Origin of the sequence: Chitinophaga sp. LS1 (assembly GCF_034274695.1) — a bacterium.
Classification (GTDB): Bacteria; Bacteroidota; Bacteroidia; order Chitinophagales; family Chitinophagaceae; genus Chitinophaga.
Window position 1 is genome coordinate 865,071 of the sequence record NZ_CP128362.1, and the last position, 57,671, is coordinate 922,741.

Below are 57,671 nucleotides of genomic sequence, written 5' to 3' on the forward strand. Positions count from 1 at the left end.
GTTGCCCCAAATGCTATTCTGATCGGCTTTACATTCAATAAGGAAATAATATAAACTAATCTGGTATGCATAGTTCGATAATGCTTCCTGACTTCTATAGCAACAATTAATCAACCGGTCTCAATGAAAATTCGTTATAAGATTATTCAGGTATTTTTTCGGACACTTGTATTTTTTATTACTTATTCTAATATGGGGGTTTCTCGAAATATTCTACTTAACAGGAGTTTGAATTTATTTCCTACACCGTATTCATACTTTCAAGAAATTTAAACATTCTGGTCACCCATTGCTTATATTCATTTGCCGAATCTATGTCTTTCATAACAAACTTGCTATTTTCAATTTGGTTATAAAACACATTTCAAAACTTCCCCCGAATAAATAACTATGCTAAGTGTAAGCGGAAATAAAACCAGATGTACACCTATTTATCATGGAAAAACGCTATCTCCAAAGTAATCTATCAATTTGATATTTAATTTCACCTAAATACTAGTAAAGATGGTAGTCCCTCATAATATTCCACCGCAGGCTATACGACAAAACAAAATTTATTTTATAGAATTACCCATTTACGGGTCGTTACGCAAATATACGGCGTAGTGCTATCATAGCTTTATAAAAAAAACTATGTTTAGGGGCGTCACAATTGAAAGTTTTAAAAGACATTTTCCAGATGCAGAATCGTGTTTACAATACCTTGCAGAGTTGAAGTGGCAGCAAGGGTTTCGTTGTAAGAAGTGTGGTGGAGAAATGTGGTGGAAAGGTAAAAGGTGGCTTGATAGACGTTGTCACGCTTGCAATTATAATGAGTCCCCCACAGCAGGGACATTGTTTCATAAAGTAAAATTCAGTTTGCTGACAGCTTTTCAGATTTGTTTCCGTTTGAGTGTAAGTAAAAAGGGGATGTCAAGTTGCGAAATAAGCAGGGAATATGGCATCCGTCAAACAAGTGCCTGGTATTTTAAGCGCAAAGTGCAGGAGGGCATGCAAAGTAGTGAACAGTTTCCATTACAAGGTCGTGTAGAGGTAGATGAATTTGTGATTGGTGGCAAGGAGGAAGGGAATCAAGGTCGGGCTAAAGGAGATCGAAAAATTATCCTGATAGCAGTTGAAAAAGTATGCCGAAATAGAAAGACTGGCAGAGCGTATGCCCAATGCATAGAGAATTACAGCTCTACATCGTTTCAGCCATTTATGGAAAAACACATCGATAAAAAATCACGGGTAGTGACAGATGGCTGGACAGCTTATGCTCCACTAAAGACTATATTTCCACGGTTGGAGCAAGTAGAATCTGGTAATGGCAAAAATTTCCCTCATTTACATACTCATATCATGAATTTTAAAGGTTGGTTAAGAGGCATTCATCATCGTGTTTCTGAAAATCATATGCAGGCATACTTAAATGAATTTCATTTCCGATTTAACAGAAGAAATCATTTGGGCAGTATAATGCACAAACTTTTATCCAGGATGGTTGCTGCTGCTCCTTTATTTTTAACTTTACGAGAGCTAAATGGGTAATTCTATTATTTTATAACTGCCATCATATCCTCTTTAATAATCTGGATCGTCTTTAAATCCTTTTATAAGTATCCATTTATTACCATGGACTCTTATATTTACATAGCAGCTGCATTCCAAAATGCAAATGCTGGGCTCTGGCCAATTGGATATTCCAAATTCATTCACCTGGCTGGTCAAATCTCCCACTCTCCTACTTTATTAGTTTCCTTACAATACCTAATTCTCCAAACTTCCTTACTTTATTTCTTTTTCACTATTCGAACTATTCTTAAATTGGGTAAATGGACTACCTTAATACTTTTTATCTTTTTGTTCTTTAATCCTTTATTTATTTTTAGTTGTAACCATATCATGTCCGACATACTTTTCTGTAGTCTGACAATTTGCTGGATCTGCCAATTATTGTATATTATAAAACGTCCTCAGATTTACCTCATTTTTACCCAGGCTTTACTTATAGTAACCATATTTACTATTCGATATGCAGCACTGTTATTTCCAATTATCGGTATCATAGTTTTACTGATTAGCAAGTACTGGAACTGCTACATTTGCCAGGACACAAGATTAAGCTCTTTTCATAACTTTGGATACAATGAGCAAACGAGTTTAGGGGGAAATGATATTGAACCTATCATATTTGTTCAATTTTAACAAAAATTGATAAGAAATAATTCTATTGAATACCAGTAACAGAAAAAGCGGGCATGCTTATCACACACCCGCTTAACAATTATTAAAAGACAGGACTAACAATACGCTCCGATTGGCTTCTCATTTATAAAAAATATTGTGTCCATAGAATTCTGATCACTGGGTTCAGGTATGGTAATCCTGGGCACATTTGGAGGCACTGCAGAACATCCTGCTATAAGGATCAACAAAATCAAGCATAGCAATTTCATAGCAAAATACAGTTCTGTAATGCCAAATTTACATACTGATATAGGTTTTCAATTAGGAGACAGCAACGCAAGCATACTATTTCCAAGAAAAGAATACTATATATTCAATTTTAACAATATCATGTTCTGATAAATAGGGAGTGTAAAATATTTTGTGTAAACTCCTTCCCCATTGTTTGAAACCCTGCCGGGATGGGGAAGGGGGAATGGCGCGGCAGCAGCGCCTTCCCCGGTTTTTAGGTCTATTGAGATAATTCACTACCATAGGCCATTAACACAGGAAATTTTACAGTCTCGATAAATAATTGATATATCACCTAATTACCACTCTTATGGACATATAGTCAACCTGGTGCCTGGATCTAAATGTACCAGCTTACTCCCATCTGAGTAATAAAAATTATTATTAAAAACAGTTGCACATCCTGATAGCCCAAATTGATAACAACATGGATATAAATGATAATTGCCATTCCAGGTATACACATAATATGGTGGTATCCGTTTCTTCTTCGCCCAAACAGATTTAGCACCTATTGCACTTCCTATTCCGACAACCACTGAAAGAATTAATAATACAATTCTATTTTTTTTCATAGTCGTAACATTTAAACTGGTAAAATAAATACACAATTCAACCAATAAATGAAAGCCATAAAATTGAGCGCCACTCTAAAAAATATTATGAAGGGAGAATAACAGAATTCCAAAAACGAAGCTGGAGATGTGATTATAAAAGAAAAACAATACAAGTTAACTCAATCCCCTGCAGCATCATTTCCAGTTCAAATTAATTATAAATTTTAACCTGTGGCATAGGTCTACTGTAACTAAGGATAAAATCGTTATAACCTGTAGGCATCTTATGTGCAAGGTCAAACCCATTACCGACGATAATCAATCGATTCATTCTATAATTAATTACTAATTTATCTATAAAACGACAACAGGCCCATTACAGGCCTGTTGTCTCTTTTTCCAATTCAACATATAATAGCTTCTTACTGCTTTGTCTTATTAATGGCATTTTGAAATGTCTCTTTTTCTTCCGCACGAATATGATCACCATACTTATTCATATAAGCGGTGGCCACTGGTACAAATTCCTCCCAATCTTGCTTGTTTAGATAATATATCGTTCTCGCTCTCAAATACATTTCCTCACCTGGGGCACCATATGGTTTAATGGCTGTTTCAATACCATCCCAATCTGGTTTAACTGCTTTCGTCATTGGTTCTATTGTGCCTTTGTAAATCATATTCATCATATTTACGGCATACTGACGCTCACCTAACATCTTCTTAAATACATCAGGATGGTTATTCATATACGCAAATCCTGCATCCCTGGAGGATTTGGCAAACTGACTGATAGCCATCAAATCTTCTTCACTTAATGGTTCATGTAAGGAAGCAATATATTCTGTACCAGCATTTTCTGCACCAGGCTTATCACCTACCTGGTTAGCAGCCATTGCTAACTTCTTTAAAAAAGCTGGCTCCCGCTTACCATTTATATATTCTTCCAACATCTGACTATACACCATAGCCGGGTCTGTTAAATCTGCATTTTTTGCTGTAACCATGGGTATAGTTCCTATTGCAGGATTTAAAGGCGCATGAATTTTTCTTAAATCCTCAAATGGAATTTTCACTACTTCTCTATCATAAGTAATCAGTCCATTTTGCTCACCCTCTACATCAAATGGTTGTGTATAAATTGATCCGCTCAATCCTTGCTCTTCTAATAATCGCAGGTGTTGCGCCATGATAGTATACTTAGCCTTCAGCGCTGCTGGTTTTTCCTGTATATATCCCCAGGCATTCATAGGGTTCCATTGATGATCAGGGATAAATACACCAATTCCTCCAAATTCTCCTACTATTCTCGCTTTCCCAGGTTGCGCAGGTGAATTCATTGGATTTGGATAGGAATGTACATCTGTCATATCACTAGCTACCCAATTGTCCTGTCCTGTTTTAGTCTCATTTTCATTTATAAAAATATATTCTCCTGTATGTCCATTCACTATGCGGCTCGGATCAGTTGATTTTACCCATTTAGTCAGTCTTTCCTGATCATAACTACCCCATTGTTCATTAAATAATACCCAGGTCACAATACCAGGATAATTATGCAATTGCTCTAAAATCTCCTTACTCTCCTTTTCAAATTCTGCTTTTGAACCTTCTGGTAATCCCTGGTTAGGATTTACAAAATCCTGCCAGACTAACATTCCAATCTTATCCGCATGATAGTACCACCTGGCAGGCTCAATTTTAATGTGTTTTCTGATTGTATTAAAGCCCATCGCTTTAATTGCTTCAATGTCAAATTTCAGGGCTTCATCCGTAGGAGCGGTATACAATCCATCAGGCCAGAAGCCCTGATCCAGGGTTCCTAAATTGAAATAAGGTTTGTTATTTAAGAAAATGCGATCGATCCCTTTATCATCCTTCGCAATTGAGATCTTCCGCATTCCAAAATAACTTTTTACTTCATCAGTAGTCTTTGTTCCTTTTAATAGTTTAACTGTGAGATTATATAAGTACGGAGATTCAGGTGACCATAATTTAGCATTCTTAACTGGCAGCTGCAAATTCACACCAGCCTTACCTTTTACTTTACTCACTATTGCATCTCCATCTTGTGCAGTCACCTCTACTGATGCACCTGCTGGAGCATTCACCTTAATATTTAAAACCCCTTTATCAATATCAGGCGTCATTACCAATCCCTCAATATAAGTCTTGGGAACAACTTCTAACCACACCGTCTGCCAGATACCGGATGTTGGTGTATAATATATGCCCTGTGGATTCAATACCTGTTTTCCATGTGGGCCTATCCCCCTTTCTGTAGGATCGTATACTTTCACGATTAGCTCATTCTCTCCAGCCTTTAAAGCATTCGTAATATCTATTGTAAAGGCTTCATATCCACCACTATGCCCCCCTACTTCCTTACCATTTACATAAACAGTTGCCTGAAAATCTACTGCACCAAAATGTAATAGTACCTTTTCTGCACTCGGTCTTTCAAATTTTCTCTTATACCATAACAATTGATCCGGTTGCAATATTTTCTTTACACCAGATAATGCGGATTCTAATGGATAAGGAACCAAAATCTTGCCGTCATACTTTTCTGGTACAATTACATCCTTTCCAGTAATTGTATAATCCCATAAGCCATTCAAATTATTCCATTGTCCTCTCTCCAGCTGAGGCCTTGGATATTCCTTCAGTGCATTTTCAGGAGAAACCTCTTTAGCCCATCTTGTTTGGATATTTACAGGTTGCATTTTCCAACTATCCTGTGCATGTACTTCAACAAATAAAACAGTAGCAAATAAAACTAATAATAAATTCTTCATAACTCGATTTAAACTAGAAATTAAATCTCTATTGTAAAATTATAGTTCCTTATAATCCTTTTTTGAGCGGTCTAAATTACTATTCTGTCGTGTCAATTCAGTTAATGGCAAGTTAATAATATCTATTAATTAGGACCTCCCATGTTGTATTGCAACAAGCATTACTCCCAGGTACTTTCTCCTTTTCTCATTTTATCCAAATTCGCCTGAAACGAAGGCTTATCTCCTTTCGCAGCCATATTCACCGCTTTCTCCTCAACTGAAATGGCTTCATCTTTCTTACCCAATTTATACAAGAGATTCGCATATGTATCCATAAAAGTAATTGCTTCTCCTTCCTGTAATGTCCGTTTACTCCAACTAAGCGCCGCCTTCAACGCATTAGTATCTTCCAAATGCTGAAATACTTCCCAGGCAAAATTATTTAATTCAAAAAACATGACATGATCTCCATATTTATCAATATATGGGATAGCACTATTAGCGAACTTTTCATAATCCTTTTTATCTAAATAATTAATTGTTCTTGCCTTCCATACTATCTCTTCACCAGTTGCTCCATATTTAGACACTATTGTCTTTTCTATTTTTTCCCAATCAGTATTTGCGTCCATTTGTGGCTTTATCTCATCTATATAAATGATGCCCTGTAACTTATCAAGTGCACTTTTCGCACCTAATACTGCGTCTATCTTTTCCGGATGCTTTTTAATAATTGCAAATCCAGGGTCAGTAATATGGGTTGTAAATGCATCTATAAATGCGATATCATCTTTTTGATAAGGCTCTTTTAATTGTCGGATATAATCATTGCCAATTTTCCCCGCATTCGTAAAATCCTTCATCTTGCTAGCTGTTTCTGCCAGATTACGGAGAAAATTAGCATCTCTATTCCCTTTGTTATATGCCTCCAGGTTGATAGCGTATTCTCTTTCGTGATCTATTGTATCTCCAATCTGGGCCTTAAACTGACCAGGGGCTGCCGCATATTGACTTGCATTGGGCACAAGCATAGTATGGATCTCCCTTAACTTTTCAGCTGGTATTTTGATGATTTCTCTATCATAAGTCATTAATCCATTCTCCTCTGTCTCTACATCAAACGGCTCTGTATAAATGGATCCGGAAAGTCCCTCCTCTTCAAATATCTTCAAATGCTTCATCATAAACTGATACTTCTTCATAAATTCAGCTCCCTGTACTTGTATATATCCCCATCCCTCAGCGCCATTCCACTGATGGTTAGGTGTAGGCACACGCACACCTCCCCACTCACCCAATACCCGGGCTTTTCCAATTAAATATGGAGCAATACCAGGCCCCGGATAATCATGAATATCTGTTAAATCACTACTAATCCATTTTTTTCCTGGATCATCCGGCGATTTTCTATCATAATTTTCTCCTGTATGCCCATCCACTACCCTACCAGGATCAGCCCTTTTTAACCACTCAGTCAAACGTTGTTGATCATACCTGGCCCAACCCTCATTAAAAAGCACCCAGATCACAATACTTGGATAATTATGTAACTGGGCTATATTCTCTTTATTTTCCTTTTCAAATTCCGCATGTGCATCCGCATTCCCATTAGCACATGTCACCATATCCTGCCATACTAATACTCCCATTCTATCAGCATGATAATACCACCTGGCTGGTTCAATCTTAATATGCTTACGGATAGTATTGAAACCCATATTCCGGATAGCCATAATATCAAACTGCAAAGCAGAATCAGTAGGCGCCGTATACAGACCTTCTGGCCAAAATCCCTGATCAAGCACTCCCAGATGGTAGGTATACTTATTATTCAGGAAAAGCCTTTCTACACCCTGTTCATCCTTTTTGACTTCAATTTTCCGCATGCCAAAATAACTGCCAACACTATCTACCATTTTCCCCTTATGTAGCAGGCGCACATTCAGATGATATAAATAGGGATCATCAGGACTCCATAGCCTAGCATTATTCACCGGCAATTTCAAATCTTGTCCAGGTTTACCTTTTATAATGCTCCCATTAGAAGCTACAGCTTCTACCTGATAATCCTTACTATTGCCATCGACATTAACTTTCAAACTCAGTTCCTGGTTATCTACATCAGGCGTCATATACAAATTATCAATGTAGGTAGCTGGTACCGTCTCCATCCACACTGTCTGCCATATTCCACTGCTTGCCGTATACAGTATATTTTTAGGTTGTAAAACTTGTTTCCCGTGAGGATTAGGTCCTTGATCTGTAGGATCCAATACTCCTACTACTAACTCATTATTACCTGCCTTTAATGCATCTGTTATATCAATAGCAAACTCCTGGTATCCTCCTGTATGGCCACCCACTTCTTTTCCATTTACATATACAGTTGCCTGCCAATCTACAGCGCCAAAGTGCAGTAAAACCCGTTCCCATTTCTTAAGGTTAGGCCTGGCTATATTTCTCTTATACCATAAGCGTTGAGTGGGTAATAAAGGCTTTTTTAGACCTGAAAGTGCAGATTCAATAGGAAAAGGAACCAATATTTGTCCCTGATACTGCGTAGGCCGTTCAGCAGCCTTATCAGTAATAGCATACTGCCAAAGGCCATTTAAATTCTCCCATTGATTGCGCACCATTTGAGGGCGGGGATAGGCTGGTAATACATTGGCAGGATTAACATCTTTTGCCCAACGGGTTTTGATGCTCACAGGCTGCATTTTCCATTCATTGCCTCCCTGGGCATAACCCGAGACTATTAAAACACATAAAATTGCTCCAATAGCAAACGCCTTGCACATTCTTTTCATATAAGCTGGATTATTGAATTTAGTATTCAAGAACCCATATAGTTGCAATAGCAAGTATTTTATAACACGCTGTTAAGGAATTTTTTAAGCAAGGATGAGGTTAACTGGATGTTACCTTTTAATAATAAACGCAATTTAAATCGCCAATAGCTAGTTACTACTCCTGGTATTAATCTAATAAAATCATGATAAAGAAAATCCTCCTCCTATTTTTCCTGATATTCCATCTTTTAAAAATAGAGGCACAAATAAATAATGGCTATAGCAAAAACTACCAACCAATAAAATCAGGGAATATACTTTGTGACAAGAATTTCTATCTACTTACTGCTCTTGCCAGGTATCCTAAAATCAACCAATTAATTGCCGAAAACAAAACGCTCAATAATATATTAAAATCCAAAATCGACTCTATTCATCTTTATGCCTATAAAAATGGTATGTTCCTGAATGCAGATTCAACTGTCGGAAATTTTATATGGAGCAAGGAAGACACTGCAACCATCTTGCAAGTACTAGGCAATCTTTACCAATCAAATACATCCTTATTTGACAAATTGATCAATAATGATTTAAGACCGAGCGGTAATTATCAAAAATTCATTAATCGAACTAACGCTGATTTATTCCAGCAAGCCTGGAGACAATATCTATACGGAACTAATTACATCATTTCTCAATATGGATTAGGCAAACACCTCCGTTATCCATCCATTGATTCTATCAGCTATGATGTTAATGGGGAATACTTTCGGTACATGCTAAAACCCCTATTCAATTTCCTTGATTCTCATCAACAGGAAATGACCTTATTTTACCAGCCTACGCTACAACTAGCTATCCGCCTGATGGAGGCAAATGACAGAGATGAGGCCGCACGTTTCGAACCAATGGGAAATGGAGAAAATAAAGAAGCTGTAAAAAGTGTGAAATCAGTTGATTGGAGTAAATATCAATATTCCGTCATCATGGTTCCTGGTGAAGGTCCTGAGTTATATTCCGTTCCCCTCTCTTTTGGTGGAAAATTGCGTTGCGAACTGGCAGCAGAACGCTATAATAAAGGATTAGCGCCATATATTATTGTCAGTGGTGGATACTGTCATCCTTTTCACACGCCATATTGTGAAGCGATTGAAATGAAAAAGTACCTGATAACAAAATTTAACATTCCGGAAAAGGCCATTATTATAGAACCTCATGCGAGACATACTACTACCAATTTCAGAAACGCGAACCGTTTGATCATCAGATATAACATTCCAATCAACAAACCAGCACTATGTGTATCGACCAGTGATCAATCCGGATATATCGCAGATGATAGGTTCGATACCAGAAACCTAAAGGAATTAGGTTACCTCCCCTACCAAAAGAAACAAAAAATATCATCACAAGAAACTGTCTTTTATCCAACAATGGAAAGTTTACAGATGGATCCATTAGATCCTTTAGACCCGTAGTAGCGGTTTTTCATTCAATATTTTAACCTCATTTACAAAGCCGCTATTATCAAATAGCGGCTTCCTATGTTTTAGCCCGATCTATGATGCTATCCAGGCAGCATTGTCATTTCTAATTTACTGCCATCACATTTCATTCGACCATTAGTAGTTTCATTCCGTTAATCTACCAATCAGCATGCATTGCATTACCTATGCGTTTACAGACTGGTTAGCCCTTTAGTTCAGAAATCACAGCATGTTCTTTAACCCTAAATTGTTAAACCATATATCATGAGAGAAAAAGCAATAGTTGATCCGCCTGCCAACGCACTCTCTCCTATAGATCATTATACAGGATTATTACCCAGACAGGAAATAACCCACAGAAAATTCCTACAATTCGTCATAGGAGAAAATAGGGTCTATCGGTGGATTATGATTTTGCTGATTTACGGACAGTTTATCATCTTTAAACTATGCTACCCATACCCTGATTTTTTTTCTGATAGTTACAGCTATATAGAGGCTGCCTACAGGCATTTAAATGCGAATATCTGGCCAATTGGATACAGCAAATTTTTATGGCTGTTTCATTATATTACTTACTCGGCTCTGGCCCTCAACTTTTTTCAATATACTATCATTATATTAGCGGGTCTATATTTCTATAAAACCATTGTATATTTCTACCCGACCAGCAAAAGAACAAGGGCTGTTCTTGCTATTTTTTTCTTTTTCAATCCACTTAATTTATACCTCGCAAATTACATCGCTAGCGATGGCCTATTTGTGGCACTCAGCCTTATCTGGCTGGCTGAATTATTATGGATATTAAACAGGCCAGCTCTCCATCATACTATAATTTTGTCTTTTGTATTTTTAATAGCATTTACCTTCAGATATAATGCGTTGTTCTACCCTATTATTACGGCATTGGTATTCCTGTTAAGCAAGCAAAATACCTGGAATAAAATTACAGGTATTATTCTAGGACCATTATTAATACTACCGGTTATAGTAATAGTTTCCACTGCTGTAAAGAATATGAGTGGCACTGCCCAATTCCCACCTATTCTTGGTGGCTGGCAATGGGGTAACAATGCTTTATATTTTCGGGAATATGTAGACGAGGATACTTTACATTTCCCTACCCCTCAAATGGCGGAACTGGATCAAATAGCACGTGTTTATTATAGAACTGTTCCACCACATAAAAGAGAACTTTCTTCTTATGTTGGGAATTTCTTTATTAAACAATGGGATGCTCCATTAAAGATTTATATGATGAAGCATTATCCTGATCCGGATGTAAGCTCCTGGGCAAAAGCAGCGCCGCTCTTTGGAGAATATGGGTTATATATTATAAAAAGGCATCCTGTAGAATTTGCCTTGCATTATATATCGATCAATACAAGAAACTACTTTTTCCCTCCAATGGAAAAACTGGAATTATATAATCTAGGTGGTGACGAAATGTGGCCGATTGCTGCCTGGTGGTTTCATTATCCATCCACAAGAATGACTGTAATTTCAAAAACATTACAAGGATACATTCTATTAATGCTACCATTCATTTTTTTACTGGTAAACATATATGGAATATGGGGACTTATATATTATATAAGGATCAAGGGATTTAAAAAGACCTCACGCGTTTTTAACCTGACCATTATGCTACTGGCAGCTGTGTTAATTCTAAACTTTTCATTTAGCGTATTTGCTAACATAATTGTGATGCGATATCAAATTTTCCCACTGATTACAGGGTTGATTTTTGTCTTACTATTATCTGACTACCTGGAATTGAGCTATAGATCCAAGGTGACCAATAAAAATCTGGAATTAGCAACTTTATAAAAAACTGTTGTTATGGAAAACATGACTATTGTTATACCCTGCTATAATGAAGAGAAAAGGCTTCCTATCAATGATTATAAATCCTTCTTATTAAACTATAAGGGGCAAATGGTCTTTGTAAATGATGGTAGTTCAGATAAAACCCTCAAAGTACTTGCATATATAAAAAGAGATTTTCCTGAAAAAGTGTCTATCCTTCATTTAAAGAAAAATGTAGGTAAAGCAGAAGCTATCAGGAGAGGAATTTTAGAAAAAACGACCAATAATACCAATAATATAATCGGCTTCATGGATGCAGACCTTTCCACGCCGTTTGATGAGGTAGATTATTTTATAGAAGCACTCCAAAAATCTAATTTCAAAATGATCTTTGGATCACGCATAGCAAGAATAGGCGCAAATATCCATAGATTTCACTCTCGTCACTATTTCGGTCGCATAGTAGCTACCGCCATAAGTATATATCTGGGAATCCCGATCTATGATAGTCAATGTGGCGCTAAATTCTTCCGGGCGGATTTTGCTCACCAGGTATTTTCAGAAGCATTTATATCAAGATGGTTATTTGATGTCGAAATTTTTAAAAGAATCCTTCAAAGTAAAACTAAGGTAGATGAAATATGCTATGAATTGCCATTGCATACATGGATAGAAAAAGGTGATTCAAAGTTGACGATTCATGACGTCATAAAATTGCCATTTGAATTTTATAGAATAGCCAATTACTATATGGATAAAGAAAATAAAACGGATGTCTATGGTCTCTACCAGGACTATAGAAAACCTGGCAATCTTATGCACAAAAATATTGCACAATAAATTTAATTATATTCAATCACCCCATAAGATCATTACCGATGCGTAACGCCATAATATTCCTGCTTACCATTTTATTAATTGGTTGCTATGCCAGGGTCCCTGATGTGATAGGAAAAGAAGGACAACCCATACCTGGTTTTAAATTTTTATTACGCGATGGCCAATCCCTGGTCTGGACTGATACAATAAAAGGCAACTCACCCACTGTTTTCTTATATTTTGGCACCCAATGTCCTTATTCAAGGGCAGAAATTCAGGATATTTTTGACAACATGGATGAAATGCAAGACATAAAATTCTATTTCGTCACGCCCGACAGCCTTAGTTACATGCAAAAAGTGGTTGATGCCTACCATCTATTCGGTTTTAGCAATCTCCAGGTTGGACAGGATTGCGAATATTTCATCAGCAATCACTTTGATGTACATTCAGTTCCAACCACGCTAATTTATGGAAAGGACCATCTTCTAAAAGCAGCATTTGTGGGTCAAATTAATTCAGGTGATATCACAAAATATGCCAGAGAATAAACCTGATTGAAACATTACAACAATTGAAAATAGCCATACAATGATCTTTGAAAAAAATATATTCCCAAAAACCTTTAAAGACTGGACCTGGAAGGATAATGAAAACAAGATTATCTTATTCTTCTCTACTGTTTCCGTGTTATGTCTTTTTTACATTTTCAAAAACTGTTATCCTTTCCCCAATTTTTTACCTGATTCATACTCATATCTTGAAGCTGCCAAAGAAAATTGGAACATCAATATGTGGCCGGTTGGGTATTCTAAATTCTTACGATTCATAAGTGTATTCAATCATACGGACAAAGGATTATTCTTCGTCCAATATATAATACTTGAATCGTCCATCTTATTTTTTATACTTACTATCAGATATTTGTTGAACCCTGACAAATGGACCATTAGGATCGTAGCGATCTTACTAGTCTTAAACCCATTATGGCTATATGTTAGTAATTTTGTATCCAGCGATGCACTATTTGCTTCGATGAGCCTCTTATGGCTAACTACATTAATCTGGATAATCTATCACCCGGGTAAAGACCTTTTATTGCTGCACGGGCTAATACTTTTCTTTGTATTTTCCATCAGGTATAATGCCTTATACTATCCAATAATTAGTGCCATTGTAGTGCTCTTCAACAAAGATTCTATAAAAAATAAATCTCTTCACCTTTCTTTAGTGTTGGTACCTGTCCTGGTTTTCTTAGGCTGCACCATAATGGAATATAGAGAAAAGACAAATACAACGCAGTATTCCCCGTTTGGTGGTTGGCAGATGGCGAGCAATGCACTTTACATGTATGCACATGTTTCTCCTAAAACAACAGAAACAGTTCCGCCAAAGCTCCAAACACTACATAACATAACCGTCAAACACCTGGATTCTTTGAACCATCTCAGGTATGATAAAAGGCCTGATAACGAATTAGGCATTTATTACCTCTGGGATGAGAAAGCGCCTCTTAAAAGCTACCTTATTACTAAATATAAAAATGATAGTATTACCCCTTATCTAAAACGGTGGGCAAAAGTAGCGACTTTATATAATCAATATGGTACATGGTTAATTAAGCAATTCCCGGTTGAATTCACTAAATACTATGTTTTACCAAATCTGATTAACTATTATGCACCTAATCCTGAGTTCCTGGGATTTTATAATATGGGAAGGGATTCTGTTGACGCAGGTGCGGTTCAATGGTTTGGTTATAAAACCAATAAAGTACATGGTTTTTCCAAAGATAACAAGATTACATTGACTCAAATTTTCCCTCCCTTACTAGCTATAATAAATATTTTTTTCTTTACCGGATTATGGGGATTTATATTTTTGAATGGTTTTAAAGAAATACCTTCCCTTTATAGGAAAACACTATATGTACTTATTTCAATCTGGATATTTAATTTATTATTCAGCGTCTTTGCATCACCCATCGTTTTGAGGTACCAGGTATTCCCTTTTATATTTACTTTATCTTTTGGAGGCATATTATTATCCTTCATGATCAGAAAAAGTTTTATAACACCTACCGAAAAATCACCTCTTGTTAATAAAGATATTGCAGCAGCACTTTAACATTATTTACTTTAAAAATTACCCTTTTTAATCAAAGGGTAATTTTTATTATCTGACAAAAACACGAACTCCACAAATATCAACATAAACGTAAACTCCACAACTGTAATAAAAAGCTGGTACCTCAACAAACTAGCGGATGCAATGACTATAAAGAAAAAATTAGTTACCCACAGCAAGCCGACTAACAACACACATCTTGCAAAGACATTTTCTATCTTTTGATATCCATTTAATACCACAAATCCAGCCAATCCAATTAAAAACAGAATATGTATAAAGGTATTTAATAATGGATATTGTGAAAATAAGGCTGCTCTAAATGATATTACTTCCCTGGAGGCGCTGACTGAGTAATTACCAAACCATTTGTTTGCTACTTTTCCTAGAGTATCCTGTTGTATACGAAAAGGATTGATGCTATCAAAGTACACTTCAGGATAGGGCATCATGTAAATACTGATATTAGGCAAAACAAAATAACGTGCATAAGTTAAAGGGTATTGCTTCAATATATATGAACCATAATCTTTGTATAAGGGTCCTAATAAAGATAACGTGCGCACATTAATTAAAAAATTCTTCTCTGGACCCATCTTCTTATCCCGGAAGGTAAGCAAGGGAGAAGGGTACATAAACATGTAGTAGCTGCCCCATGATGGATCTGGATTAAATATACTTACAGGCATATGTTTAGAATGATAATAACTTTGTACTGAACTATCTAATTCTTTAAATCTCGGAGGTACCGGTTTTACTTCATTCGAATCTACATGTTCATAAATATACAATGCATTACTAGCCACTTTCCATCCTTGAAAGGGTGAAAATTGGTTAATACCGAATAATTTGTTGTTCTCATGTATACTAAATAACATAAATCCACCTATTAATACACAAGGAAGAACTATTCCAACCATTTTATAGACGATTCGTTGTTTGCTTAATAACAATGCAAAACATCCAACAATTGGATAAAATAATGCACTATGCCTGATAGTAAAAGTGATGAACAACAATAAAGCCTGTATAATAATCATATAAGGCCGAGGCTTAAAAATAATCCATAACAAATTTATCAACCACATCAAGCTTAGCCCCAGGAATATTGCATCAGAAAGAACCAGATTGCATGTGTAGAGATATATAGGATTCAGAAACAAGAAAGCAAACAATATAGCCGATGTCCAACTTGAAATTTTAAATATGTAGCGAATAGAGAGGGAAAAAAATAAAAAAGAGCATTGAAGAAAAATATACTGCACAATGAGTACTGCATCAATCGAATGAGAAAACCAACCAATTAACCTCAATATTTTAGAATAACCAACCGGCCATGCGCTTACATCATCATTAAAATAAGCGGCATATATATAATAATAAGAATCGAAAATAATATTAGGATTAGGATAAAACACTTTAAACACAATCCAGGCGGCAAAGCTTAGACTTATACTAAAAGCAATATATAGCTGGTTGGCCGGTGTCCTTAAAGCATAATTAACAAAGTCCTTCTCAAGATTATTTGTTGGCATTTTAAGTGAGGTTTTGAGTTAACATAGGTAATATCCTTTTCGCAGTCCAACACACCTATCTAAGTTAGTCAAATTTAAAAAACAAAACTTTTCATTACTAAAAATAAAAGCAATTTCCACTCATGCAACCACATTTCAGTAAGAGTTCATTTATTTGTAATTCCTGAACCATTCTAAGATATAATAGATCCATTGGCTAATCCATACCCATCGGCATTGTAGAATTACCAGTATTTGCTTTGTTAAAACCCTGCATATGCAACACACTCCAAATAGTACAGAATTAATTACAAGTGATATTATGAATAATCGCAAATCCATTAAGCGATTATCTATTATTATTCCCGCTTATAACGAAGAGAAAACAATTACCCAAATACTGGACAAAATTCGGGATGTAAGACTCATTCATGAAATTGAGAAAGAAGTGATCATAGTAAATGATTGCTCCAAAGATAAAACTGAGGAAGTGGTCAAAGATTACATGTCAAATTGTAATGAAATGCTAATTAAATACTCTGTACAGCCAGTTAATAGTGGTAAGGGAGCAGCCATTCATGCAGGGATATTGCAGGCTACAGGTGAATATTTGTTGATCCAGGATGCTGACTTAGAATATGATCCATTCGAATATAATACACTATTGAAACCAATTGTACATGGATTTGCAGATGTCGTGTATGGTTCCCGCTTTATGGGCGGTAATCCGCATCGTATCCTCTTCTTCTGGCATACTATAGGAAATAGGGTGTTGACCTTTCTATCCAACATGTTCTCTAACTTAAACCTTACAGACATGGAAACAGGATACAAAGTATTTCGGACCGATTTCATTCAACAACTGCCCCTCAAGGAAAAAAGATTTGGGTTTGAGCCTGAGGTAACATTAAAAATTGCCCGTATTCCCTTGATAAGAATTTATGAAGTAGGCATTTCCTACTATGGACGTACGTATCAGGAAGGTAAAAAGATAAACTGGAAAGATGGCGTCCGTACTATTTACTGCATTGTTAAATATGGTTTCCAAACCAATAGTATTGTTAACAAAAAAGCAGCAGTACCCTTATCAAAAAATAACTAAATAGATTTATATACACAACAAGCAAACCATCAAATAATGGCAAGATCAACAATAGACGAGGTAGGTATATCTACTCTTGAGCATTTAAGTATAGCTAACCGTTTAAATGACTGGATGTTTGATTCAATACGACCTTTTACAAAGGGGAGAATTCTTGAAATCGGGAGTGGAATAGGCAATATATCTACCTGTTTTATCGACCATGGCATTCCCTTATGCGTAAGTGACTACAGCGATCACTATTGCAATCTCCTGGATCAGAAATTCGCTAATCAACCATTAGTTGGAGGCGTTTTCCAAATTGATTTAGCTGATAGCGATTTTGAATCTAGATATAGTCCCTTAATTGGCAGATTTGATACTGTTTTTGCATTAAACGTAGTAGAACATATCAAAGATGACCACTTGGCAATAGCTAACTGTAAAAAACTACTATCTCCTGGTGGACATTTGATTATTCTTGTTCCAGCCTGGCAACTTTTATATAATGGATTTGACAAGGAGTTGGAACACTTCAGGAGATATAATAAAACAACGGTTAGAAAATTGTTCCAATCACAAAATTTTGAGATAATAAAATCCTGGTATTTCAACCTGGCCGGAATATTGGGATGGTTTGTATCAGGTACAGTTTTACGTAAGAAAACGCTACCAGCAGGTCAATTGACCTTTTATAATAAACTCGTACCAATATTCCGGTTAGCTGACAAACTAGCCTTCAATAGTGTCGGGCTTTCGGTAATTATAGTGGGGAGAAAATCGGAGAAGGAATAAGTTGCTTCTTCAATAAACTCATCATATGTAGGTTAATATCCCATTGACTATAATCATGTACTAAATAAGGGAATGGTCCAAATTCAGTTGTAATAGTCAATATTTCATCATTATTAAATCTTTCCGCGATGCGCGTCCACCATCCCAAGTGTATCTTTACCGCTTCCTGCCATTCCGGTAATCTTGGATCAGGTATCTGAGGCCCTTCTGGGTATCCCACCCTGGCGTGAATATGCTGCGCTCGTTCAATTGCCAGTTGCACAGCCTCCTGCTGGTCGCCAAGAAATGATTCAGCCACTGCCACCCAATGCGAAATATCGAAAGTAAGCTTCAGCTCAGGATTAGCCTTTAAATATTCCTTAGTCACATGGGCAGCAAAACTAAACTTCCCCCGATGCAACTCATGTACTACCTTCGGGCCAGCCAAATCAATTAAAGCATTATTTTGCTCAAATGTAAAAATATCTCGTCCTGTCTGCGAATTGATTTTCACAAAAGGATAAGGATTTATCCATTCCAACCAAGCGGCATATAAGTCATAATGCTCATTGAAATCTGGACTACAGGTATCAAAATGTTGAGGAAGCATCAGTAATTTATGCTGTTCTGCCAGATTCCAAACTTCATCCAATGTTTGATCATCAGTGTCTGAAGTAATAGCATACTCAATCCCATCATACCCTGCAGCCTTTGCCTTTATCATGAAATCCTTCCAGGAGAGGTTTTCACTTCCCCAACGGGGGCAAAAAAATTGAATTTTCACTTTAAATGGTAGTTTTAATGATCAATTTTTCCGGACGGAGATATGGTTTATTTAAGTCTACCGTACCTTTCCAAACGTAAGGGTCTTTCCCAGACACTAATACGATATCTCTTAAATCCTCTGTAGCAGGTAAATGTCCATCCTGATCCCATGGCAACATAGAATCAGCACTCATATAGTGATTCACCAAAGCAGTTCGGAAACAATCGTCAGTTTTATTACGGAGCGAGCTATGCAATGTATAACCATGAAAAAATACCACAGATCCACTCTTTACTTCTACAGGTATACTATCCTTATCAAATCGGGTAACATCTACAGTATCCACATCGGCGTATTCCTTACTTGAATTTTCTACTCTTCGCATGATGTAACCAGGTTTACCCGGAATAATCCAAAGGCAACCGTTCTCTACATTAGCATCATCAATAGCAATCCATACACCAGTCAATGACCTGTCACGGGTTGGAATGTAAAATTCATCCTGGTGCCAGGATTGACCAGCTTTACCTGGTCCTTTCACAAATAGCATCGACTGCATGCATTTAACATCCGGACCAATGATGCCATTTAATACGTCAATTACACCTTTATGAAATAACGCTTTATAGATAACAGGAGAGATCTTATGCGGAAAATGTATAGCGACGTATTTTTTCAATACTTCTTCATCGCTAATATCATCATCTGTATCAATCATCCCTTCCACTACCCCTCTTTTACCTCTAAAGATATCCGCAGTTTCTTTTCTTAAAGCGGCTATTTCTTCTTTACTGAAGAGATCAGGGATAACCAGGTATCCTTTCTCTTTATATTGATTTACCTGTGTAGTTGTAATCATAAAAATAAAGTTTCAATTTCTTCCAACGATTTTCCTTTTGTCTCAGGAATATTAACTATCATATAAATAAATGCGATCAAACAAAATCCAGCATAAATCCCCAAGGTTATAGATGTGCTAAAGTGAGCCGTCATTACCGGAAAACTATAACTGATAGCGAAATCTGCCAACCATAATGCAAATGTGGAAAGTGATAAAGCAAGTGCTCGAATGCGATTGGGGAATATTTCAGAAAGGTACACCCAGGTAACAGCCCCCAGTGTACAACCGAAGCTAGCCACATATACCAGCACTGAAATAAGAATGAGGTAATATTTATAAAATTGAAAATAAAAACATATGGCCACAACAATCAAAGAAGCACCCATTAATACACTTCCCATTACCAAAAATCTTTTTCTCCCAACCTTATCAACAAATCCAATTGCGATAAAAGTAGATACAACGTTCACCAGTCCAATAATAATTGTGTATAATAATGAATCGTTATTACCCAATCCAGTTTGATTAAAAATTACAGGAGCATAATACAAAATAGCATTAATACCTGTCACCTGTTGAAAAATAGCTAACAGTACACCTGCTATTAATACTTTAGAATATTTTTTATCAAATAACCTGGAAATCGAACTTTTTTCACCCTCAGAATAGCTTAATTGAATCTGTGTAAGCTCATGCTGTACATCCAAACTATTCTTGATCTTCTGCAATACAATAACAGCCTGTTTAACCTGCTCATTATTCACTAACCAACGCGGTGTTTCCGGAACAGATAACAACATCAATAAAAAGAGAATAGAAGGAATCAGTTGTGTACCAAACATCCACCGCCAATTATATTCTCCTGTACCATTTAATGCATAATTAGTGAAATAGGCTAACAATATTCCCGTTACAATAGCCAGTTGATACAGGGCTACCAATTTTCCACGTTGCGACGCTGGAGCTATTTCCGCTATATACATGGGAGAAACCATTGCAGCTGCTCCAACGCCCAATCCTCCAATAATTCTAAATATGATAAACAAAAAGAACTGCTTACTGATCGCGGCTCCAATACCTGATATAGCAAATAGCAAAGCACAGATAATAAGGGAATTCCTTCTACCATACTTATCTGCTAAACCGCCAGCAGCTAAAGACCCCATAGCACAACCTATCAACCCTGAACTAACAGCCCAGCCAATCATGACAGCATCTAATTTAAAATAGGCCTGTATATAAGGTATCGTACCGGATATAATAGCAGTATCAAATCCAAATAATAATCCTCCAAGAGCGGCAGTAGCACTAATGAGTATTACAAAGCGATTATTCATGAGAATGAAGGTACCCGCTTCTAAAATCGCATTTAGCCACTTTATTATTGAAAAAATAAACAATTTTAATTGTAAATTAGCTATACAGATAATACCCCAATTATTGTTTTATTGATCGGCCATAGCATTCATTAAAGCTCAATTTCAGCAGGTACTTATTCAGTTTAATATGTTTTTTTTATTTAAAAGGAAATCTTATAGCAGTATCTCTCCTTAATTTGCCAATAATGACCCTACCATTGTCCATTACAACCCTCATAGGGCAGCCCATTTTGTTTTCCCCTGGCCTGCCTGACAGCTTTGCCAGCTACCGCTTACAAGGAGCAAAGCCATTTTATGCTCAAAGTGAAAGCTTTGGACATCTGATATGCCAACAGATTGCTAGTGCTGGTTATACTGCCTGGATTAGTCACTTTATTTTGTCTAAGCCTGCAGATTTCAAGATAACAGCTAACGTAGACGATCTGCTATTGCATTACACCATCAAAGGAAGCATGCATTATGTCTTTGACACCACTGAAAGTATTGCTAGTGAGCATCACTTAAATATAGTGGTGTCCCGCCGTTTGAAACATGTTATTAGATTCAAAAGTGCTGGTGTCTATGCTGCTATAAATGTGCATATTCCAATTGTGGCTTTGCAGGAATTAAAAGACAGTTTTCCCGTTATCAGCACATTCCTGGAAAAGACAAATAGTGGACATGCGGTTACGCTATTAGACCACAACATGGTAGCCCATGAAAGATTAAGAAACATCGTAAGAGATATTAACGAAAGAAATTTGCCCAGCACAGCTGGAGAAAAATACCGCGAACAAAAAACCACAGAACTTATTATTGAATCATTAGATATGCTATCACGTTATCTTACTGACAATAACGGGCTCAGTGCCGCAGACCATGAAAGAGGTGAAAGAACAGAAGTGCACCTATTAAAACATTTACATCAGCCCTCACCACCAACCTTACGACAATTATCTAAGTTCGCAGGAACAAATGAGAAAAAGCTGGAAGACATCTTTAAGTTACGACATGGTGTAACAGTATATGATTTTTTTCAAAATGCCAGGATGAGTATCATTTATCGAAAGTTGACCGAATCTGATATTCCTTTACAAGATCTGGCTGATGAATTTGGCTATACTGATTATTCAAGCTTCTCGTATGCCGTAAAGAAAAGATTTTCTTACAGTCCGCGAGAGTTACGTAGAAAAAATTTAGCATAGTAAGCTAATAAATATAATATTTCCTCTTATCCAAACTTAAAGCTATTTATCCAATTGCTTTAAGGATGAGAGCTAGTAACTTTATACAGAGATAATAGTGGATCTTATTATTATCTCTATTTAAAAGTATAAGAACATTTAATGGTATATTGAGGAATATTTAACGTCCCGATTTTCTAATCGGGACATTGTTATCTTAGCCAAGTCATATAGTTCATCGAACAAATTTAGCCTCGTATTATCTACCTCATAAATTCTTTCTTTATCTCCTATTTTTATTACAGGTACACTCCCTAAATTTGGAATTACCTTGTTAACTCATTATTATCACCCTCTTCAATAAACCTAATATCGTTAACCCCATGAGTACTCCATTTATCAATGATACTGATATGAATTCGAAAAAATATGCCATTATAATTGGAGCTGGACCAGCCGGTCTAACTGCTGCCTATGAATTGCTGAAACGCAGCGATATTATACCTATAATATTTGAAAAAAGTAATGACATCGGTGGCATTTCTAAAACCATCAATTATAAAGGCAATAGAATGGATATTGGTGGACATCGATTCTTTTCCAAATCGGATAGAGTCATGAATTGGTGGATGAATATCCTACCTATTGAACATGGAACCGAAAGTGAATTCACGATTAGCTATCAAAATAAATCACGACAAGTAAATAGTTCCTCTGAAAGGAATGGAAAAGCAAATGATGACAAAGTTATGCTTGTAAGAAAGCGGTTATCCAGAATCTATTTCTTGCGAAAATTCTTTACATATCCCATTACACTTTCTATTGAAACATTAAGAAAATTGGGAATTGGCAGAACCATTGCAATATTAATCTCTTACCTACAAGCACAAATATTTCCAATAACGCCTGAAAAAAGTCTTGAGGATTTCATGATCAATCGATTTGGGAAAACTCTATACAAATTATTCTTTAAAGACTATACTGAGAAAGTATGGGGGGTACCCTGCAATGAAATATCAGCTGAATGGGGTGCACAACGGATTAAAGGTGTAAGTATTCGAAAAGCTATACAGCACGCGGTACAAGAACTCAACAAAAAGAAAAATAAAAATGATATTGCTCAAAAAGATACAGAAACAAGTCTGATCGAACAATTCCTCTATCCTAAATATGGCCCTGGTCAACTATGGGAAGAAGTGGCTAGGCAGGTCGTTGACATGGGAGGCATCATTTATATGAATCATGATGTAAAAAAGATACATACGGAGGGCAATAAGATAGTCGGTATTTCTGTAACTGATAAAACCAACGGAGAAGAAAAGATCTATCCAGGAGATTATTTTTTTAGTACTATGCCTGTTAAAGAGTTAATTTCAGGTATTCAAGGAAACGTACCTCAAGAGGTTTCTACAACAGCGAATGGTCTTCAATATAGAGATTTCATAACAGTGGGAATATTGTTAAGGAGATTATCATACTTGGATAAAAAATCAGGAGAATGGAAGCCGTTAAAATTGGAAGATACATGGATTTATATTCAGGAAAAAGAAGTAACTGTTGGCAGGTTACAAATATTCAATAATTGGAGCCCATTTATGGTCAATGATCCAGACACTATTTGGGTTGGCATGGAATTCTTCTGCAATGAAACCGACACCTTTTGGAAATTACCTGATGAAGAAATTAAATCACTAGCTATCACAGAATTAGAAAAAATAGGCTTAGCTAACAGTTCAAATGTACTGGACAGCACAGTTCTGCGCGTAGAAAAGACCTATCCAGCCTATTTCGGAACTTACGAAAATTTCGATCAAATTAAACATTTTACAGATAATTTTGAAAACCTATTTCTTGTTGGAAGAAACGGAATGCATAAATATAACAATGCAGATCATTCAATGCTTACAGCAATGGTCGCTGTTGATAATATTATTGAGGAAATTACAACAAAGGAAAATATTTGGTCAATAAATACGGAACAGGAATACCATGAAGAAACAAAAGAACCTAATTCATTCTCGTCTACAATAGAAAAAAAAAAACTTTCAAAGAATTTCTCATAAATGATTCTGAAAATAGAAATTTAATACTAATTGCAATATTAGGAATTATAGTTCAGTTACTCTTTTTTAAATATTGGTATCCTTTTGCTAGTTATATCAATGGTGATTCTTATGCATACTTGCAATCAGCTTATTTAAATAAAGATATTGACATTTATCCAATTGGTTACCCGCGATTCTTAAGACTATTTAGTGTCTTTAGTCATTCAGATACAATTCTTGTCATATTTCAATACGTATTACTTCAAGCAAGTATATTGTTTATGTTATTTTCAATTTTTTACCTACATAATCCATTGAAAATAACTAAAATATTTTTATTCGTTTTCATGCTATTTAATCCAGTATTTTTATATTTAGCTAATTATATATCTAGCGATACTCTATTTCTTTCCTTAAGTATCATTTGGTTTACTATTTTACTATGGATAATTTATAGTCCAAATATAAAACTCATCATTTTTCATGCCTTAATATTATTTCTTGCATTTACAATAAGATATAATGCGCTATATTATCCGCTCATATCATTCGTAGCATTTCTCCTTTATAAAAAGAAAATCATTACTAAAATAATAGGCTTAATTTTTTCAATCTTAATTGTCTATTCTTTTATTCAATACAACAGAGAGAAATATTTTGAATTATCTGGATATAAACAATTCACTCCCTTTTCAGGATGGCAAATGGCGAACAACGCCATGTATGCATATAAATTTGTTCCTAATAAAGAAGTAAAAAAAGTCCCATTAAAGTTTAAAGAACTTGATAAAATGATACGGGACTATTTTGACTCTACTAGAAACAATCCCAATCATCCTGAAGAAAAATTAATAGCTAGTACAGTATATATGTGGACGCCTACAGCACCCTTGAACCTATACATGAACAAGAAGCTCAATATAGATAGCCTAGATAAATCTGAGCTAAAACATTGGTCAACAATAGCACCAATATATAAAGAATATGGAGTATTTATAATTAGAAACTATCCTTGGACGTTCACAAGATATTATTTGATTCCTAATGCTTTAAAATATTACGTCCCTCCCATAGAATTTCTAGGACAATATAGTACAGGAAAGGATGTTGTCCACCCAATTGCACAAAGATGGTTTCAATACAATAGTAATAAACTTACAACTATATTTAAAGACTTTAAAGTAAATGTTTTGAATTACTTTCCAATTTTAGTTGGAATAATGAACATTATATTTCTAATGGGCATTTTAAGCTTTCTACTTTTGAATGGATTAAGAAAATGTAACTTTCTTAAAAATTCAATTTTCCTTATAACCTTGTTGTGGATAGCAAATTTTATATTTAGTGTATTCGCATCTCCTATAGCATTAAGATTTCAGTTATTCCCGATATTAGTAATGATCACGTTTACATTTTTATTTATTGAATATCTTTTAAAAGAAGCGTTAATACCTAAAAATTAATAAGGAATTTTCACCATTAGTAATGAAATATTTCTTCTTTTTATTTATAATAGGATCATCCTATTTTTTTTTAAGAGCTGTAAAAAAAACATCATGAACTCATCCTCTTCCGATCGGACCATTAATATAGTCAATGATTATACCGAAATCTTAAATCGCTTTGGCATAGAAGAGAAGGAAGTTAATGGATATTATTACCAAATAGGTGAAAGCTACCAAAAACAAGGTTGGATAATCAATATTTCTATTTGGGATATTCATTTTCAATCCTTATCTGAGTATTTACTACCACGATTAAAATGCTACAATGTAGCATATCTAATCCCTATGAATAGTGGTATACATAGTATGTTACAAAATGGTCTATTTGGTTATAAGAATTTAGGGAAAATAATTACTATATATCTTCAAGAAGAAAATCAGTTGTTAGCACTTATAAAGGAACTGATAGAAATGACAAAATATTTTAATGGACCAGAAATTCCTACAGATTTTCATTTAGAAAGCCTTGTTTACACAAGATATGGTAGCTACACACAAGATGCCAGTGAAAAAAAATACATATTCGACAATAAAGGAAACAAGATTTTAGATGAAGAAAGTATTCCTCCTGTTCTTTATGACTGGGCACCATGGCCATTTAACGAGATCCGCCAACCTACTATAAATAGTAGAAGAAAAATCTTAAACGAAAAGTATTTAGTAACTAAATCAATTAAACCGGATGTAAAGGGTGAGGTAATGAAAGGTATTTACCAACATAGCTTCTTAAATTTCAAAAAATGTATAATAAAGGAAGGAAAAAAAGGAATGTCAGTTGACATACATGGTAGACAAATGAGCGATCGATTAAAATGGCAATATGAAACTCATAAAAAATTAAAAAAGAAAGTACCAATCCCCGATATTATTGAATTTTTTCAAGAATATGAAGAAACGTATTTAGTTTTTGAGTTTATAGATGGAAAGTCACTTAACAATCTATTAACTGATATATATGAGGGAAATACGTGGGAAGATTTATCTTTTTATAAAAAGAATCAAATAATTGATGTACTGATCAAATTTATAAAAGCAGTTGATCTTTTGCATGCAAATGATTATATACATAGAGATTTAAATATAGAAAATGTATTTATCGATAAGAATAATGAAGTTTGGCTAATTGATCTGGAATTATCATTCGACTTAAAAGAGTCAAATCCCTTTCCTCCTTACGAAAGAGGTACAGAGGGTTATATGTCCCCGGAGCAAAAAGATTTATTATATCCTACAATTCAACAAGATATTTTCAGTATTGGGGCAATATTGGTTATGTCATTTGTTCATATAACTCCATACAAGTTTAATTTTACAGACAAGAATGCTCTAAATAATATCTTAAGATTCTTTATTAGTGATGAAGAGATTAATAATCTCATTTCTTCCTGCTTAGATAATAATATGTCAAATAGGCCAAATCTTAATAAGATTATAGAGAATTTGAGTAGCTTTAAGAGAAGATTAAATGATATTATACCTAAGATTAATACAAAAAAACTTAACAAGAAAGCTTTAGAAATTATAATTAAGAATTCCTTATTGTCATTAAATTATTCGGGGATGCTAAGTTCACAAAATTATTGGTCGTCCCCAATATCAACAAAAGAAGCATTTATTGGTAATTTTAGAGCAGATCGTACTATATATACAGGATTCCGAAAAGGAGTAAGTGGTATTATATTTTTAATTGGTCAGGCAGCAAAAGTAGGATTAAATATAGAACCATTAAAGGAAAATTTGGAGGAAAATTTTCCTTTAGTTTCTGACACTATATTCAATAGTACTCAAATGGAACCAGGCCTCTTTGATGGCAGCTATAGCCTCGCATTAGCCATTCTTTCATTAATTCAAGGTCATCTCCTACCAAAAGATGATCACAATATCTCACTAGTACAAAAATGTCTGAATTTCATTCCTAGCGAACTAAATCTCTCATATGGCATCGCCGGGTATGGGATCACATTATTAAAATGCAAGGATATTGTAAAAGAAAAATTCACAAAAGAAAAATTAAATTATTGCATTGATTTAATCATAAATAAACAACTATCTAATGGAGCTTGGAGATTTGATAATAATGTTGGAAAATCAAAAATCGTTACCGGATTTTCATATGGTATTGCTGGTATAATTTGGTTTTTATTAAATTATGTTGAAATATATAATGATGAAACAGCTTTATCATCCGCATTAAAAGGTCTACAATATTTAAAAAAGATTAGCAAACGATCTAAACAAGAATTCCGTTGGCAAATAACATCCAGTTCAAAAGAAGTTCATGAATTTAAGTCAGGCGGGTATTTCTTATTACTCCCTTTCATTAAAGCTTACAAAATTACTAAGAACCCGTTATATAAAAAAATAGTTGAAGGAACTTTATATGCTTATCCTCAGCATGTAGTAGCTGATTTCTCATCGATAGAGAGAGGGGTTGCAGGTCTCGGAGAAGTTTATTTAGAAGCTTGGCAGACTTTTGGCAATAAAGAATGGCATGAAAGAGCTTCTTGGATAGTCCAATTATTAATACATACTTCATATAAACATGATAAATATGAATATTGGCTACAAACTGATCCATATAATCCGCATGCCGATCTCTTAACTGGACAAAGTGGAATTATTCATTTTTTATTAAAGTATAATTTTAATGATGGAGTTTCTAATTTATTTGACTAAAAGGATAACAATGATTTTACAATGGAAACTTCATAAGGAACACTATTTCAGAAAACTGTGCAAATAATTGAAATCGAGGTTTTATAAGTCTCGATTTCTTAATATTAAACATACACAGTGGATTTGCAACAAAAAACTGGACAAATTGTAAGATTCCTCGTCTCTAAGCCCATGATGAGTTAGAAAAAAACACTAACTTAATTGGGTTAAATATGAAAAAGACAAGATTCACAGAAACGCAGATCATTTCCATCTTAAAGCAACAGGAAGCGGGCATACCTATAAAGGATCTGAGTCGCGAGCATGGAGTAAGTGAGGCCACTATTTACAATTGGAAGGCCAAATACGGAGGAATGGGGTTCTTCGTCAATTTTGGTGAATGAAACCTCCTTATAATTTATTCGAAACTCATTATCAGCCTTCGTTTCAGAAGATTAAAACTACATCTTCCATACATCTAACGCTTAATAGTTTTTAGTTTATTAATTTGTCCTTCTACCTGCCCATTACTCCATTTTAATAAAATTGCATTACGCACTGCTGAAATGTCGGATAACAATCCCTTTGCAAAAGATCTTATTTCCGATGCTTTACATTTAAGAGCTTTGTCAATCCAAGTCTCAAATCTGTTAGTAAGTTTTCCTCTTTTTAAGATCAGTAAATTTCTGAATTGTCTGGATAGAATACAAGCTTGTTTTATATCCGGAGCTGCAGAACATATTTTTGTTACTATGTCATTCTGAATAGAACTTAATTTTGAAGGAGATTGAGATAATAATAATGCTGCCTTTGCTGGAAAATATAGATGCTTGGGGAGAGTTGGGCTAGATTTTCCTTTGTGCACTTTGAAATTTTCCCTAATGAATTTATATGCTGTTGTTAAACCTCCGCTATATCCTATCTTCTTCATCTCATTAATCAGTATTTTAATGGGCATGTCCTCCGATTTATTGATAAATTCCAGGATATAACTGGTAAATTCTGAAAAATTATATTTTGCAGGAGATGCCTTTATTGGCGGTTCTTCAAGTTGAAGGTAGCTAGCCACCGTTTTCCTATTAAGCCCCACCGAAGATGCTATCTTTCTAAGTGACTCACCTTTTTGGTATCGCATTTTCACTTCCTGCATTTGAACCAATCTTTTATTATAGCCTGAGGTTAAGCCGATTGACAATGAATCTGATGGTATATTAATATTTTCGCATTTCTTAATATGGCTGGTTGTTGCAAACATTTGCTTGTATGCCTTGTAATTTCGATTAAGTACCTTTTTCAATGCTTCGCTAAGATTTTGTAATAAATGAAACCTGTCAGCTATCTGTGTTGCTTCTGGACATCCTTCTGTTGCTCCTTTTGCATAATTTGAATACCTGTCTCTGGTGATAATTTCTACTCCAGGATTATCAATTAGGTATCCCAACGAGCAACAGCATATTTTTTATAGAAGTGAGTAGGGTTACTTTTGCTGCATTATCCAGTTATGTGGAAGAAGTTCTTTGATTTTGTTTACAGGATGTTCTGCGATGCGGGATAAGACATCATTTAACCATGCATAGGGATTAACGCCGTGCATTTTACAGGTTCCTAATAAGCTATATAGCATAGCTGATCTGCGTGCGGCTTCATGGGATCCGGCAAACAGATGATTTTTCCGCCCGACTTTATGTAAAGCTTTACAGTGCGACCTGCAAAGGTCACTTTTGGATTGTTTTTATGGGAAACCATAAGTTAAACCTACCCTTCCACGGGTAGTAACCTACCGGGGCCTGCGTCTTAGGTAACTGAGGGGTAGGAAGCCCCCGGGACAATGTACCGAGCAGTCTTGTGACTGGCTTTTGAAGTCCGTGAGGAACTTGAAAGAACCGATAAACTCAATCGGTGTAGGGCTAGGTTGGGTGGTATGCGTAAAGTAATTGAACGAACACTTGAATCATCGTAATTTACAAGAAGCTTAAGAGTTTGAAAAGCTTCAGCCAAAAGGCAACGACATGGGTTAAACTGCTTGTAAATCAGTTTACGTGGACAACCAACATGTTCGGTGAAAAGTTCGACGCTAACCCATCCGTGTCCAAAAGTGGCAACAGGGGAACCCCATGTACCGCCCTGTGAATAGGGCAGGTTTCCTGTAAAGGGAACTGTTGGGAAGTGGGAGTAAGAATGGGCAAAAAGCGAAGGGGTGGCTGTAATGGTTGCCATAAGGGTTGAAACATAATCCTACGGTGAAAACCGGCTAACGTGCCTAAGGTCTGTTTATCGTAATTAAAACAGAAGAACTTCAAATCAGGAAGGCAAGCAAATGATTGCAACCAATAAAAAGCCGGCAAAACTGGTAAATAAAAAGTCTGCGAATGCGGTCCTCAGGTCTGCGGAAAATTGGGATTCCATCAAATGGAGTTACCACCGCACAATCGTCAAGAAGCTTCAGTTGAGGATTGCGAAGGCTACACAGTTAAAGAAGTTCAGGAAGGTTAAAACCCTCCAATGGCTCCTTACACATTCCTTTTCTGCCAAATTGCTGGCAGTAAGGAATGTTATGCAAAACAAAGGGAGTAAAACACCAGGAGTGGATGGCATCATTATCAAAACACCAGAAGAAAAGCTAACATTAGCAAAGAACATGAAGCGTAGGGGATACCAACCTTCACCGCTCAGACGCATCTATATTCCAAAAGCCGGCAATATGAAAAAGCTCAGGCCGTTAGGAATTCCTACCATTACTGACAGGTGCCAGCAAGCACTATACACGTTGGCTCTGATACCAGTATCCGAAGTCACCGCAGATCTGAACAGTTATGGCTTTCGTCCCCAAAGAAGCTGCGCTGATGCTATAGCCCAATCTTTTATTACATTGGCAAGAAGGGGGTCTCCTACATGGATACTGGAGGGTGACATAAAGGGATGCTTCGACCATATCAGTCACGAATGGATGGACAACAATATTTGCCTAGACAAAGTGATTATGAACAAATGGTTAAAAGCTGGATTTATCGAAACCGGCAAGCTATTTCCTTCACTAGATGGTATTCCCCAGGGTGGGATGGTTTCGCCCGTCATGTGTAACATGACACTGGACGGGATCGCGCAAATGTTAGCAAACAACTTTAAGCAACACAAGGGCATCACCTTCATCAGATATGCAGACGACTTCATCGTAACAGGACATTCTAAAGAAACACTGGAAAAGGAGGTCAAACCGGCTATTACAGCCTTTTTGAAAGAAAGGGGACTGGAACTATCAGAAGAAAAGACCAAAGTCACCCATATAACAGAAGGCTTTGACTTCCTCGGACAAAACGTGCGCAAATACCCCTCTCGGGGAAAGCTCAAACTCCTGATTAAACCCTCGGAGAAGAATATTCATTCCTTTCTCGAAAATATCAGGGAATTATTCCATCTGGCGCGGAGCACCACACAAGCCCAACTCATCCAAAAACTAAATCCCAAAATCAGAGGATGGGCCAACTTCCATCGAGGTGTTGTATCAAAAAAGACCTTTTCCAGAATTGACAATGAAATTTGGCACTTGAGTCTTCGATGGGCCAAACGCCGTCATTCAAATAAGAGCGTAAAGTGGATACTATCGAAATACTATAAACGTATTAAAGGGGTAAACCACAGGTTCAGCGGCAATGATTTACAAAAGAATGGAATACTACAAGAAGTACCTCTCTTTTTGATGTCTTACACATCTATTCGTAGACATGTTAAGATCCTTAAATCAGCACACCCTTTTGACATAAAGTACGATGAATATTTTGAAATGCGAACATCTGAGAAATGGAAGTACAACAGCCAAAGATTAAACATCGAAAAGCACATTGGTAACTTTCAAAAAGGTAAATGCCCCTGCTGTTTGGAAGAATTAAAGGTTAATCAAAACTGGTGTATAAGTCTGAGAAGGAAAGCCTCTAAAGGTGGAGAATACAAATCAGAGAATATGAATGTCATTCACAAAAAGTGTTATGAAAAGTGGCAAACGAAAACATTGCATATGTGAAACCGGCCACCAACAAAAAAGATGGCTTAAAACAGGCTTGAGCCGGATGATGGGAAACTATCATATCCGGTTCTTAGGGGGCAAAAGAGCAGCAATGCTCTTAGCTACCCGATTAACTTAGGTCGCAAAAACTATCTCTTTTGTGGTTCCCATGATGCTGCGCAACGAGCAGGATTACTCTATTCTTTATTAGTCACCTGCAAACTAAACAACATCAATCCATATAACTGGCTGAAGGATGTTCTAAGCCGGGACATTAATGAAATGCCTATCAATCAGATCAAAAACTTGCTACCATATAACTGGAAAGAACAATAATGTTCAGCAAATAAAAGGCCTTAAGCAAAGCTAGTATGAAAAATTGTATTCAGTCTTAAACTTCCCGGAGGTTTTATGTATGTAATTGCGAAAAAAGAAACTGGTTCTTGAAAATAAGTGAAATTTGAAGTAGCAAATATTCTTAATCACATTAAAATCAAGAACCATGGGTAAAAATAATCAACTTCGGTTTGATAATGAAATTATCTATTGTGGGATAGATGTACATAAGACAAATTGGAAGATCAATGCCTGGATGAATAATATAGAAATTTCAAAATTTAGTCAAAATCCTGATGTATTCTTACTGAAGAAATATTTTGAGAAGAACTATCCAGGTGCTCATTTGAAAGTTGTTTATGAAGCTGGCTTTTGTGGATTTGGAATACAAAGGTCCTTTACAGATCTCGGGATAAATTGCCAGGTTGTTAATGCCTCTGATATTCCGGCTACTGATAAGGATAGAAAAAGAAAGAATGATAAACGGGATGCACGTAAACTGAGCATTGAATTAGCCAACAATAATCTGAAAGGCATATATGTACCAAATGAACTGATGGAGCATGCTCGTGCTTTAGTTAGAAAACGACATCATTTAGTTAGAGATCAAAGCAGGGCAATGAACCGAATTAAACATTTGTTGCTTTGCCATGGGCTTGCAGATAGCATTATAGGGGAAAGAATAACAGAAAAATACATCAAGCAGCTTCAAATGCTGGAATGTGGATCTATTGTGCTAAAACAAACATTACATTTTACAATTGAGCAATATAGGCAGTTAAGGATAATAGTCAAGGATATAACACTTTCTATTAGAAAACTCTCACAGCAGGAGCCATTTTTAAAACTACAACAACAACTCCAGACTATTGATGGGATTGGATTAATCAGTGGTATGGTTATACAAACGGAAATAATGGATATGTATCGCTTTAAAACTTTTGATAGCCTCTGTGATTATACAGGTCTTGTGCCAGATATATATAGCAGTAACGATAGAATGATAGTGCGAGGAATATCGAATCGCGGGAATAAATTTCTAAAGGATACTATTATCGAATGTAGTTGGGCTCTCCTAAGAAAGGATCCTGCAATGCTTATGAAATATAACGAATACAAAAAAAGAATGAATGGAAATAAAGCAATTATCCGAATAGCAAAGCATCTTTTGGCAAGAGTTAGACATATATGGAAAAATAACGAAGCATATTGTAATGGAATTATTGAACCAAGTAATAATGCGTTTTTAAGGCATTAACTCAGAAGATAGAACAAAAGCCAGAAATTTAGATCTCTGGCTTCTACTATCTCCTTCGATCTGGCTATCCCTTGTAAGGTTGCTCGCCAGCAGAGCCCTACTCCGTTTGGCCAAGACAATATAAAAATAACAGAACTATCCAAATAATTATAAGTTTTTATGAGTGTTCATCGTTACGTATGCCTGCAGCACTTTAATTAAAGATGTCTGTTCTTCCCGGAGGTTACAAACACTCATTTTATAGGCTTAAATGAACCTTGCAGCATGCAACGCTCAAAATGTTGCACAGACTGTTTATCGTAGGATGCTTATATATTGTTTTGATGGTACATGGAAATATTATGCCCAGTATTTACAAGAGCCAAATTTATTTTGGATCTCCGCGAACAATATTACATCATAGTAGGCATACGTTAATCCATATGAATGGCTGAAGGATGTGCTTAGCCAAGATATATATGAAATGCCTATCAACCAGATCAAAACTCTTCTTCCTCATAATTGGGCCAAAACAAAAAATCCTCTATAAACACAATGGCTTAATGCAAAGTTAGCATGGCGAGATTAAAATGTTTTTAAACTTCCCGGAGGAATACGATGAACCAACATAAAAAAATGAGGTGGGTCAACATGGTCCAGAATCTACAATTTGCTTAAAAACACGTCTGTGAGGCAAATTATGAGTCGGAAGGGCTATAATCTAGCAGCTTAATTATTTATCTATTTTTTTTATTGCAAATCTATTCTCATATTATTAGATTCAGACAACAATTAAGTCTACCCAGTATTCAAAAGAAAAAGTTCAAATCAGCTAATAGTATTAATATGATTAAACAACTTCAAAGGTCACAAGTATCTAATTTTTGAGAGGTAGTAGACTACTAGCTCCTGGAGTATTTACTTCTTTATCATATTCAAAACCTGAATCAATAATAGTTTTATTTCCTGGTATACCTTTCGTCATCCATAGCGGTGCTGGGGCGCCTTTTAAATAATGATCAAAAAACTGGGTCATTCTTGTGTATAAATCATAAATATTATTCAAATTTGATATACCATGCCCCTCTTGCTGATATCTCAACATCCACACAGGCTTCCCCTCTCTACGGAGAGAGATAAACCATTCTATCCCTTGCTGTACATTAACATTGTAATCCTTTAAAGTAGTTACTATTAAAATCGGCGTCGTTACATTTTTCGCATATGCTACAGGTGAATTATGTAAATATCTCTCCGGGTCTGTTGATAAGCTTACCCCCATCCTAAATTGCCGATTTTCAAATTCCTCATCTCGAAGACCTGGCACATTACCATATCCGCTTATCAGATCCGAAGGAGCTGAAATAGGTACTGCTGCAGCAAATTTATTACTGAAAGTTGCTAGGCAATTTGTAACATATCCACCAAAGCTGCCACCACATAATCCATAATGCGTACTATCAACATATGGAAGTTTTGCTAAGTAAGAACCAGCCCCTTCTACAGCATTGACTATGCTCCGAGATAACTCACCAGGTTTAAAATGGATATCAGTTCGGCAGATTAAATAACCGTGACTTAACATCATTGGGAAATTATAATAATAATAATCACTAACTGCGGGTAAGATAAAGGCATTAAGCTTAGCACTTTCTTGTTCGTAGTAACTAAATAATACAGGATATTTTTTGGTAGAATCAAAATTATCTGGTTTATATAAAATGGCTTGCGTTTTAATGCCATCTCTTGTTTCAAAATTAATTAGATCTGCAGTATGCCATTGGTAATTTTTTTCTGGATGGATATGACTAATTTGATGAAAATCTTTAAAATTTGATGTCCAAAAATAATTAGAAGATTCACGAGTACTCATTCTACTGACTACCCAAATTTCCTTATCCTTCGCCTTAATCGGCATACTATAGTAAACATTTTGGCTTGGTGCACAATACACATATTTCCCCATCGTTAATAATTGCGGATTCCGTTTACTACCAACTTTTATCCGAAAGAATCCATTATCCTTCGTTTCTTCATTAAACGCAGTTATAACAAGCGACTGACCATACTTTGGTTGTAATTTTTCATTCGAAGACTGTTGATAAAACCTAAAAACAATGTGATTTTTCCTACCATATCCATTTGTTAGATTAACAGCAGCAGTCTTACCGCTCAGATCAATTTGCCAAACGTCATAACGATCATAAACAATAATGTAATTATTACCACTACACCAATTATAAAATTCTAGTCCTCTGCTATTCTGATGTGAAGGCTGTTCCACCTTATCATCAACTAATGGAATTGATAAGTCCTTTGTGATATTAATACTGGATCGCGTAGTGGTATTAATACTATACAAATCTCCTCCCCAATCTTGTTGGTTTACTAAGTATTCACCAGTAGGTGACATCTCAATATTACCAATCCGAGAATCTACTGTAAACTTTTTGCGATCTGATATACATAATAAATGGCCTCTATCCCAGCTCTTATAGTTCCAGTAATACTCAGAAGGATGCCCCTCTATATTTGAAATAAAAATATTATTTTCATCAATTGATAACGAACGAACTCTTTCATAATGATTATCGGTTAAACGAATGAGTGTTCCCATTTTCAGATCATAAGCAAAAGAATAGACTGCTACGGTAGGAGTTGCTTCAAGATTGAAGGAAGCATCCTGATAACTAAATATCTGAACTGCATTAGCTCTTGATTCTTGTCCTTTAATTGAAGGCCCTTTTATATTAATAAATAAAAATTTACATTTTGGGCTGAAAGATTGTGGGCCATCTATTGTCAAATTCATTGTATCATACGATTTCGAAAGTTCAATCTTCTTAGCACTTTCTTTAGAATTATCATCCCATAACCAAATTGAAGAATTATTAAAGAAGCTCACATGTTTACCCTCCGAATCGATTATCAAATGAGAAGGCATATTTTTACCTCTCCATATTTCTAATTGCCGTTCTTCACCTAGTTGCAAAACTTTAATACAATAATTATTACCATTTTCCTCTATAAAGGAAATGACATTTCCCTGACTAGAAGAAATAAACTGTTTGACATACGCATAACTCTGTATTGATTTTTTTGATAGGTTAATAATAGAAAGAGTATTTAATGAGTCCTTTTTTCTTAGTAACAAATACTGTTGCTGTCCTTTTCCTTTAAGAGTAAATTCGGCTACATTTTGTATGATTTCACGTCTATTATTTCCTAATTCCTGAATAAACAACTGATCTCCTTGAACTAAACAAATACCATAGCGATTATCATCTGTAAACATTGGAAACCCAACAAGACTATCAATATGAAGTTCCCATTTATTGTCAATTCGTTTATAAATTAATCTAGACTTATTGCTCATGGCTAACATGGCATCGTTAATAATATATCCTACATATAATCCATCGTTACTTACAATACAAGAACCGTAAACGATTGTTGGCCAACCACGAACTGAACTAGTATCAATTAATGGAAGCAAATGCTGATTATAGGCCTTAGTGAAAACTAATAATGAAAAAAATATTAATAATATGTTTTTCTTCTTCATGATAAAATATTATAAAAACAGAATAACTCAATGTTAAAGTATCAGCCTGAAATAAAACATCAGTAGAGCAAATATCTCCGAAAGACCCTACCCAATAACTTCTTGAAAAAAGTATAAAACCTATTATTTATTAACTATAGTAGTATCTGATATAATTTTAGATCCCCCAGTAATAATTCCGAATCTAAAAAATAGTGATTAAAATTAAGTGGTAGAATCATAACCTAAATAATACACACTATTCTTGACCTAAAAAAATGAACACTCGGTTAAGCTAAATTTTTCAATATTCCATTTGGCCCATTTAACTCAAATTCATATGAAGAAACATAGCCAAGATATGAGTATTTGTGACTCCTGTTATAAAATCCTTCAATGTAACTTAAAATGGCACTTCGAGCATTGTTAATAAGGTAGATCTAATCTCGCTTTAAAGTAGAGAACAGACTTTCGGCAACAGAATTATCCTAGCAGTTACCTTTTCTACTAATACTATATATCATTTTGAAATGTACAAATTCATTTTGATACTTATGGTTAGCATACTGAACTCCCAGTCTAAATGCTGCATTAGTCCCGATTGGAATTTTCGTAAGTTGATTTACATCTTTAAGGGCACAAAAACGAAATTGATTTTCATTCTTGTTTCCTAGACCATCCAACTATATCCTATGAGAAAAGGTCTACCATTATCGCTAGAAAAAGCTACCCTCATTATTACGGATGTAGGTTATATCCGAGGCCAAATTCTGATTGGGTTTTCCGCTTAAAAATCTCGAATGAACACATTTCCAGCAACTGGCAGATCATGGCCACTTTCAATCGTCACACAATCTGTCCTTTCTGTACCCTACATAGTCCCTTCTGCTGAATGGATTCTTCCTTAAACTCTTTACTGTATTTTTTCACTTTGACATATACTAAATTAAGATAGAAAAATCTTAATTTAGTATATGTCAAATTAGGGCATATCAAGATATCTATTGCAATCCGGACACTCAATATCCCTCATTTTGGGTTAGGTTTGAGTTAGCATTCAGCTCCGTGTTTGCTATTGGGTACAATTGCCAATTAGTATTCCAGGTTCCCCCCTTCTCTACTGATATATCTTTCATCACATTATCTATTAACTTCGTACGCTTCAAATCAAGCCAACGATGTCCCCATTCCGAAAACAGCTCAACTCTTCGCTCTTGAAGCACCGCTATATTTAGAGAATCTTTTGTTGTTAAAGGGATATCTTCAAGCCCAGCCCTATGTCTAATTACATTTATATCAGCTACCCCTTCTTGTAATTTCCCCTGTTGAATTCTAGCTTCCGCTCTAATTAAATATTGCTCCGCCAACCTAAGTATCATAATATATTCTGTAGGATTATTATCAGAAGCCAATGCTCCAGATTTGTATTTATAAGGGAAAAAATACGTACCATTGTCAGTTACAACACTATCTATCCATTTTTTTCTACGCAAGTCTCCAATTTCAAAATTATCATATATATGACGACTTAAAACAACAGGATAATTATCTGTATTAGGTCCACTATCAGGTAAGACAAATACTTTTCCATCACCAGTGTTAGCACTTGTATTATCAACTACCTGCAACTGCCAAATTGACTCATTACTATTTTTAAGAAATGTAAAATCAAGTGAATCTAGTTTAAACAACGATTGATTCCCAATTACGATACTAGCTTGCTTTTCAGAATTCGTAAAATCAGAATTATATAGATAAACTCTCGCTAACAAGGCCGCAGCAGCCCATTTCGTGGGCCTTACACGTTCACTGGTACCTCCAATTAAGTTACCTGATAAAAAATTTTCACTTAAAAGGTTCTCTGCAGAGATAAGGTCATCTATTATTTGAGAGTAAATTAAATCAACACTAGATTTGCTTAAGGTTGAATTAATTATTGGATTAGTAGATAATACCAACGGAACCTCTCCGTAAAGATTAACTAAATAAAAATAACAAAAAGCTCGAATTAATTTAGCTTCACCTAACAATTGATTTTGAACCTCTGATGTCAAAGTATTTTTATTGGTTAAACCTTCAATCGCTGAGTTTGCATTAAAAATTATTCCATAATCATAATTCCATAAAAGAATATCATAGTCTGCTGTTAATGAATTTGCATAAAAATTATTTAAGAATACATTACTTGTATTAAAAAGTGTTAATTCGTCAGCTGATAAACCGGCGTAAAGAGATATACTAGTCAAACCTCCAGATCCACTAAAAGCATTATGATTATCTTTACTTATAGTTGAATAAATGTTCGTTACTGCAGCAATAGCAGTCTCATCAATACTATATACGTTTGTCCCATTAAGACTATTATTGGGAGGATCAATTGAGATTAGCCTACTACAACCAGTTTGTAGCATCGAGCAAAAGAATAAAAGAGCGAAAATGATATTTCTATCTTTATCCAATAATGGGAAATTATTCGAAGAGTTATGCGTTTTATTCATAAAATTAATCTTCAACTTATTATTCAATTAATTTTTTCAATTTAAAGAGTTACATTTATACCTCCCATTACAATACGAAGAGGTGGCAATATTGCGTTTCCACTTTCCGGGTCTAATCCTTTATAATTGGTGATAGTAGCAAGATTCGAACAATTTAATGTCAACCTACAACTTTCAATTTGCAATTTCCTAATCCACGACTCAGGCATTTTCCATGAAGCCGAAATGTTTTTAAACCTTAACACCCATGCGTCAGTGTAATTCATAGTACTTAGAGAAGTTGCAGCGAAAGAATTAGTACGAATAGAGGAAAATTTTTGAATTTGAGATACATCATTCGAAATACGCCATCTTCCCATCACATATTTAGGTTGATTTCCCGTATTAGTTGAAAAATAACCAGGGCCAGTATTAAATCCTGGATAGCCACTTGATACCACAACCTTTGTAAACTGGAGTAAAACATCTAACTCAAATCCTTTCCATGAGATTTGATTGGTAATACCACCATAAAACGTGGGAGTCAAATCTACCATTACAGTTCTATCTGTTGAATAAGAGGGAGAAGATGTTGCGCCTCCTTTTGAGTCTTCAAATTCATAATATCCAGTTTCAGTATTAACTCTTAAAAATTTATATAATCTAATTCCACTCATCGGTTTCCCAACTATATAACTTGATGCATAGGTTGAACTTGACAAACCAGGGAACGAAATAAGTTTATTCCTCGCAAATGTTATATTTAAATTAGTTGACCAACTAAATGCATGTTTTCTAATATTTATTGAGTTTAGACTAATTTCCAAACCACTATTTTGAATAGTAGCAGGTAAATTACGTGGATAAGAATTATTACCAGAAATCCAAGGTAATTTATAAGCCAAAAGTTGATTGGAGGAGCGATGGCGATAGTAATTAATACTTAAAAGAACATTATTATCTTTAATAAATCCTAGATCAACTCCAAATTGCATTTTCCGAGTTTCCTCCCATTGTAAGTATGGATTAGGTATCCCAGCAGGCATTAACCCAACAACCCCTTGATAAGCAATAGGTACATTATTAGGTATATAACTGTTAACATATTGATAGTCTCCTATTTGATCATTTCCGGTAGTTCCATAGCTTGCTTTTAGTTTACCAAAAGACAAGAATTGTAGATTTCGATGAATAAAAGGTTCTGATGAAAATATCCAAGCTCCTGCTACACTCCAAAAATTATGAAATAGATTTTCTGGTCCAAACCGTGATGAACCATCTCTTCTAGCTGCTAAATTAACTATATATTTATCCTTCAATCTGTAATTAATTATGCCAAATAAAGCATTATACTTATATCGAGAATCGACTGTTGAAGTTGCTGTTAAAGTTGCTGCAGACAAAGGATCTAACAAAAGCAAATCCGTCGAATAACCCGAACCATATAATTTAACTTGCCGATCAGCCTTTTGTTGCAAAGTTGAACCTACTAAAAATTCAAGATTTTCTTTGCCTACATTAAGTTTGTAATTTATTTGAGGTTCTATAATCCATGAAGATGTACTACCATAAGAATAATTAGCTGATCTAATAGAATACTTCCTCACCTCAGGGGCGTTGATAGTTAAAGGGTAAGTTTGATATTCATTTATTTGCATACTAGTATATCCTAAATTAGCTTTCACTATCAAACCGGAAAATATCTCATAATTCATCATAAAACTACTTATGAGGTTTTTTGTACTAACATCAGCTTGGGATTGAGTATAATTTAAAGGATTTCTCCAAGAAGAGGTACTATCAGACTTAAGAGCCCAATTCAATGTTCCATCTTTGTTATACAAGGGAGGTGCAACTGGCGACAGATAAAGAGCCGCTGTTGCTAAGTTGATTAGCGGCAAACGATTATCATCTACCATATAGGATCCAGACAATTGCATCTGAAATTTTCGATTTGCAGAAAGGTTATTTAAATTTAAATGAATTGCCCCCCTTTGATCTCCTAAGTTAGTAGGATACACTGTTGTTTCCTTATGATAACCAACGCCAACTAAATATTGAAATTTTTCTGAACCGCCAGATGCAGCTCCTTGAATATCATTAAATGTTGCAGTACCCCCAAGTAACTCTTTTTGCCAGTTAGTACTCCTTGTCGTATCCCATGTTCCATTTAAATCATAATCTGTTGGCAAAATTGGTCTTCCGTCATTTAACTTAGCCTCATGACGCATTTGCAGATATTCTTTTGCATTCAATAGGCTTAATTTTTCACCAACCCTACCTATCCCTGTTTGCAGGTTAAAATTTAACTTTAGAGGGCCTATCTTTCCTTTCTTCGTTGTTATCAAAATAGCACCTGCTGCAGCACGTGAGCCATAAATGGAAGTTGCATCAGCATCTCTCAAAATACTTATACTTTCAATATCATTAGGGTTAATAAAGCTTAAAGGACTACCTGATTGAGCATTAGGATTTATTATTAAATTACCAGAAGTTCCCATTGTAGTATTAGTAGAAGGTAATAGCTGAGACGCATATGGTACTCCATCAATCACATACAATGGATCCATACCTTTAGAGAAGCTATTTTGACCTCGTATTTGAACGGTTATCCCCGAATTGGCAACCCCACTATTTTGATTAATGACAAGACCTGGAACCTCTCCCTGTAAAGCCATTAGTAAGTTAGTAATTGGCTTTCTCGCGATCTTATCGGAACCTATTGTAGTAATAGTTCCAGGCAAAAAACGTTGATTAGTAGTAGTATAAGCTGAAATTACTGCCTCATCTAGTATATTTACATTTCCCTTCAAAACAAAGGACCTCTCTTGTAAAGCAACAGCTACATCTGATTCAAAAGTAACAAATCCCATGCTACTAATTACTACTTTAGTTCTTAGCGGTACCCCTTTCAATATAAATGTTCCATTATCTGCTGTAACAGTACCTATTGGCCTACCTCTTATTGAAATAGTTGCTCCTGGTATTGGATTCCCTTTTTCATCAATTACTTTTCCTGAAAGTATGATAGAAGAATCTACAGTATTAGTTAAGGAGATTTCATCCGTTGGTGTGTGTTTATTTTTTTTTATTACTATCGATCGTTCTCTTATTTCCCAACTATATTCCTTATTATCAAGCAAACCATTCATTAACATCTCTATTGTAAAACCTGAACCACTAATAGAAACCAATTTATTTTTATCTAGTTGATCATTACTATAAGTAACTATAAATCCAGTCAGCTTCTTTATTTCATAAAATACTTTATTAATTGGTACTTTATTAACTGAAATACTAATTAATTTTTGAGTTTGAACAATAGCTAAAGCATTAGAGGAAATGAATGATATTATTAAGACTATAATAATCTTTGAATAACGATTTGCAATAGTAATTACAGCTTTAATCATAAAGGTTAGTTTACTAGGTATAAAAGAGGAGTTAAATGTCAATATGATGCCTAAAAAGAAAATCTTATTTAAGTTGCATTTAAAAGATAAACATAACATTCCATAACATCTGTTAACCTTTCATTGATCCAAATGCATATCTATTTAACATTCCATTAACTTGAATCTGGTTGTGCTCTAGTTTTGAAATCTGTAAGCATCACTCTATGTAAAACGGTTTCGTAAGTTATTAGAAAATAAAAAGGGATAAGGATTGCAAGGTTGGATTATAATACTCCCCAAAAATCGGACAGTAAGTTTAAGTGGAAAAACATCTTAAATTTACGATATGAACAAGGGAAGAAGAAAGTTCAATGCAGCATTTAAAGCGAAGGTAGCAGTAGAAGCCTTAAAAGAACAACTCACACTTGCAGAGCTGGCTGAGAAGTATGATTTACATCCCACTCAGATAACGGAGTGGAAGAAACAGCTGTTATCAGGCTCTGAACAGGTATTTGATCAGGGTAAGAAAGCTGATTCTGAAGCAACAGATCACCAGGAAGAAAAGGATGAACTATATAAGCAAATCGGTCAACTCAAGGTAGAGAATGACTGGTTGAAAAAAAAATCTGAACAGGTCTATGGGAAGAACTGGAAGGATGGCTATAGTAAGCAAGGATGATACGGAGCTTAGCATTGTACGTCAATGTCAATTGCTTGAAGTATCCCGTAGCAGTCATTATCATGAGCCTAAAGGAGAGAGCAAACAAAATCTGGAGCTGATGGCTCAGATTGATCGTCTCCACCTTGAACATCCTTATTTCGGGGCTGTTCGGATGGCCAAACATTTGAGTACAGATGATCTGGTTGTCAATGTGAAGCGGATTAGGCGCCTGATGCGAAAAATGGATATTTCGGCCATATATCCGGTTCCCAATACGAGCGAGGCATATAAATACCACCAAAAGTATCCATACCTGCTAAAGGGGCTTAATATTGACAGGAACAACCAGGTTTGGAGCATGGATATCACTTACATTCCGATGGCGAAAGGTTTTATGTATCTGTGTGCGATTATAGACTGGCATAGCCGGTATTTGCTATCCTGGACGCTAAGTAATACCATGACTGTTGATTTCTGCCTGGAAGCCCTTCAAAAGGCCGTTTCCATCTATGGCACTCCTGAGATCCTAAACACAGATCAGGGAAGCCAGTTTACCAGTGAGGAATTCACCTCAGCGGTATTAAATGCTGAGATCAAATTCAGCATGGACGGTGTTGGAAGAGCTACAGATAATATTTGTATTGAAAGGTTTTGGCGTAGCATCAAATACGAGAACATCTATCTCAATGCTTACGACAGCACGCTGGAATTATACAAAGGAATTCACAGGTATGTGGAATTCTATAATTGGGAACGAAAACATCAAAGCCTTGGATATGTTACTCCTGCTGATGTTTATGGCGCTGCTGATAAGTTATCCACATATTCACAGCAATTCACAAAGAGAAAAAAAGTAACAAAAAAAGAGAAAGTTTATAATAGTAGTAATAGATTTGATTCTTTAATTAATAACCCACCTATTGCTGTCTAATAAATGGGGAGTATCTAAGATAGATGAAATATCTGGTAGCAATCTTAAAGAGCTAAAGCCTTCACAAAGGGTTTACTATCCGACATAACAGCGGTAAAAAATTCAGGCTCTCTTCCTTGAAACAACGGACAGATTGAGGGTTAAATTAATAAATGAAGATTATAAATCGGCAGATGTATGGTCTTGACCTAGAAATACAGACACCTAATTAAACTGCTTTTCTCAAAAATATATTTTTGCTATCTAATTCAAATTCATCCGGTGAGACTTACCCTAGGTAGGAGTGTTTTCTATTTCTGTTATAAAATCCTTCTATATTGCTAAAAATGATGCTACGAGCTTCTTTGATGCTAGTAAGTGTACCTGATGGATAGATCAATTCACGTTTTAAAGATGAAAAGAAAGACACTATTTCAAAAACTGTGTATAACTAAATTTAGATACTCCCCATTTATTAGACAGCAATAGGTGGGTTATTAATTAAAGAATCAAATCTATTACTACTATTATAAACTTTCTCTTTTTTTGTTACTTTTTTTCTCTTTGTGAATTGCTGTGAATATGTGGATAACTTATCAGCAGCGCCATAAACATCAGCAGGAGTAACATATCCAAGGCTTTGATGTTTTCGTTCCCAATTATAGAATTCCACATACCTGTGAATTCCTTTGTATAATTCCAGCGTGCTGTCGTAAGCATTGAGATAGATGTTCTCGTATTTGATGCTACGCCAAAACCTTTCAATACAAATATTATCTGTAGCTCTTCCAACACCGTCCATGCTGAATTTGATCTCAGCATTTAATACCGCTGAGGTGAATTCCTCACTGGTAAACTGGCTTCCCTGATCTGTGTTTAGGATCTCAGGAGTGCCATAGATGGAAACGGCCTTTTGAAGGGCTTCCAGGCAGAAATCAACAGTCATGGTATTACTTAGCGTCCAGGATAGCAAATACCGGCTATGCCAGTCTATAATCGCACACAGATACATAAAACCTTTCGCCATCGGAATGTAAGTGATATCCATGCTCCAAACCTGGTTGTTCCTGTCAATATTAAGCCCCTTTAGCAGGTATGGATACTTTTGGTGGTATTTATATGCCTCGCTCGTATTGGGAACCGGATATATGGCCGAAATATCCATTTTTCGCATCAGGCGCCTAATCCGCTTCACATTGACAACCAGATCATCTGTACTCAAATGTTTGGCCATCCGAACAGCCCCGAAATAAGGATGTTCAAGGTGGAGACGATCAATCTGAGCCATCAGCTCCAGATTTTGTTTGCTCTCTCCTTTAGGCTCATGATAATGACTGCTACGGGATACTTCAAGCAATTGACATTGACGTACAATGCTAAGCTCCGTATCATCCTTGCTTACTATAGCCATCCTTCCAGTTCTTCCCATAGACCTGTTCAGATTTTTTTTCAACCAGTCATTCTCTACCTTGAGTTGACCGATTTGCTTATATAGTTCATCCTTTTCTTCCTGGTGATCTGTTGCTTCAGAATCAGCTTTCTTACCCTGATCAAATACCTGTTCAGAGCCTGATAACAGCTGTTTCTTCCACTCCGTTATCTGAGTGGGATGTAAATCATACTTCTCAGCCAGCTCTGCAAGTGTGAGTTGTTCTTTTAAGGCTTCTACTGCTACCTTCGCTTTAAATGCTGCATTGAACTTTCTTCTTCCCTTGTTCATATCGTAAATTTAAGATGTTTTTCCACTTAAACTTACTGTCCGATTTTTGGGGAGTATTATAAATCGAGGTTTTATCGCCTCGATTTTTTAATTTTAAATATACACAGCAAACATGAAACCAGAAGACTTCATTACAGATGACTTTCTAAAGCAGTTCAAGACAGGTAAGGAATTGAATGATTTTCTTGCCCAGATTCAGAAGCGTGGGATAGAGAAGATGCTAGAAGGATAGTTAGATAGCCATTGGGGCAATGATAAGTATGAGCAGACTCAAAAAGACAACTCCCGTAACGGTTTTGGCAAAAAGAAGATCAAAACGAGTTATGGAGAATCAGAGATACGTGTTCCTCGCGACCGTGATGCCAGTTTTAACCCGATAATCGTTCCCAAACGCGAGAATATGGTTGAAGGCCAGGAAGAGGTAATTGTATCTCTTTATGCAAAAGGGATGAGTGTAAGTGATATTGAAGATCAGATAAAGGATGTGTACAATTTTGAAGTCTCCGGACCGACTATTAGCCGGATAACAGCTAAAGTAGCCGAGGATATCGTTGCCAGGCAAAACCGTCTATTAGAGGCTGTCTATCTAATCGTCTGGATGGATGGAATAGTTTTTAAGGTACGTGAAAACAGCAAAGTGATCAATAAAACGGTTCACATAGCTGTAGGACTTCGTCGTGATGGTCTGAAAGAAGTATTGGGAATGTGGTTAGGTAAAAATGAATCTGCAGCATACTGGATGACAGTACTGACGGATATGAGAGCCCGTGGCTTAGAAGACATACTGATCACCGCTACTGACAATCTGAATGGCTTTGCCCAAACCATTTGTTCTGTTTTCCCACAGTTCTCTACCCAGATCTGTGTGGTTCATCAAATCCGCAACAGCTGCCGCTATATGGTCTGGAAGGACAAAAAAGACTTCATAACAGATCTGAAAGATATCTATGGAGCTCCTACCAAACAAGCTGCATTGGCCGGTTTAGAAGCACTTGATGAAAAATGGACCGGCAAATATGCGTATGCAGTAAAGAGCTGGCGGGACAATTGGGACGAATTAACTGTATTCTTTGATTTTCCGATTGAGATCAGGCAATTCATTTACACTACTAATCTCATCGAAAATCTCAACGGCAAGATCAGAAAATACACCCAAAATAAGCTCTCGTTCCTAACAGATGATGCAGTATTGAAGTCTGTATACCTGGCGCTTAGAGAAGCATCAAAAAAATGGACCATGCCCATTAGAAACTGGGGCATGATCCTTAATTAGTTCTTGACTATCTTTGGTGATAGAGTAAGAATATAAATTATAATATAACCTCGAATTTAATATTTACACACTTATTGAAATAGTCCCAAAAGAAATTTTCAGCCACACTATTATCCCAGCAATTACCTTTTCTACTCATATCATATATCCATTTTGGCTTTGGTAATTTTAATCTGATATTTATAACTAGCATATTGAACTCCTCTATCAGAATGATGAATTAGTCCAGGAGCTGGTTTTCTTATTCGGATCGCCATACGTAATGTAGCCAGAACAAGATCTGTTTTCATTCTGGTATCCATAGACCAACCACTTTCCTTGAAAATAGATCTATTACAATTGCTAGATAAAGCCATCCCTCACTAGTTCGGATATAAGTGATTAATACTACAACCTAAAACCCGGCACAAAGTCCTTGTACTAAATTGCTCCGACATCTTTTTTATCACAAAGTATCTCTCCCGGAGCGGTATAGAAAGATACCGGCTGCTTTTTATAAGTACCTCGACCGCCTCTTTTAGCCTCGCATTTTCCTTTTGTAATCTGACCATTTCCTGATCAGTTGGGGTACCCTGACCCAGAAATGCTTTTTTTCGCCTGATGATCCTGCTGCCTTTTCCATACATAAAGCATGTAAGGGTGTACTCCAAAATCCTGAACAACTTAGGTTATACCATATTTGGCTGCTAAACGAAGAGCTTCTTCGTTGAACCCCTTACTGTAAGTCTTTCTCTTTGACATAATTACTAAATTAAAATTTTCATATCTTAATATAGTGTCCGTCAAACTAAGACAATAATTAGTAAGGGCATGTGGGATTTAATCTTTTGCGCATTCGATTAGTGTAGATTCTGGAACATGTTGACCCACCTCAATTTTTTTTCCCCCGAAATACACACTTATCGGTTTAACTGAATTTCTCTTTCAGTATGATAATGTAAATTACCATATATTAAAGGTTCTCATGAAGTTAAAAAGTATCCAATTTTTACGTGGAGTAGCTGTATCATTAGTTGTATACGCACATTCAATAGATCTACAGGAAGATCATTCAATTTCCTTTCAACAGAATTTTTATTATCTCGAAAATTTTGGTGCTATAGGTGCCGATTTATTCTTTGTTATCTCTGGTTTCATAATAAGTTATATAGCATCAGAATACAATGGGATTGAAAAAGGTTGTCTTTTTCTAAGAAAAAGATTCCTTAGAATAAATCCGCCTTATTATATTGCCTCTTTAATTCAAATAATTATCTTTCTTTCCTTTACAAGGATATCAAATGATGTTCTATTAAATGAAATTTTCGACACAATATTTTTATTTCCTATATGGGATGGAAAAGAAAGTTTAGAGCCTATTCTATCTGTTGGATGGACCTTGAGTTTTGAATGGTGGTTTTATTTAATTTTCTTCATTACAATATCATTTGGAATTAAAAAGAAATCTTTATGTCTGATTATTGTCTTTATAATAATAACCACATTAGGTATTTTTTTTGCAGGACATGATACTAGAATGATTTTTTTCCTAAATCCAATATTATTAGAATTCACAATAGGTATTTTGGTTTTTAACTTATATAATACTTTCAAGGTTAATGCCTCTTTAAGTTATTTTCTCCTTCTTATAGGATTGATTGGATATATGCTAAATATCCGCTTAGGTTATGGTGAAATTTCGGAATTGAATAGCATTATAATTGATAATAAAGGTTTAAAAAGAACATTATTATGGGGTATCCCAAGTGGTTTTATCGTAATGGGCAGTATTTACTTAGAAAGACATGATAAATTAACAAAACTATGGAATAATAATTTAGGTCTCCTACTTGGTAACGCTTCTTTTTCCATTTATTTAATTCATATCCCTGTATTTTACTTGATTGCTGTCTATTATAAAAGATATGGTTTTTATATTATTCCTGATTTATCGATACTCTTACATTTATGTCTATCATTAGTAATAGGAATTTTTTTTTATTTCTGGATTGAACGAAAGTTATTGATTACATTTAACTTGGCTTAGTAATTGTACAATCCAATTCTGTATTGGTAGTAGCCAATCATCTTGCTTCATTCTTAAAACAAAACCATGATCTCCTTTTGAATACAAATGAATTTCCGCAGATACCTTATTTTTAAGGAGCGCCTGATAAAAAACCAAACTATTATTAACTGTAACCAAACTATCATCTTCAGCATGTATAATATATGCTGGTGGTGTATTAATATCTACATAATTTTCGTTTGAAAAAGAATCTATAACAAGTTGTGATGGATTCCTTCCTAATAAATTATTCCTTGATCCAAAATGCGTTAAACTATCTTTCATACTTATCACTGGATAAACTAATATTTGAAAGTTGGGTTTTAAACTCACATTTTTAGGGTTTGTAATATAACTTATATTAAATTTTGTAGAAATTCCAGCGGCTAAATGTCCTCCTGCGGAAAATCCAATTACTCCAATTGCATTCGATTTTATCCCCCATCGTAAGCACTGACTCCTGATTACCTTAATAGCGGTCTGAGCATCCTGCAAAGATTCTATACTTATATTATTAGAGCTTGCATTACTAGGTAGACGATATTTTAAAACAAATGCAGTGATACCATGATTTGCAAACCAGGCTGCAATATTTGTCCCTTCCTCATTATAAGCGAGAAATTGATATGCTCCTCCTGGGATTACCAAAATACCAATTCCAAGATTATTATTCTTCGAAGGACTAAATATTTGCAAGGATGGATACGATGTGTTTAAATATGCATCCGAATAAAGAGAACTATCTAATATAATCTCACTCATTTTATCTCTGGGATTATTCGGAACCATATCATACAATAATGGAATAATTTGGGCATTTAGTGAATAAATTCCTATAAATATAAAAGAACAAATAAATCCTATTAATTTACTCATCGAATCTTTATTTGGAAATTGCAAACTGATTTAAAAAGTAACATCTTATATAAATAATCATGAATCTTAATTATTAACTCTACGAAAGTCATATAAAATATTAATCATTACATAACGCCCTCTATTTTTTACATTTGTAGAAGAAATTAAATTATTAGAAAGAATTTGAGAGGCATTAGCCTTATTATTTAGTAAATTATTTACATTTAAGGAAGTAATTAATTTACTATTTAGCCATCTAAAGCTTGCTCTTGATTCAACAATCAAAGAACTATATCTAAATGCACTTTCAAGACTATAATTTTTCTGTCCCGAATAGGTTATCTCCATTGAAATATTTTTAGTAATCTTAAAGTGGTTGTATCCATAATAATTTATTGAGTGAATATTTATAGCAACATTATTTACACCAAAATCATTCTTATTATAAGAATATGTAATATTAGAAGATGTACTCCAGAACCCCAATACAAATTCAAATCCCAATCTTATATTAGCCTTAAGTGAAGTAATCTTCCATTTAGTTAAATCATAATATTGATCATTCGTAGAATAAAAAATTCCTTCCTCTAAATTAATATTACTTCTCTCTCCAACCTGCCCACTCCATCCGCTTTTATTTCCCAATGAATATTTCTCATTTGTATTCAAAAAATGAGTCTCTTGTTTCACTGTTCCTAATTTATCTTCAACCAACAGAACATTGGTCGTAATATTATTCTTCGTAGCATCAAAAGAAAAATTTGAGAACAAACTGCATTTTCTTTTACTTCCCCTGTATTCAATTGTTAAGGAATGATTATTAGCCGGCTTAAGGTCAGGATTTCCTATAACAGGATTTTGTAAATCTAAATAATCTGGAACACTTGATAATTGATTATAAGTAGGGAAAGCATTTTCTCCTTTATATAACATCCTAACAAAGGAATTCTTCGAAAATTTATAATCAAATTGCAAAACTGGGAAAAATGAAAATCCTATTTTTTTAGAAGGACCCAATAACTTATATGAAGAAATATTTCCACCAATCCAATAATTTAGCCTATTACTTTTATATTCATAAGTAATCTCACTCTCCATTTGACGGACAATGTAATTAAAGTTATTGCTTAAAGAATCTATAGGTACTAACTTTCCACTTGTCTCTTCAATTTTAGTCTTATAATCGTTATAAAATAATGAGTTTAAATAACTATACCTTAACTCAAAATTCTTTTTGTCGCCTATAGGTTCAATGTATGAAACCTCCAATTTATTTTCTGAGATATCATTATTTCTGTTTATCAATTGATGTATACTTGAATCCTGAAATTGTGTAGTATCTGCATTATAGTAATAACGAAATCTATTCTTTGAATCGAGATCTATACCATTATCTTTAAAATTCCCACTATACGAAAAAGCTAAATTTCTACCATTCTTTTTAAAAAAATGAGTAAAAAACAGATTGCCTTTCAATAAATTGGATTTATTTTTAGTACTATTAATTGAAAATTGGTCTTTTCTTTGAAAACCTGACTGAATATTTGTTATTTCACTATAATTTTCCCCATTAGCAAGGTCCCCATCCAAATGAATTATGAGCTTATTATTCTTATCAGGATTAATTTTCCATTCCGAGTTAAAAGTTCCATTTTCAGATTGGCTATTTCCATTTGAATTTATATTATTATATAAAGTTCCGTCACTAGTAATTGTTTCTATTGAATTATTTGATATTATCTCTGTATTCTCACTTTTATAATATATCCCGGTGTTAAAAGAAACCTTATCACTAATTTTTTTCCTTAACCCAATATCAATATCAGAATTATTCGCTTTCCCGGTATATTGCCCCATATTACTATTTGCCAAGGCTATATGATACTCTTGCTGATCATTAAATCTAAAGGCACTTGCAGCTAGACGATATAGACCATATTCTCCATATTGTGACGACAGTCTTCCAGCTATTATATCTTTAATACTTTCACTAGTTGTCAAATTAATAATTTTTTGCGTCTCCCCTCTTGATGTTCCTCTCATCCGATTAATATCTCCGTGATCATCAATCAACTGTATTTTATTAATAAGATAAGCCGGGACCAAACTTGTCAATGTTTTGATATCATTTACCAAAAACTCCTGCCCATTAATCATAATTTTAGTCACCTTCTGCCCCATCATACTAATCGTCCCATCACTATTAACTTCCAATCCAGGTAGCCTTTTCATTAGGTCTTCTACCATATCATGCTCAGAAAATATAAATCCTTTAGTATCATACTCAACTGTATCCTTCTTATAAGTAACTGGCTGTACAATCCCTTTTACCACAAATTCTCTCAACATTTTCATACCTGTTTTCAAAACAATCTGAAAATCCAAACTACCCCCTGGTAAAGAAGTCTTTTCCCATACCTCATATCCCAAGGATGTAACCCGCAATTTAAAAGCCTGGCTCTTTATCCCTGTAATCCTAAAAGATCCATTCTTATTACTCATACCTCTAAGCGTATCATTTGCCGTCATTAACCATACATTAGCTCCAATCACTACCTGACCAGTAGAATCCCTAACCGTACCCGTAACTATATAATCAGATTGTCCGTATAAGCAGAAAGAAACAAACAATGAGGATAATAATAAGAAGATTTTCATAATTGGGTAAACAGACGTAGACAATGGATATACTTCGCTTCTGAAGGTAATTGATTAGAAGAAGGGAAGTCATAGGAGCAAACGAATATATTTACTATTTAAAAAAATAAAACATACAACAAAATTAAAATACCAAAGAAAATTGTTAAACGCTCGTTAATCAGCCACTTCTGTATGTTATAAAAACCCCATTATATCAATTTAACAATACACCTATCTTATTAATATTGGAATTTATTTTTTTACCTGGAAACAATTAAAATTTCACCATGCATCGATTCAACTCATTTTTTGATGAGCTTATTACCCATCCATTATTGAGAGCCTCCCTCAGACTACCTCTATTTCATACCATGGATGTTGCCACGTTATCTCATATTTTAACGAGCAAGCAACTTCGCCCGCAACCTTGTCCGGTATTTAAAGAGAATCTATTATATCTCAGTTATGGAAAACCGGGGTATAAAGTAGACCAACCATTTACAAGTAGACAAACAGCTTTAATGCCTGTGGTAATTATCTTAAAGCCCCAGGCCATCCATAGTATAATTAGGGCGTATCCATTTGACTCCGGCGGTTTTAAGCTATATAAAGAACAGATGCATCGAAAAATGCGATTAGAGGATTTTATGATTACTCCTCACCTACCAGCTATTGAGAAGGTGGTACAATTCTTCTTTGATAATAATATGGGGTATTACCAGGGATCGGCTATTCAACAGATCAAGTATGACCTCATTCAAACCCCAATCGAGGCTTATCATGCCTTAATTACCAATAAATGTTTAAGCCAGGCCGATGACCGTAAAATGAGTGTCGAAATCCAAGTTAACTACCCTCTTTTACTTACAAAAGAAACAGTAGAAGCAATTATTCTACCAGAAATGCTGGCCACTAACTCAATTATAAAAACCTTTGTTAGTGACACCGCTGCAGCTGTAATTAGCATCCCTAATTATGGCTTGCCTTTTAATATGTACTATGTTTTCTATTTAGAAGAAATCAAAAAATTCTTACAAAAAAAACAATATTTCAATGACAATTGATATCGAATATGAGTTATATGGGTTCATTGAATATTTACCCAATAGTATCGGATTTTTATCCCCTGTCTTTAAGTCAGGGGATAATTACTATATGCAAAACTCATATGATAACCACGTCATAACCTCCTTTCTGGCTTTGCCTCCCTCTCAGACACATCTTATTCAACAATGGCCGAAAGAAAAACTAACCAGAAGGAGTGGACAAAATTGTGTTTTTGGCTTCAAAAAGGAGAGTCAGATTTTTTTTGCCGAAGGGAAAGTACTCGCACGGCAACTAATTACTGAAGTTCATTTTAACGATGATTGTTATAACCAGGTACAAAGATTTATCGATGAATTTAAGGATGATAATGATAGTCGCAATCTGGCAGAATCCGTCTGGCGACAGTGTCTAAATATTATTGCTTCACAAAGTCGTGTTTTTAAAAACCTATTTGAAAAAAATTTCATGCCCTATTATTATGCTACCCCAAATTTATATTTATATTCTAAGAACCCTCAATTAAAAGACATTCTCCGTAATCAATTTTTCCCGGATATACACGCCTCAATGCTAAATAAATATGGAGATAAATTTAACATTATCATCCATAGTGAAAAAGATTCCGGTATCTCATTATATGATGTTAGACCAGTAAAGCTGAATGAGTCTCCTCACTTAAAACATTTCTTCAGTCAAAAAAGAGAAATGATTCCTGGCATGACATTCCAAAACTACTTCACTTGCAAATACAATTTGGAAATTTACAACCTATTGTCCCACTTTGTAAGCAGAACTGAAGTGAATGGAGAAAGAGTATTTGTGCTACTTGGTCCAAATGGTTCAGGGAAAACACATTTATTGCATGCATTAGCAAAGGAATACAGAAACCCTAATATCTACCCACAAACATTGCTTTACACCATCCCCTCTAATTTTTTCTATGTAGAAGAAATTCTTCAGGAACCGATTGATTTATTTCAAATGCATTGTCGTAACAATGACATAGTAATAATTGATGACGCACAATTTATCTTTCAGCAAAGAAGTAAGCTAGCTGAATCATTTATTGATATCATCTCTTCTTATATTAAACTGGGGAAAAAGTTCATTTTAGGGTATCAGATTAAGCAGGAAAATGACAACATTTCGCACCGCATATGTGTCGAGTTGAATACAAACGTCAAATCGGTAAGCATTTCATTGCCTGGCATTCAGGACAAAATTGATTTACTTTCGAATAAATTATCTAAGAACAATCTTACTTTTTCGGACGACTTTATTAAAAACTTATCATATCTTCTTCCCCCTAGTCTAGAATACATCGACAAATTAAATGTTTACATACACCTGCTAATAGAGAGGAATCGATGTGAAAATGATCTCTTAACCTTATGCTCGAATTATCTAAAACACAGAAATCAAAATAACCTAAGTCTGCTATATGACCTTATCCAATTATATTTTACCCAAAATAATGATATTAAAGGAATGGAAAATATTTCCCTTGAATATGCGAACGCCACTTTTATATGTATGTACCTTTCCGAATTATTAATACCTAATAGAGAAGTTTTATCCAGATCCTGGATCAAGGATTACTCTTACCATACACTCACACAGGTTTTCTTTCTAAATCCCAATTTTAAAAAACTAATTACCAATATCTTTAAATTCATGATTGACAATGGGTGGCAACTATCTCCCAACAAAACGAAACCATATAAAGATCCTATTACCTCCAACCACTTATAATAAAATCTTATATCATTAACTCCGCATTAACTACTCCCTATTTTTTTATCAATAGATTTGGAACGGTATCAACAATTGTCATGTAACCTATATCAGAGGGGTCTACTTATGTTACACAAATCAGACGAGGAACTGCTTAAAGAAATAAAAGCAGGTAACGAAGCTACATTTGCGGCTGTTTACAACCATTACCAACCATTACTGCTAATGGAGGCTTATTACAAAATCAGATCTACTGCCGAGGCAGAAGATATGGTACAGGAGATCTTTACTTCGTTTTGGAACCGAAGGAAGGAGATTCCGCTTACCATTCCGCTGAAACACTACCTTTATAAAGCAGTACATCTGCAGTACGCCTACAAATGCCGTAAAAGCGAGGTGGCGAAGAAATTCATCCAACACTCTCTTTACATCTCAAAGGAAGGGACAATCAACCACGCGTTAGAAAATAAAGAAATATACCACCAAATTAAAGAAGCGATCGCTACAGTAACAGCACCTGCCACCAGAAGGGCATTTGAGCTTTTATATATAGAAGATAAAAGCCATAAGGAAATAGCACTTGATATGAATATCCAACCCCAGGTGGTCAAAAACCAGGTAAGCCGGGCGCTTAAAATAATCCGTTCCCATCTTAAAAAAGTAATATGAATATGTTACTTTAGATTGTAATTCGCAATCTAAAAGCATCATGAATACAGATTATGAACTGATACACCGTTTAACTTTAGAAGAGTTAGCTGAGGTGATCAGTGATGAAGACCTCGTGTACCTCAAAACAACCATTCGGGAAGACCCGGAAGCCTTTAATGTTTGGTTCGAAACCAGGAATATTCTCAATGAACCAGATGTAAAGGAGTTCCTTGAGCGATCTCGCCCGGTGGAAATGATTTTTCAAGCGACATTAAAAGACAAAAAAAGGCCAGGGTCCTGGAAATTTTATTTATTAAGCATCGCCGCAATAATTATGGTTGGTCTTTGCTTCTTCCATTTTTATTATCCCCCAGCAACCAGGTTCCCGGTCCCTAACAATGCCCTTGCCAACAAAGATATTCGCCTGGAATTGCCTGGTTCAGGTAATATTAATTTATCTGACAATCATGATTCAGTAAAAGTAAATGATATTACCATTCATCACAATGGTGACTCTATGACCTATGTTTCCGCTACGGCTCCTGCAGGAATAGCAACACTGACCATACCTCAGGGGAAAGATTACAAAA

At 35.1% G+C, this 57,671-nt stretch carries 37 protein-coding genes and 4 pseudogenes (1 of these 41 only partly in view); 24 read left to right on the plus strand and 17 right to left on the minus strand.

What is annotated here, in order from left to right:
• Positions 1-633: 633 nt before the first annotated feature.
• The gene (locus tag QQL36_RS03540; protein WP_321568879.1) at positions 634-1,530 is read left to right on the plus strand and encodes an IS1595 family transposase; all 897 of its coding nucleotides are present in this window, start codon (positions 634-636) and stop codon (positions 1,528-1,530) included.
• A 1,698-nt stretch (positions 1,531-3,228) separates the two neighbouring features.
• Here the strand turns inward: QQL36_RS03540 and QQL36_RS35555 are convergent.
• The 3 genes from QQL36_RS35555 to QQL36_RS03550 form a co-directional block, all read right to left on the minus strand.
• The gene (locus QQL36_RS35555) at positions 3,229-3,348 is read right to left on the minus strand and encodes an AbiH family protein (protein WP_415751051.1); all 120 of its coding nucleotides are present in this window, start codon (positions 3,346-3,348) and stop codon (positions 3,229-3,231) included.
• 91 nt (positions 3,349-3,439) lie between these two features.
• Complete coding sequence (locus QQL36_RS03545) at positions 3,440-5,815, minus strand: glycoside hydrolase family 2 protein (RefSeq protein ID WP_321568934.1); 2,376 nt, start codon at positions 5,813-5,815, stop codon at positions 3,440-3,442.
• 161 nt (positions 5,816-5,976) lie between these two features.
• Positions 5,977-8,604, minus strand: a complete 2,628-nt coding sequence (locus QQL36_RS03550) for a glycoside hydrolase family 2 protein (RefSeq protein WP_321568935.1) — start codon at positions 8,602-8,604, stop codon at positions 5,977-5,979.
• 185 nt (positions 8,605-8,789) lie between these two features.
• On the opposite strand from QQL36_RS03550, the gene QQL36_RS03555 reads away from it, so the two are divergent.
• The 5 genes from QQL36_RS03555 to QQL36_RS03575 all read left to right on the plus strand — a co-directional run bounded on the left by QQL36_RS03555 (position 8,790) and on the right by QQL36_RS03575 (position 14,828).
• Positions 8,790-10,064 (plus strand): YdcF family protein, encoded by a 1,275-nt coding sequence (locus QQL36_RS03555; RefSeq protein WP_321568936.1) that lies wholly within the window; start codon positions 8,790-8,792, stop codon positions 10,062-10,064.
• 273 nt (positions 10,065-10,337) lie between these two features.
• On the plus strand, positions 10,338-11,903 hold the full coding sequence (locus QQL36_RS03560; RefSeq protein ID WP_321568937.1) for a hypothetical protein: 1,566 nt from the start codon (positions 10,338-10,340) through the stop codon (positions 11,901-11,903).
• A 12-nt stretch (positions 11,904-11,915) separates the two neighbouring features.
• Positions 11,916-12,722, plus strand: coding sequence for a glycosyltransferase (locus QQL36_RS03565; RefSeq protein WP_321568938.1), 807 nt, complete (start codon positions 11,916-11,918; stop codon positions 12,720-12,722).
• A 38-nt stretch (positions 12,723-12,760) separates the two neighbouring features.
• Complete coding sequence (locus tag QQL36_RS03570) at positions 12,761-13,252, plus strand: TlpA family protein disulfide reductase (protein ID WP_321568939.1); 492 nt, start codon at positions 12,761-12,763, stop codon at positions 13,250-13,252.
• A 718-nt stretch (positions 13,253-13,970) separates the two neighbouring features.
• A complete protein-coding gene (locus QQL36_RS03575) occupies positions 13,971-14,828 on the plus strand; it encodes a hypothetical protein (RefSeq protein WP_321568940.1) in 858 nt (285 codons plus the stop codon).
• A gap of 11 nt (positions 14,829-14,839) precedes the next feature.
• On the opposite strand, the gene QQL36_RS03580 is transcribed toward QQL36_RS03575, so the two are convergent.
• Complete coding sequence (locus QQL36_RS03580; protein WP_321568941.1) at positions 14,840-16,363, minus strand: hypothetical protein; 1,524 nt, start codon at positions 16,361-16,363, stop codon at positions 14,840-14,842.
• A 256-nt stretch (positions 16,364-16,619) separates the two neighbouring features.
• On the opposite strand from QQL36_RS03580, the gene QQL36_RS03585 reads away from it, so the two are divergent.
• Together QQL36_RS03585 and QQL36_RS03590 are read left to right on the plus strand one after the other, a co-directional pair.
• Complete coding sequence (locus tag QQL36_RS03585; RefSeq protein ID WP_321568942.1) at positions 16,620-17,444, plus strand: glycosyltransferase family 2 protein; 825 nt, start codon at positions 16,620-16,622, stop codon at positions 17,442-17,444.
• Positions 17,445-17,480: 36 nt separating this feature from the next.
• Positions 17,481-18,218, plus strand: a complete 738-nt coding sequence (locus QQL36_RS03590) for a class I SAM-dependent methyltransferase (protein WP_321568943.1) — start codon at positions 17,481-17,483, stop codon at positions 18,216-18,218.
• On the opposite strand, the gene QQL36_RS03595 is transcribed toward QQL36_RS03590, so the two are convergent.
• From QQL36_RS03595 to QQL36_RS03605, 3 genes are read right to left on the minus strand one after another with little or no spacing between them, the layout of a single operon-like run.
• Complete coding sequence (locus tag QQL36_RS03595) at positions 18,187-18,981, minus strand: sugar phosphate isomerase/epimerase (RefSeq protein WP_321568944.1); 795 nt, start codon at positions 18,979-18,981, stop codon at positions 18,187-18,189. The genes QQL36_RS03590 and QQL36_RS03595 overlap by 32 nt on opposite strands.
• A gap of 1 nt (position 18,982) precedes the next feature.
• A complete protein-coding gene (locus QQL36_RS03600) occupies positions 18,983-19,822 on the minus strand; it encodes a phytanoyl-CoA dioxygenase family protein (RefSeq protein WP_321568945.1) in 840 nt (279 codons plus the stop codon).
• Positions 19,819-21,204 (minus strand): sugar porter family MFS transporter, encoded by a 1,386-nt coding sequence (locus QQL36_RS03605; protein ID WP_321568946.1) that lies wholly within the window; start codon positions 21,202-21,204, stop codon positions 19,819-19,821. The genes QQL36_RS03600 and QQL36_RS03605 overlap by 4 nt, the downstream gene beginning before the upstream one ends.
• Positions 21,205-21,368: 164 nt before the next feature.
• On the opposite strand from QQL36_RS03605, the gene QQL36_RS03610 reads away from it, so the two are divergent.
• From QQL36_RS03610 to QQL36_RS03630, 5 genes and pseudogenes are all read left to right on the plus strand, one after another.
• The gene (locus QQL36_RS03610) at positions 21,369-22,367 is read left to right on the plus strand and encodes an AraC family transcriptional regulator (RefSeq protein ID WP_321568947.1); all 999 of its coding nucleotides are present in this window, start codon (positions 21,369-21,371) and stop codon (positions 22,365-22,367) included.
• Positions 22,368-22,729: 362 nt separating this feature from the next.
• A complete protein-coding gene (locus QQL36_RS03615) occupies positions 22,730-24,409 on the plus strand; it encodes an NAD(P)/FAD-dependent oxidoreductase (protein ID WP_321568948.1) in 1,680 nt (559 codons plus the stop codon).
• 329 nt (positions 24,410-24,738) lie between these two features.
• On the plus strand, positions 24,739-25,854 hold the full coding sequence (locus tag QQL36_RS03620; protein ID WP_321568949.1) for a hypothetical protein: 1,116 nt from the start codon (positions 24,739-24,741) through the stop codon (positions 25,852-25,854).
• A gap of 93 nt (positions 25,855-25,947) precedes the next feature.
• Positions 25,948-28,572, plus strand: coding sequence for a protein kinase domain-containing protein (locus QQL36_RS03625; protein WP_321568950.1), 2,625 nt, complete (start codon positions 25,948-25,950; stop codon positions 28,570-28,572).
• Between the two features lie 212 nt (positions 28,573-28,784).
• Positions 28,785-28,928: pseudogene (locus tag QQL36_RS03630) on the plus strand (transposase); the annotation flags it as partial.
• Positions 28,929-29,029: 101 nt separating this feature from the next.
• On the opposite strand, the gene QQL36_RS03635 reads toward QQL36_RS03630, so the two are convergent.
• Positions 29,030-29,992 (minus strand): transposase, encoded by a 963-nt coding sequence (locus QQL36_RS03635; protein WP_321568951.1) that lies wholly within the window; start codon positions 29,990-29,992, stop codon positions 29,030-29,032.
• Positions 29,993-30,028: 36 nt separating this feature from the next.
• The gene (locus tag QQL36_RS03640; RefSeq protein ID WP_415751052.1) at positions 30,029-30,175 is read right to left on the minus strand and encodes a transposase domain-containing protein; all 147 of its coding nucleotides are present in this window, start codon (positions 30,173-30,175) and stop codon (positions 30,029-30,031) included.
• Positions 30,176-30,868: 693 nt separating this feature from the next.
• On the opposite strand from QQL36_RS03640, the gene ltrA reads away from it, so the two are divergent.
• The 3 genes from ltrA to QQL36_RS03650 all read left to right on the plus strand — a co-directional run bounded on the left by ltrA (position 30,869) and on the right by QQL36_RS03650 (position 34,145).
• Complete coding sequence (gene ltrA / locus QQL36_RS03645) at positions 30,869-32,569, plus strand: group II intron reverse transcriptase/maturase (protein WP_321568451.1); 1,701 nt, start codon at positions 30,869-30,871, stop codon at positions 32,567-32,569.
• Positions 32,570-32,680: 111 nt separating this feature from the next.
• Positions 32,681-32,887 carry a transposase domain-containing protein gene (locus QQL36_RS35560; protein WP_415751064.1) on the plus strand — a complete coding sequence of 69 codons (207 nt, stop codon included), beginning with the start codon at positions 32,681-32,683 and terminating at the stop codon, positions 32,885-32,887.
• A 166-nt stretch (positions 32,888-33,053) separates the two neighbouring features.
• On the plus strand, positions 33,054-34,145 hold the full coding sequence (locus tag QQL36_RS03650) for an IS110 family transposase (protein WP_321568952.1): 1,092 nt from the start codon (positions 33,054-33,056) through the stop codon (positions 34,143-34,145).
• An 856-nt stretch (positions 34,146-35,001) separates the two neighbouring features.
• Here QQL36_RS03650 and QQL36_RS03655 read toward each other — a convergent pair.
• The 3 genes from QQL36_RS03655 to QQL36_RS03665 form a co-directional block, all read right to left on the minus strand.
• On the minus strand, positions 35,002-37,689 hold the full coding sequence (locus tag QQL36_RS03655) for an alpha/beta hydrolase family protein (RefSeq protein ID WP_321568953.1): 2,688 nt from the start codon (positions 37,687-37,689) through the stop codon (positions 35,002-35,004).
• Between the two features lie 998 nt (positions 37,690-38,687).
• Complete coding sequence (locus QQL36_RS03660; protein ID WP_321568954.1) at positions 38,688-40,166, minus strand: RagB/SusD family nutrient uptake outer membrane protein; 1,479 nt, start codon at positions 40,164-40,166, stop codon at positions 38,688-38,690.
• Positions 40,167-40,207: 41 nt separating this feature from the next.
• On the minus strand, positions 40,208-43,558 hold the full coding sequence (locus QQL36_RS03665) for a SusC/RagA family TonB-linked outer membrane protein (protein ID WP_321568955.1): 3,351 nt from the start codon (positions 43,556-43,558) through the stop codon (positions 40,208-40,210).
• Positions 43,559-43,886: 328 nt separating this feature from the next.
• Here QQL36_RS03665 and QQL36_RS03670 point away from each other — a divergent pair, with 328 nt between their 5' ends.
• Both QQL36_RS03670 and QQL36_RS03675 read left to right on the plus strand, forming a co-directional pair.
• Positions 43,887-44,219 carry a transposase gene (locus tag QQL36_RS03670; RefSeq protein WP_321566443.1) on the plus strand — a complete coding sequence of 111 codons (333 nt, stop codon included), beginning with the start codon at positions 43,887-43,889 and terminating at the stop codon, positions 44,217-44,219.
• Positions 44,179-45,132: an IS3 family transposase gene (locus tag QQL36_RS03675; RefSeq protein WP_321568416.1), complete on the plus strand. Its 954-nt coding sequence runs from the start codon at positions 44,179-44,181 to the stop codon at positions 45,130-45,132. Before QQL36_RS03670 ends, QQL36_RS03675 begins: the two co-directional genes overlap by 41 nt.
• 268 nt (positions 45,133-45,400) lie before the next feature.
• Here the strand turns inward: QQL36_RS03675 and QQL36_RS03680 are convergent.
• Both QQL36_RS03680 and QQL36_RS03685 read right to left on the minus strand, forming a co-directional pair.
• Positions 45,401-45,538 (minus strand): annotated as a pseudogene (locus QQL36_RS03680) (IS3 family transposase); the annotation flags it as partial.
• Between the two features lie 48 nt (positions 45,539-45,586).
• A complete protein-coding gene (locus QQL36_RS03685) occupies positions 45,587-46,831 on the minus strand; it encodes an IS3 family transposase (protein WP_321566426.1) in 1,245 nt (414 codons plus the stop codon).
• A 247-nt stretch (positions 46,832-47,078) separates the two neighbouring features.
• Between QQL36_RS03685 and QQL36_RS03690 the strand changes: the two are divergent.
• A pseudogene (locus QQL36_RS03690) lies at positions 47,079-48,104 on the plus strand (IS256 family transposase); the annotation flags it as partial.
• A gap of 88 nt (positions 48,105-48,192) precedes the next feature.
• Here QQL36_RS03690 and QQL36_RS03695 read toward each other — a convergent pair.
• Positions 48,193-48,486 (minus strand): annotated as a pseudogene (locus tag QQL36_RS03695) (DDE-type integrase/transposase/recombinase); the annotation flags it as partial.
• 582 nt (positions 48,487-49,068) lie between these two features.
• Between QQL36_RS03695 and QQL36_RS03700 the strand changes: the two are divergent.
• Complete coding sequence (locus QQL36_RS03700) at positions 49,069-50,130, plus strand: acyltransferase (protein WP_321568956.1); 1,062 nt, start codon at positions 49,069-49,071, stop codon at positions 50,128-50,130.
• On the opposite strand, the gene QQL36_RS03705 is transcribed toward QQL36_RS03700, so the two are convergent.
• Both QQL36_RS03705 and QQL36_RS03710 read right to left on the minus strand, forming a co-directional pair.
• Entirely contained in the window at positions 50,104-51,027 is a 924-nt protein-coding gene (locus QQL36_RS03705; protein ID WP_321568957.1) for an alpha/beta hydrolase, read from the minus strand. The two genes, QQL36_RS03700 and QQL36_RS03705, sit on opposite strands and share 27 nt — an antisense overlap.
• Positions 51,028-51,093: 66 nt before the next feature.
• Positions 51,094-53,667 (minus strand): TonB-dependent receptor, encoded by a 2,574-nt coding sequence (locus tag QQL36_RS03710; RefSeq protein ID WP_321568958.1) that lies wholly within the window; start codon positions 53,665-53,667, stop codon positions 51,094-51,096.
• 269 nt (positions 53,668-53,936) lie between these two features.
• On the opposite strand from QQL36_RS03710, the gene QQL36_RS03715 reads away from it, so the two are divergent.
• From QQL36_RS03715 to QQL36_RS03730, 4 genes are all read left to right on the plus strand, one after another.
• The gene (locus QQL36_RS03715; RefSeq protein WP_321568959.1) at positions 53,937-54,713 is read left to right on the plus strand and encodes a hypothetical protein; all 777 of its coding nucleotides are present in this window, start codon (positions 53,937-53,939) and stop codon (positions 54,711-54,713) included.
• Positions 54,703-56,448, plus strand: a complete 1,746-nt coding sequence (locus QQL36_RS03720) for a DnaA ATPase domain-containing protein (RefSeq protein ID WP_321568960.1) — start codon at positions 54,703-54,705, stop codon at positions 56,446-56,448. Before QQL36_RS03715 ends, QQL36_RS03720 begins: the two co-directional genes overlap by 11 nt.
• Before the next feature lie 108 nt (positions 56,449-56,556).
• Positions 56,557-57,099 carry an RNA polymerase sigma factor gene (locus QQL36_RS03725; protein ID WP_321568961.1) on the plus strand — a complete coding sequence of 181 codons (543 nt, stop codon included), beginning with the start codon at positions 56,557-56,559 and terminating at the stop codon, positions 57,097-57,099.
• Between the two features lie 40 nt (positions 57,100-57,139).
• On the plus strand, positions 57,140-57,671 hold the start of the coding sequence (locus QQL36_RS03730) for a FecR domain-containing protein (RefSeq protein WP_321568962.1). Its footprint extends 569 nt past the window's final position; 532 of the gene's 1,101 nt are visible here — the first part of the coding sequence; its start codon is at positions 57,140-57,142; its stop codon lies beyond the right edge, outside the window.

Excerpts from the sequence above, each read along its gene's own strand:
- QQL36_RS03615 (WP_321568948.1), top strand. The coding sequence starts at position 22,730 with ATGAGTACTCCATTTATCAATGATACTGATATGAATTCGAAAAAATAT.
- QQL36_RS03720 (WP_321568960.1), top strand. The coding sequence starts at position 54,703 with ATGACAATTGATATCGAATATGAGTTATATGGGTTCATTGAATATTTA.
- QQL36_RS35555 (WP_415751051.1), bottom strand. The coding sequence starts at position 3,348 with ATGAATCGATTGATTATCGTCGGTAATGGGTTTGACCTTGCACATAAG.
- QQL36_RS03540 (WP_321568879.1), top strand. The coding sequence starts at position 634 with ATGTTTAGGGGCGTCACAATTGAAAGTTTTAAAAGACATTTTCCAGAT.
- QQL36_RS03550 (WP_321568935.1), bottom strand. The coding sequence starts at position 8,604 with ATGAAAAGAATGTGCAAGGCGTTTGCTATTGGAGCAATTTTATGTGTT.
- QQL36_RS03560 (WP_321568937.1), top strand. The coding sequence starts at position 10,338 with ATGAGAGAAAAAGCAATAGTTGATCCGCCTGCCAACGCACTCTCTCCT.
- QQL36_RS03705 (WP_321568957.1), bottom strand. The coding sequence starts at position 51,027 with ATGAGTAAATTAATAGGATTTATTTGTTCTTTTATATTTATAGGAATT.
- QQL36_RS03590 (WP_321568943.1), top strand. The coding sequence starts at position 17,481 with ATGGCAAGATCAACAATAGACGAGGTAGGTATATCTACTCTTGAGCAT.
- QQL36_RS03600 (WP_321568945.1), bottom strand. The coding sequence starts at position 19,822 with ATGATTACAACTACACAGGTAAATCAATATAAAGAGAAAGGATACCTG.
- QQL36_RS03620 (WP_321568949.1), top strand. The coding sequence starts at position 24,739 with ATGCTATTTAATCCAGTATTTTTATATTTAGCTAATTATATATCTAGC.
- QQL36_RS03665 (WP_321568955.1), bottom strand. The coding sequence starts at position 43,558 with ATGATTAAAGCTGTAATTACTATTGCAAATCGTTATTCAAAGATTATT.
- ltrA (WP_321568451.1), top strand. The coding sequence starts at position 30,869 with ATGATTGCAACCAATAAAAAGCCGGCAAAACTGGTAAATAAAAAGTCT.
- QQL36_RS03655 (WP_321568953.1), bottom strand. The coding sequence starts at position 37,689 with ATGAAGAAGAAAAACATATTATTAATATTTTTTTCATTATTAGTTTTC.
- QQL36_RS03710 (WP_321568958.1), bottom strand. The coding sequence starts at position 53,667 with ATGAAAATCTTCTTATTATTATCCTCATTGTTTGTTTCTTTCTGCTTA.
- QQL36_RS03685 (WP_321566426.1), bottom strand. The coding sequence starts at position 46,831 with ATGAACAAGGGAAGAAGAAAGTTCAATGCAGCATTTAAAGCGAAGGTA.
- QQL36_RS03700 (WP_321568956.1), top strand. The coding sequence starts at position 49,069 with ATGAAGTTAAAAAGTATCCAATTTTTACGTGGAGTAGCTGTATCATTA.
- QQL36_RS03545 (WP_321568934.1), bottom strand. The coding sequence starts at position 5,815 with ATGAAGAATTTATTATTAGTTTTATTTGCTACTGTTTTATTTGTTGAA.
- QQL36_RS03660 (WP_321568954.1), bottom strand. The coding sequence starts at position 40,166 with ATGAATAAAACGCATAACTCTTCGAATAATTTCCCATTATTGGATAAA.
- QQL36_RS03625 (WP_321568950.1), top strand. The coding sequence starts at position 25,948 with ATGAACTCATCCTCTTCCGATCGGACCATTAATATAGTCAATGATTAT.
- QQL36_RS03725 (WP_321568961.1), top strand. The coding sequence starts at position 56,557 with ATGTTACACAAATCAGACGAGGAACTGCTTAAAGAAATAAAAGCAGGT.
- QQL36_RS03610 (WP_321568947.1), top strand. The coding sequence starts at position 21,369 with ATGACCCTACCATTGTCCATTACAACCCTCATAGGGCAGCCCATTTTG.
- QQL36_RS03555 (WP_321568936.1), top strand. The coding sequence starts at position 8,790 with ATGATAAAGAAAATCCTCCTCCTATTTTTCCTGATATTCCATCTTTTA.
- QQL36_RS03565 (WP_321568938.1), top strand. The coding sequence starts at position 11,916 with ATGGAAAACATGACTATTGTTATACCCTGCTATAATGAAGAGAAAAGG.
- QQL36_RS03715 (WP_321568959.1), top strand. The coding sequence starts at position 53,937 with ATGCATCGATTCAACTCATTTTTTGATGAGCTTATTACCCATCCATTA.
- QQL36_RS03650 (WP_321568952.1), top strand. The coding sequence starts at position 33,054 with ATGGGTAAAAATAATCAACTTCGGTTTGATAATGAAATTATCTATTGT.
- QQL36_RS03580 (WP_321568941.1), bottom strand. The coding sequence starts at position 16,363 with ATGCCAACAAATAATCTTGAGAAGGACTTTGTTAATTATGCTTTAAGG.
- QQL36_RS03570 (WP_321568939.1), top strand. The coding sequence starts at position 12,761 with ATGCGTAACGCCATAATATTCCTGCTTACCATTTTATTAATTGGTTGC.
- QQL36_RS03575 (WP_321568940.1), top strand. The coding sequence starts at position 13,971 with ATGGAATATAGAGAAAAGACAAATACAACGCAGTATTCCCCGTTTGGT.
- QQL36_RS03640 (WP_415751052.1), bottom strand. The coding sequence starts at position 30,175 with ATGCTATATAGCTTATTAGGAACCTGTAAAATGCACGGCGTTAATCCC.
- QQL36_RS03670 (WP_321566443.1), top strand. The coding sequence starts at position 43,887 with ATGAACAAGGGAAGAAGAAAGTTCAATGCAGCATTTAAAGCGAAGGTA.
- QQL36_RS03585 (WP_321568942.1), top strand. The coding sequence starts at position 16,620 with ATGCAACACACTCCAAATAGTACAGAATTAATTACAAGTGATATTATG.
- QQL36_RS03675 (WP_321568416.1), top strand. The coding sequence starts at position 44,179 with ATGGGAAGAACTGGAAGGATGGCTATAGTAAGCAAGGATGATACGGAG.